The sequence below is a fragment of the Acidisarcina polymorpha genome, assembly GCF_003330725.1.
Taxonomy (GTDB): domain Bacteria; phylum Acidobacteriota; class Terriglobia; order Terriglobales; family Acidobacteriaceae; genus Acidisarcina; species Acidisarcina polymorpha.
Map to the genome: position 1 here is coordinate 3797844 of NZ_CP030840.1, position 57671 is coordinate 3855514.

The 57671-nt window shown below is 58.7% G+C and carries 39 protein-coding genes (2 of these 39 cut by a window edge); 22 read left to right on the forward strand and 17 right to left on the reverse strand.

Translation table 11 applies throughout. From position 1 onward, the window contains the following. The 5 genes from ACPOL_RS16225 to ACPOL_RS16250 form a co-directional block, all read left to right on the forward strand. Nucleotides 1-1137, forward strand: partial view of an efflux RND transporter permease subunit gene (locus ACPOL_RS16225; protein ID WP_114207976.1) — the final stretch only. It extends 2217 nt beyond the left edge of the window; the window shows 1137 of its 3354 coding nt (coding positions 2218-3354); its start codon lies off the left edge, out of view; the stop codon is at nucleotides 1135-1137. Beyond that, nucleotides 1137-4256 (forward strand): efflux RND transporter permease subunit, encoded by a 3120-nt coding sequence (locus tag ACPOL_RS16230; protein WP_114207977.1) that lies wholly within the window; start codon nucleotides 1137-1139, stop codon nucleotides 4254-4256. The genes ACPOL_RS16225 and ACPOL_RS16230 overlap by 1 nt, the downstream gene beginning before the upstream one ends. Nucleotides 4257-4269: 13 nt before the next feature. Continuing rightward, nucleotides 4270-5880 (forward strand): efflux transporter outer membrane subunit, encoded by a 1611-nt coding sequence (locus tag ACPOL_RS16235; protein ID WP_114207978.1) that lies wholly within the window; start codon nucleotides 4270-4272, stop codon nucleotides 5878-5880. 869 nt (nucleotides 5881-6749) lie between these two features. Beyond that, nucleotides 6750-9338, forward strand: coding sequence for a multicopper oxidase domain-containing protein (locus tag ACPOL_RS35515; RefSeq protein WP_114207979.1), 2589 nt, complete (start codon nucleotides 6750-6752; stop codon nucleotides 9336-9338). Nucleotides 9339-9467: 129 nt separating this feature from the next. Further along, nucleotides 9468-13016 (forward strand): TonB-dependent receptor, encoded by a 3549-nt coding sequence (locus tag ACPOL_RS16250; RefSeq protein WP_114207980.1) that lies wholly within the window; start codon nucleotides 9468-9470, stop codon nucleotides 13014-13016. Between the two features lie 127 nt (nucleotides 13017-13143). Here the strand turns inward: ACPOL_RS16250 and ACPOL_RS16255 are convergent, their stop codons facing one another. From ACPOL_RS16255 to ACPOL_RS33615, 3 genes are all read right to left on the reverse strand, one after another. Then, the gene (locus ACPOL_RS16255) at nucleotides 13144-14472 is read right to left on the reverse strand and encodes a sugar porter family MFS transporter (RefSeq protein ID WP_114207981.1); all 1329 of its coding nucleotides are present in this window, start codon (nucleotides 14470-14472) and stop codon (nucleotides 13144-13146) included. Between the two features lie 17 nt (nucleotides 14473-14489). Beyond that, nucleotides 14490-15503, reverse strand: a complete 1014-nt coding sequence (locus tag ACPOL_RS16260; RefSeq protein WP_236656834.1) for an ROK family protein — start codon at nucleotides 15501-15503, stop codon at nucleotides 14490-14492. A 217-nt stretch (nucleotides 15504-15720) separates the two neighbouring features. Next, nucleotides 15721-15885, reverse strand: a complete 165-nt coding sequence (locus ACPOL_RS33615; protein ID WP_161557395.1) for a hypothetical protein — start codon at nucleotides 15883-15885, stop codon at nucleotides 15721-15723. Here ACPOL_RS33615 and ACPOL_RS16265 point away from each other — a divergent pair. Further along, nucleotides 15885-17804, forward strand: coding sequence for a hypothetical protein (locus ACPOL_RS16265; protein WP_114207982.1), 1920 nt, complete (start codon nucleotides 15885-15887; stop codon nucleotides 17802-17804). The two genes, ACPOL_RS33615 and ACPOL_RS16265, sit on opposite strands and share 1 nt — an antisense overlap. Nucleotides 17805-17874: 70 nt before the next feature. Here the strand turns inward: ACPOL_RS16265 and ACPOL_RS16270 are convergent, their stop codons facing one another. The 8 genes from ACPOL_RS16270 to ACPOL_RS16305 all read right to left on the reverse strand — a co-directional run bounded on the left by ACPOL_RS16270 (nucleotide 17875) and on the right by ACPOL_RS16305 (nucleotide 31067). Beyond that, nucleotides 17875-20730, reverse strand: a complete 2856-nt coding sequence (locus ACPOL_RS16270; protein WP_114207983.1) for a bifunctional diguanylate cyclase/phosphodiesterase — start codon at nucleotides 20728-20730, stop codon at nucleotides 17875-17877. Beyond that, nucleotides 20714-21355, reverse strand: a complete 642-nt coding sequence (locus ACPOL_RS16275) for a biliverdin-producing heme oxygenase (RefSeq protein ID WP_161557396.1) — start codon at nucleotides 21353-21355, stop codon at nucleotides 20714-20716. The genes ACPOL_RS16270 and ACPOL_RS16275 overlap by 17 nt, the downstream gene beginning before the upstream one ends. A gap of 323 nt (nucleotides 21356-21678) precedes the next feature. Further along, entirely contained in the window at nucleotides 21679-22008 is a 330-nt protein-coding gene (locus tag ACPOL_RS34875; RefSeq protein ID WP_114207985.1) for a hypothetical protein, read from the reverse strand. A gap of 116 nt (nucleotides 22009-22124) precedes the next feature. Further along, nucleotides 22125-25361: a protein kinase domain-containing protein gene (locus ACPOL_RS16285; RefSeq protein WP_161557397.1), complete on the reverse strand. Its 3237-nt coding sequence runs from the start codon at nucleotides 25359-25361 to the stop codon at nucleotides 22125-22127. Nucleotides 25362-25775: 414 nt separating this feature from the next. After that, complete coding sequence (locus tag ACPOL_RS16290; RefSeq protein WP_114207987.1) at nucleotides 25776-26612, reverse strand: flagellar motor protein MotB; 837 nt, start codon at nucleotides 26610-26612, stop codon at nucleotides 25776-25778. Nucleotides 26613-26764: 152 nt separating this feature from the next. After that, on the reverse strand, nucleotides 26765-27652 hold the full coding sequence (motA, locus tag ACPOL_RS16295; RefSeq protein ID WP_114210862.1) for a flagellar motor stator protein MotA: 888 nt from the start codon (nucleotides 27650-27652) through the stop codon (nucleotides 26765-26767). Between the two features lie 301 nt (nucleotides 27653-27953). Beyond that, a complete protein-coding gene (locus ACPOL_RS35520; RefSeq protein WP_114207988.1) occupies nucleotides 27954-29399 on the reverse strand; it encodes a sensor histidine kinase in 1446 nt (481 codons plus the stop codon). A 15-nt stretch (nucleotides 29400-29414) separates the two neighbouring features. Beyond that, the gene (locus tag ACPOL_RS16305; RefSeq protein ID WP_114207989.1) at nucleotides 29415-31067 is read right to left on the reverse strand and encodes an NAD(P)/FAD-dependent oxidoreductase; all 1653 of its coding nucleotides are present in this window, start codon (nucleotides 31065-31067) and stop codon (nucleotides 29415-29417) included. Between the two features lie 549 nt (nucleotides 31068-31616). Here ACPOL_RS16305 and ACPOL_RS16310 point away from each other — a divergent pair. Beyond that, nucleotides 31617-32273, forward strand: coding sequence for a response regulator transcription factor (locus ACPOL_RS16310; protein WP_114207990.1), 657 nt, complete (start codon nucleotides 31617-31619; stop codon nucleotides 32271-32273). Between the two features lie 35 nt (nucleotides 32274-32308). Here ACPOL_RS16310 and pruA read toward each other — a convergent pair whose 3' ends face one another. Then, the gene (pruA, locus tag ACPOL_RS16315) at nucleotides 32309-33907 is read right to left on the reverse strand and encodes an L-glutamate gamma-semialdehyde dehydrogenase (RefSeq protein ID WP_114207991.1); all 1599 of its coding nucleotides are present in this window, start codon (nucleotides 33905-33907) and stop codon (nucleotides 32309-32311) included. Between the two features lie 55 nt (nucleotides 33908-33962). Further along, nucleotides 33963-35171: a tRNA (adenosine(37)-N6)-threonylcarbamoyltransferase complex transferase subunit TsaD gene (gene tsaD, locus ACPOL_RS16320; protein ID WP_236656835.1), complete on the reverse strand. Its 1209-nt coding sequence runs from the start codon at nucleotides 35169-35171 to the stop codon at nucleotides 33963-33965. An 87-nt stretch (nucleotides 35172-35258) separates the two neighbouring features. Between tsaD and ACPOL_RS16325 the strand changes: the two genes are divergently transcribed. After that, the gene (locus ACPOL_RS16325) at nucleotides 35259-36629 is read left to right on the forward strand and encodes a CCA tRNA nucleotidyltransferase (RefSeq protein WP_114207992.1); all 1371 of its coding nucleotides are present in this window, start codon (nucleotides 35259-35261) and stop codon (nucleotides 36627-36629) included. Nucleotides 36630-36655: 26 nt separating this feature from the next. Here ACPOL_RS16325 and ACPOL_RS16330 read toward each other — a convergent pair whose 3' ends face one another. Together ACPOL_RS16330 and ACPOL_RS16335 are read right to left on the reverse strand one after the other, a co-directional pair. Then, on the reverse strand, nucleotides 36656-37771 hold the full coding sequence (locus ACPOL_RS16330) for a BaiN/RdsA family NAD(P)/FAD-dependent oxidoreductase (RefSeq protein ID WP_114210864.1): 1116 nt from the start codon (nucleotides 37769-37771) through the stop codon (nucleotides 36656-36658). Between the two features lie 134 nt (nucleotides 37772-37905). After that, complete coding sequence (locus tag ACPOL_RS16335) at nucleotides 37906-39411, reverse strand: GH39 family glycosyl hydrolase (RefSeq protein ID WP_114207993.1); 1506 nt, start codon at nucleotides 39409-39411, stop codon at nucleotides 37906-37908. 208 nt (nucleotides 39412-39619) lie between these two features. Between ACPOL_RS16335 and ACPOL_RS16340 the strand changes: the two genes are divergently transcribed. The 7 genes from ACPOL_RS16340 (at nucleotide 39620) to ACPOL_RS16375 (ending at nucleotide 47976) form a co-directional block, all read left to right on the forward strand. After that, entirely contained in the window at nucleotides 39620-42448 is a 2829-nt protein-coding gene (locus tag ACPOL_RS16340; RefSeq protein WP_114207994.1) for a hybrid sensor histidine kinase/response regulator, read from the forward strand. Beyond that, the gene (locus tag ACPOL_RS16345) at nucleotides 42445-42912 is read left to right on the forward strand and encodes a chemotaxis protein CheW (RefSeq protein ID WP_114207995.1); all 468 of its coding nucleotides are present in this window, start codon (nucleotides 42445-42447) and stop codon (nucleotides 42910-42912) included. The genes ACPOL_RS16340 and ACPOL_RS16345 overlap by 4 nt, the downstream gene beginning before the upstream one ends. Nucleotides 42913-43117: 205 nt before the next feature. After that, complete coding sequence (locus ACPOL_RS16350; RefSeq protein ID WP_201758851.1) at nucleotides 43118-44809, forward strand: methyl-accepting chemotaxis protein; 1692 nt, start codon at nucleotides 43118-43120, stop codon at nucleotides 44807-44809. A 290-nt stretch (nucleotides 44810-45099) separates the two neighbouring features. After that, nucleotides 45100-45477 carry a response regulator gene (locus ACPOL_RS16360; protein WP_114207997.1) on the forward strand — a complete coding sequence of 126 codons (378 nt, stop codon included), beginning with the start codon at nucleotides 45100-45102 and terminating at the stop codon, nucleotides 45475-45477. A 6-nt stretch (nucleotides 45478-45483) separates the two neighbouring features. Continuing rightward, nucleotides 45484-46623 (forward strand): protein-glutamate methylesterase/protein-glutamine glutaminase, encoded by a 1140-nt coding sequence (locus ACPOL_RS16365; protein ID WP_114207998.1) that lies wholly within the window; start codon nucleotides 45484-45486, stop codon nucleotides 46621-46623. Next, a complete protein-coding gene (locus tag ACPOL_RS16370) occupies nucleotides 46620-47498 on the forward strand; it encodes a CheR family methyltransferase (RefSeq protein ID WP_114207999.1) in 879 nt (292 codons plus the stop codon). Before ACPOL_RS16365 ends, ACPOL_RS16370 begins: the two co-directional genes overlap by 4 nt. Nucleotides 47499-47508: 10 nt before the next feature. Further along, nucleotides 47509-47976 (forward strand): chemotaxis protein CheX, encoded by a 468-nt coding sequence (locus tag ACPOL_RS16375; protein WP_114208000.1) that lies wholly within the window; start codon nucleotides 47509-47511, stop codon nucleotides 47974-47976. Nucleotides 47977-47993: 17 nt separating this feature from the next. Here ACPOL_RS16375 and sucD read toward each other — a convergent pair whose 3' ends face one another. Beyond that, complete coding sequence (gene sucD, locus ACPOL_RS16380) at nucleotides 47994-48869, reverse strand: succinate--CoA ligase subunit alpha (RefSeq protein WP_114208001.1); 876 nt, start codon at nucleotides 48867-48869, stop codon at nucleotides 47994-47996. Beyond that, complete coding sequence (gene sucC, locus ACPOL_RS16385) at nucleotides 48869-50047, reverse strand: ADP-forming succinate--CoA ligase subunit beta (RefSeq protein ID WP_114208002.1); 1179 nt, start codon at nucleotides 50045-50047, stop codon at nucleotides 48869-48871. Before sucC ends, sucD begins: the two co-directional genes overlap by 1 nt. Nucleotides 50048-50213: 166 nt before the next feature. Between sucC and trpD the strand changes: the two genes are divergently transcribed. The 7 genes from trpD to ACPOL_RS16420 form a co-directional block, all read left to right on the forward strand. Next, complete coding sequence (trpD, locus tag ACPOL_RS16390) at nucleotides 50214-51293, forward strand: anthranilate phosphoribosyltransferase (RefSeq protein ID WP_114208003.1); 1080 nt, start codon at nucleotides 50214-50216, stop codon at nucleotides 51291-51293. A gap of 28 nt (nucleotides 51294-51321) precedes the next feature. Beyond that, on the forward strand, nucleotides 51322-52059 hold the full coding sequence (locus ACPOL_RS16395) for an SIMPL domain-containing protein (protein ID WP_236656836.1): 738 nt from the start codon (nucleotides 51322-51324) through the stop codon (nucleotides 52057-52059). Between the two features lie 99 nt (nucleotides 52060-52158). Continuing rightward, nucleotides 52159-52983: an acyltransferase gene (locus tag ACPOL_RS16400; RefSeq protein ID WP_114208004.1), complete on the forward strand. Its 825-nt coding sequence runs from the start codon at nucleotides 52159-52161 to the stop codon at nucleotides 52981-52983. A 158-nt stretch (nucleotides 52984-53141) separates the two neighbouring features. Then, nucleotides 53142-55394 (forward strand): transferrin receptor-like dimerization domain-containing protein, encoded by a 2253-nt coding sequence (locus tag ACPOL_RS16405; RefSeq protein WP_236656837.1) that lies wholly within the window; start codon nucleotides 53142-53144, stop codon nucleotides 55392-55394. 112 nt (nucleotides 55395-55506) lie between these two features. After that, entirely contained in the window at nucleotides 55507-56193 is a 687-nt protein-coding gene (locus ACPOL_RS16410; protein ID WP_114208005.1) for a site-2 protease family protein, read from the forward strand. Between the two features lie 141 nt (nucleotides 56194-56334). Then, complete coding sequence (gene trpS / locus ACPOL_RS16415; RefSeq protein WP_114208006.1) at nucleotides 56335-57426, forward strand: tryptophan--tRNA ligase; 1092 nt, start codon at nucleotides 56335-56337, stop codon at nucleotides 57424-57426. Next, a protein-coding gene (locus tag ACPOL_RS16420; RefSeq protein WP_114208007.1) for a segregation and condensation protein A crosses the window boundary here: on the forward strand, nucleotides 57423-57671 show its 5' portion. The gene runs 639 nt beyond the window's last position; the window shows 249 of its 888 coding nt (coding positions 1-249); the start codon lies at nucleotides 57423-57425; the stop codon falls past the right edge of the window. The genes trpS and ACPOL_RS16420 overlap by 4 nt, the downstream gene beginning before the upstream one ends.

Below are 57671 nucleotides of genomic sequence, written 5' to 3' on the forward strand. Positions count from 1 at the left end.
CAGATCAACACGATGTACACCCAGCTGAACCAGTACCACGTCATCCTGGAGACCGATCCGCATTTCCAGAGCGATCCAGATAAGCTGCACCAGATGTACATCCAGGCGAATGCCTCGTCAGGCGCAAGCGGCGCGGCCGCGTCTTCGTCATTTGCCTCCTCGGGATCGTCCTCCGCAGGGTCGAACGCCACCACTACCGCGCTTCCTTATACTCCCGCCCCTGGTACCCTGGCGCCTCCGGCGACCGCCCTCACGGCCGGCATTGGCACCACCACGACTACCTCGACACCTGCTACCACGGCAAACACTACCACCGGCTCGACCTATAACAACGCCGTCCCCTTGAGCGCCTTCACCCACTTTAAAAACGATACCCAGGCGCTCTCGATCACCCACCAGGGACAATTCCCGTCGGTGACCGTCTCTTTCAATCTTGCCCCGAACGGGGCGTTGGGCAATGCTATAACGGCGGTTGAAAAGGTCCAGAAAGACCTGGATATGCCGGCCAGCATACAAGCCGACTTCCAGGGAACCGCCGCCTCCTTCCGCAATTCACTCTCAAACGAGGCGCTCCTCGTTCTGGCTGCGCTGGTGACCGTCTACATCGTGCTGGGCGTTCTTTACGAGAGCTTCATTCATCCGGTAACGATCCTCTCTACGCTGCCTTCCGCCGGTGTCGGCGCATTGCTCTCTCTCATGCTCTTCGGTCAGGATTTAAGCGTCGTCGCGATCATCGGCATCATCCTGCTGATCGGTATCGTGAAGAAGAACGGCATCATGATGGTCGACTTCGCCCTCGAAGCCGAGCGCGAACACGGCAAGAACTCCACCGACGCCATCTACGAAGCCTGTCTGCTGCGTTTTCGTCCGATCATGATGACGACCATGGCCGCGCTGCTCGGTGGCATTCCGCTGGCCTTCGGCAGCGGCATTGGCTCCGAACTTCGCCGTCCGCTGGGCATCGCCATGGTCGGCGGCCTGCTCCTCAGTCAAGTGCTCACGCTCTACACCACGCCCGTCATCTACATCTTCTTCGATAATCTCGGCAGCCGCTTTTCGCGCAAACCGAACAAGCCTAACACCGGCAATGAACCGCAGGCTGAATCCGGCGTCGGCCCCCAGCCAGAGGTGGGTTGATGAACATCTCCCGGCCGTTCATTAACCGGCCCGTAGCCACCACATTGTTGACCGCGGCCATCGCCTTAGCCGGAGCGATTGCCTACCGGGTGCTCCCCGTCTCGGCGTTGCCGCAGGTGGACTTTCCCACCATCTCCGTTGGAGCTTCACTCCCCGGTGCAAGCGCCGACATCGTCGCCTCTTCGATCGCGACACCTCTCGAGCGGCAGTTTGCTCACATTGCCGGCGTCACCGAGATGACTTCCTCCAGTTCGCTCGGCAGCACGTCGGTCACACTGCAATTTGACTTGAGCCGGAATATTGACGGAGCGGCCCGGGATGTGGAGGCGGCCATCAATGCCGCCCGCACCTATCTCCCGGCCAACCTGCCCGGCAACCCAACCTACCGCAAGGTCAACCCGGCTGACTCTCCCATTATGGTCATCGGCTTGACCTCCAACATCTACGAACCCTCCAAGCTCTACGACGTGGCTTCGACCATCGTCCAGCAAAAGCTTTCGCAGATTCAGGGTGTTGGCCAGGTGAGCGTTGGCGGCGGCGCGCTCCCGTCGGTGCGCGTCGAAGTCAACCCCAACAAGCTCTTCAGCAAGGGACTCACCATGCAGAGCCTGCAGTCCATGCTGAGCCTGCAAAACGCCGACATGCCGAAGGGGCAGATCTCCGATGGCGTCAAGACCGCCGACATCGTGGCGAATGACCAGATTTCCCATGCCGAGGAGTACCGTCCGCTCATTGTCGGCTACCATCACGGCCAAGCGGTGCGCCTGGCGGATGTCGCCGACGTCGAAGATGCTACTTCCAATGTCCGCTCCGCGGGCTACTTCGATGGCAAGCCCGGAACGCTGCTGATTGTCTTCCGCCAGCCAGGCGCCAATATTATCGACACTGTCGACAATATTCGGGCTGCGCTCCCGTCGATCAAGGCGTCTATCCCGCAAGGCATCGAGACCACGATTGCCATCGATCGGACCACGACGATCCGCGCCTCAGTCAATGATGTCGAGCGTACCCTTATCATCTCCATCGTCCTCGTGGTCTTCGTCGTCTTCATCTTCCTGCGCAATGGCCGCGCCACCTTTATCCCCGGCGTAGCCGTTCCGGTGTCGCTGATAGGCACCTTTGCGGTGATGTACCTGCTGGACTTCAGCCTCGACAATCTGTCGCTGATGGCGCTCACGATCTCAACTGGGTTCGTCGTCGATGACGCCATTGTCGTCATGGAGAATATCTCCCGCCACATCGAAGACGGCATAGCCCCGATGGCCGCCGCTCTTCAGGGCGCGAAGGAGATCGGCTTTACTGTTTTTTCGATCAGCATGTCGCTGATCGCGGTCTTCATTCCCATCCTTGCCATGGGTGGCATTGTCGGTCGTCTCTTCCGCGAATTCGCCATCACTCTGTCCACCGCCATCCTGGTTTCCATGGTGATCTCGCTCACCACCACGCCGATGATGTGCGCTTACATTCTGAAAGACCAGAAACACGCGAAACATGGCAGCGCCTACCGCGCCAGCGAGCGCTTCTTCGACTGGATCTTGTCCCTCTACAAGCGCTCGCTCAGCTGGGTGATTGAAAACCCCGGTCCCACCCTCACCGTGCTGCTGCTCACCATCGGCCTCAACGTCGCGCTCATTGCCAAAATCCCGAAGGGTTTTTTCCCGCAGCAGGATACAGGCGTAGTGTTTGGCGGTGTGCAAGGCCCGCAGGACGCATCCTTTGCGGTGATGAATAACTCCGTCCTTCAGCTCGTGAACGTCATCAAGGCTGATCCGGCGACCAATCATATTGTCGCCTTCACCGGCGGCCAGGGAGCGACCAATGGCGGCTTCATGTTCATGTCGCTCAAGCCGCTCGACCAGCGCGACGTGACCGCGGAAGGCTTCCTCAATCGCGTCCGGCCTAAGATGAACCGGCTTCCGGTAGCTTCGGCCTTTCTCCAGGCCGCTCAGGACATTCGCATCGGCGGACGCAACGCCAACGCTCTTTATCAATACACGATCCAGTCCGATACTACTCAGGACCTCGCCAAGTGGGGGCCGATTCTACTCAATCAGATGAAACGGCTGCCCGGATTCCAGGACGTCAACTCGGACCAGCAAAATGGCGGATTGACCGAGAACCTTACCTACGACCGCGTTACTGCAGGCCGTTTAGGCATTACCGCACAAGCGCTCGACAGCTCTCTCTACAGCGCCTTCGGCCAATCCCAGGTCTCGCTGATCTACACCCAGCTCAACCAGTACTATGTGGTGCTGGAGGTCGCACCACCTTACTGGCAAGACCCATCGGCGCTCAACAACATCTATATGAACACTTCCTCTCACGGAGTGATACCGATCCGCGCCGTCACCACAGCTGAACCCACGACCACTCCGCTAACCGTGAATCACACCGGCCTCTTTCCCTCCGTGACCGTGGCCTTTAATCTAGCGCCGGGCATGTCGCTCAGCGACGCTACCAGGGAGATCGATGAGCTTAAGCAGAGGCTCGGCACTCCGAATACGGTCCGCGGCTTCTTCGCCGGCACCTTACAGGCGTTTCAAGACTCGCTCAGCACCGAACCCTACCTGATCCTGACCGCCGTGCTCGCGGTCTACATCGTCCTTGGCATTCTGTATGAAAGTCTGGTGCACCCGCTCACCATTCTCTCGACCCTGCCTTCCGCAAGCGTTGGCGCAATCTTCGCTCTCTTGCTGTTCAAGATCGACTTGAACGTAATCTCGATCATCGGCATCATCCTGCTGATCGGCATCGTCAAAAAGAATGCAATCATGATGATCGACTTCGCACTGGTGGCCGAACGTGAACACGGCAAAAACACTGCGGACGCCATCTTCGAGGCCTGCATGCTGCGCTTTCGCCCCATTCTCATGACCACCATGGCGGCCCTCTTCGGGGCACTGCCGCTGGCCTTCGGCACCGGCACCGGGTCGGAGTTGCGCCGTCCGCTCGGCATCACCATCGTCGGCGGCCTTATCGTCAGCCAGATGCTGACCCTTTACACCACGCCGGTCGTTTACCTCTTCCTCGATGGACTGCGGCTGCGCGTCCAAGGCAAGCCGCGCGGCGAATTCCATCGGCCGCCCGACCTGCAGACTACTGGAAATGCGTCAAGCTAGAACGGACAATGCCATGCAGAAACACGCCATTGAATCTCGCGCCCTACCTCTTCTCCAATCGGTCCGCGCAGCCACGCCTCCCGCTCTGGCGCTGCTCTCTGCGACAGTTCTGTCGTTGCTCTCCGGATGCCTGCCGGGTCCGAAGTACCACCAGCCCGCCGCCCTCGCCACCCCGCCGCCGCCAGCCTACAAAGAGGCCGCTCCCCCACCTCCGTCACCCGCTGCTGTCGCCACTGGCGCCGCCCCTCCTCCCGCTGCGGACCTGAAAGAGTGGAGCCCCGCCAGTCCTCAAGACGCCATGCTTCGTGGCAAATGGTGGGAGATTTATAACGACCCTGAATTGAACGCCCTTGAAGAGCAGCTCAATATAGACAACCAGAACATCAAGCTGTTCTTCCAGAACTTGATGGTCGCCCGCGCCCTGGTGCGCGAGGCTCGCTCGGAGTACTACCCGACCGTCACGGCCAGCCCGTCCTGGAGCCGTTCGCGCTCCTCTTCCAACCTCGGCAACTCATCCGCCTCCTTCAACAGCGGTCAGCAAGCGAACCTCATCTCCTTGCCGCTTGGCGTCTCCTGGGAACCGGACCTCTTTGGACGCATCCGCAACACCGTTCATGAAGAGCAGTACGCCGCCCAGGTCAGCGCCGCCGACCTGGAAAACGAGCGTCTCTCCGAACAATCCAGTCTTGCTCAGTTCTTCTTTGAGATTCGCGGGCAAGATGCTCTACAAAAAGTGCTTAACGATACCGTCGAAGCCGACAAGAAGGCGCTGGCTTTGACCCAGGCTCTATACGAGACCGGAGTCGATAACCAGATCTCCGTTGTCGAGGCCCAATCGACGTTACAAAGTGCGCAAGCCGCCGCCACTAATGTCGGCCTGCTCCGCGCGCAGTATGAACATGCCATTGCCACTCTGATCGGCCAATCCGCGTCGAATTTCTCGATCCCGGTCAAGCCGATGACGACCGCTCCGCCACCCATCCCGATCGGGATTCCGTCGCAGTTGCTCGAGCGCCGTCCAGACATAGCCGGCGCAGAACGCAGCATGGCCTCAGCGAACGCGGCGATCGGAGTCGCCTATTCGGCATTCTTCCCCACCGTCACCCTCGGCGCTAGCGGCGGCTTCGAAAGCGCTACCTGGAAGCACCTCTTCGACATCCCCAGCCGCGTCTGGTCGATCGGACCCTCGATCTCTCAGCCTATCTTCAATGCCGGACTGACCGCCGGCCTCAGCCAGTTCGTCTCCACTTATAACGCTGATGTCGCGACCTACAGGCAGACCGTGCTCTCTGCCTTCCAGCAAGTCGAGGACTTCCTCGTCGCCGTCAAGGTCTACTCGCGTCAAATCCAACAGCAGCAGGAAGCGGTCGCCTCTGCGCAGAAGGCCCTCGACCTGGAGCTGGGACGCTATCAAACCGGCATCGACCCCTACATTGACGTGGTGACTCTGCAGACAACTTTGCTGGGCGATCAGCAGGCGCTCACCACGTTGCAGGTAGAGCAGATGGCCTCGTCCGTCACGCTCATCCAGGCCCTCGGCGGAGGCTGGGACCGCACCCAGTTAGCCACCCCCCAGCAAGTCACCCAAAGACCACCTAAAGCTGACGCAGCAATGGTCCACTAAGCCGCGAATTGAATGGATTACTAGGCCGAATGCGGGTGCTGCCGGTCAGGTCAGCCTCAGGCCCGGAAGGTGGCGCCTCAGGCTTCGGCCTCAGCTCTTATGAGCGACCTCGAACGAGTATTCGTCCGGATCGAATAGATCGGCGGCGTAGTATCCCGGATAGTATTCGACCCGCGCTCGCGGTGAGATATTGTCCTTCGCGCCGGCGGCGATCGCAGCCTTGTAGAACTCATCGACTTGTTCATTGCTTTGAGCCTTGAAGCCCCAGTGAATCGACGCCGGAACGGGTTTCCCCTGCTTGAGCCAGAAGCACGCTCGCTTCCCGTCGCCAAATCCCCACAGGTCAGGATGACCCTCTTGTCCCCCTGTAGGGGAGGAAGAACTTGATATCCAGAGGCTTCAAGGCTGCCTCATAGAACGTCAACGAGCGCTCGACGTCGCCGACGTAAGAATGATGTGATCAAGCACAGCCATCTCCTTCACTGAGAAGCGCGTTTGTATCTCCAAGATGCGTCAACTTGCACCTTGGATGGCGGTGGTTGTGGAGGTCTCAGAAATCGCGTCAGCAGGGAGTTATCTCTAGCGTTCCGCTAAAGACCGGAAAATTCTTGGAAGTACGACTGACTTTGTCGTATATTGAATTTGCTGAGTTTAAAGAAGAATCAGCAAGCTTTCGACCGGATTTAAGAACCAGATCCCCGCGGCATACTCTTGGCGGAGTCCGCGAGGATCTGGAAACCACAGCCGAATAGACTGCGGGCTTCCTTCACTATAGGGCGGCTGCCCGCAAAGTTTCAACTGTCATCGTGGCCAACGTGTCATTTCCTTAGGCCTGAAGACAAGACCTGTACTTTGTGAGGCTCGCAGCAATGAATCGTAAGACCCTGCACCCATCGGCAGGCGGTCGTACCCGTCTGCGTTTCGGAGCGCTCTACGCAGTTCTGACCTACTTGTTCATCCTGAATGCGGAAACTCTCCCGGCCAACGCTCAACGCGCCTATCCAGGCCGTGGTGCGATCTCCGCCCAAGATATCGCCCAGTACCGGGCCCAGCACTCGGCCAGAATGGCCGCGTCTGCCGATGCCGATCAGGTCTGCGCTCGCTCCGCAACTGGGGCCGTCGTTCCGGCGCCCTCTGAGTTGAAGAGTCAGAACGGAGTTCTTGAAGTCACCTTCAAGTTCCTCACCGCCACCGACGCTCAGGGACTGGTCCGCTACTGCTATGTGACCGACACCGGCCTCCAGTCGCCGACTCTTCGCGTCAATCCTGGCGATACGCTCATCATCCATTTCCAGAACGATCTGCCCGCCGCCGCTGCCTCCAGTGCGAAGGACAACATGGCCGGCATGAACATGACGCTCGCCGCCGATGCTTCCAGCGCCAACGCGGCCTGCAACGGCGTCATGTCTGCCTCCGCCAGTAACATCCACTTCCACGGAATGAACGTTCCCCCGGTCTGCGGGCAGGATGAAGTCGTGCATACCCTGGTTGCGCCCGGACAAAGCTTCGACTACAAAGTACAAATTCCCGCCAACGAACCGCCCGGCCTCTACTGGTATCATCCCCACCCGCATGGGATTTCTGAAGGCCAGGTGCAAGGCGGCGCCACGGGCGCCTTGATCGTCGAAGGCCTGCAAAGTGTCGATCCCGCCTTGGCCGGCCTGACCGAACGCACCTTCGTTCTCCGCGACCAGCTGCTAACCGCCTCTGAAGCCAACGACGCCAACATCCCTGCATGGGACGTCTCGATCAACTACGTGCCTGTAACCTATCCCGCTTATACTCCCGCGGTGATTGCGACCAATCCTGGCCAGCAGGAGTTGTGGCGCGTCGCCAACACCGCCGCCGACACCATCATGAAGCTCGAATACCTCGTCAATGGGACCGCTCAGACCATGCAGGTGGTGGCCATCGATGGCTACCCCATCGCCGCCGGCAGCAGCGGTCAAGCCTCCGTGGGCGAAACGAGCATCTTGCTGCCGCCCGGCTCGCGCGCCGAGTTCGTTGTCACCACCCCCAACATCGGAGATCAGGCCCAGCTCGTCACCCAATATTGGAATACCGGTCCGGATGGCGATTTCGATCCGACTCGAACGCTGGCCACCATCGTCAGTCAAAACGGCGCCGAGCCAGCTTCAGCGGCAGCAACCAAGTCGTCAGCCCAGACCAGCCCTCTCAAGATCACGCCACGGAAAGTGAAGCGCTTCGCCGCCCTCGCCCAAGCGACGCCCGTAGCGCAGCGCAACCTCTACTTCTCTGAAGTCCTTCAAAATCCTACCGACCCCAACAGCCCCACGACCTTCTTCATCACCGAACAAGGGCAAGCCCCCGCCGCCTTCACCATGGACCAGGCCCCCAACATTGTCGTCCATGCCGGTACCGTCGAAGACTGGGTCATCGAGAACCACGCCACCGAAGACCACATCTTCCACATCCACCAGATTCACTTCCAGGTCCTCGAAGCCAATGGCGTCGCCATCAACGACCCCGCCGTCCGCGATACCGTCGACCTGCCTTATTGGACCGGCACCGGCCCCTATCCCAGCGTGAAGCTCCGCATGGACTTCCGCGACACCAACATCATCGGCACCTTCGTCTATCACTGCCATATCCTGCAGCACGAAGATTCCGGCATGATGGCCGAAATTCAAGTGCTCCCCGCTGGCTCGGCTTCGCTGACCACGGCTGCCGCCTCCGCCACCAGCCTGACTCCTAACGGGAACATCACCCTTACCGCCAATGTCGTCGACGCCGCCACCGGCAACCCCACCCCAACCGGGCTGGTGCAATTTCAATTGAATGGCGTCAACGTCGGCGCTCCCACCGCGCTCGCCGCTGGACAAGCCACCTTGACCACCACCCTTAATGGAGACGCAGGCGCCGGAAACCTCACGGCCTTCTACCAAGGGGATTCGACCTACACTGAATCTCAATCCGCCGCCATTCCCATCACCTTGTCCGCCTTCGCTCTATCTTCTTCCGGAACCACCGCCACAGTCGGCTCCGCGGCCATCGCTACCGTCGCCGTCAATGTCGCCAACAACTACACCAGTCCGATTGCTTTGACCTGCGCCATGCCCAGCACCCTCACCGAATCCGCCTGCTTCGTGAACCCAACTTCGGCTACCGGCACCGGTAAGGTCTCGCTCACCGTCAACACTACCCCGTCCCATCCGCTCAGCAGCCGCAACTCCGCTCCCGGCTGGTTCGCCGCCAGTGGAGGCCTCAGCCTCGCCGGCCTGCTCTTCTTGTTTCTGCCGAGACGCCGTTGGCGCGGTATCGCCCTGCTTGGTATTGCTTTTCTCGCCGCTACCTTCAGTGTCCTCGGCTGCGGAGGCGCAGCCAAGATCGATCCCGGGACCGCCAAAGGAAGCTACACCGTTGTGGTGACCGGGACCGCCGGCAGCGGGGCCGCCCAATACCAGACCGGCGTGGATGTGCCGATCAATATTCAATAGGACCCGGCATCGCCATAACTCAGCGCATAAGTCGGTAACTTCCCGGGACTAAGTACCCGAGACTAAGTACCCAGGGCTAAGTACCCGAGACTAAGAACCAGATAGAAGCGATAAGATCAGGAGAAAGAAATGTTGACCGTGGTAGCACGTTTTATCCGTAGCTCGAGCAGGTTCCTTTGCCTCGCCGGAATTTTATCCGCATCGCTGCTTCATGCCAGCGTCGGAGGCAGCATCTCTGGCACGGTCAAGGATCCTGCCGGAAGCCTCGTCCCCAACGCCGAGATCACGCTCGACGAGGTGAACACCGGGCTCGTCTACCACGCCCGCAGCGACAACAAAGGTCACTATACCCTCCCTGTTCTCCCCATCGGCCACTACCGACTCGATGTCGAGGCCCCCGGCTTCCAAGGCTACCAGCGCCTCGAGATCGTCCTCGATACCAATGCGGCCCTCACCCTTGACGCCACCCTCCAGGTCGGCAACGTCGCCGAGTCCGTCAACGTGACCGACAACACTCTGCATGTCGAAACCACCAGCACCCAGATGGGCCAGGTCATCAGCGGCCGCCAGATGACCGCCGTCCCGCTCGACGGCCGCAGCTTCACCGATCTGCTCTCGCTGCAGCCCGGTGTCGCCCCCGCGACCTCGCTCACCTCGAGCACCGTGCAGGATGTCGGCGCCACCATCCTCAATCCCTCCGGAACCCTGAATCCAGGCACGATCTCCGTCAACGGCCAGCGCGAGTTCGCCAATTTCTTCAGCGTCAACGGCAGCGACGCCGAAGAAGACGTTAACGCTGGAACGGCCATCATTCCCAACCTTGACTCGATCGCGGAATTCCGTATCATCACCGGCAACTTTGATGCCGAATATGGAGAATTCAGCGGCGGCCAGATCAACGTCGTCACCAAATCCGGCGGCAATAACTTCCACGGCAGCGCCTTTGACTTCCTCCGCAACACCGATCTCGACGCCCGCAACTACTTCTCTCCCACCCGCGGCGTCTTCCGGCAGAACCAGTTCGGCGGCACCATCGGCGGCCCCATCCGCCGCGACAAAACCTTCTTCTTCGTGGACTACCAGGGCACCCGCCAGACCCAGGGCATCGATACCGGCAACATCAGCGTGCCGTCGAACCAGGACCGCTCCGGCAATCTGCAAGACGTCGCCAGCGGCCTGACCGGCAGCGTCGGCGGCCCCTACTTCGCCAGCCTCCTCACCCAGAAGCTCGGCTATCCCGTCGTTGCCAGCGAACCCTACTACGTCCCCGGCTGCACCACCACCGCGGAGTGCGTCTTCCCCAACGCCACCATTCCTCTGAATGCCTGGTCGATTCCGGCCCAGCGAATGCTGCAATACATTCCTGCGCCCAACACCGCCGCCGGCACCTTCGCCACCTCCTCGTCCAATCAAACCGTCCGCGACGACAAGGCCGGCGTTCGCCTCGATGCCAACACCCGCCTCGGTCTGCTCTCCGCCTATTACTTCATTGACGACTTCAACCTCACCGATCCCTACCCGGTTGCCCAGAGCGGCGCCAGCGTTCCCGGCTTCAGCGCCATCACCACCGGCCGTGCCCAGCTGATCTCGCTCGGCGACACCAAAACACTCAGCGCCACCGCCGTCAATGAACTCCACTTCAGCTATCTCCGCGACTTCACCAACCTCGGCCAGCCGCTCGGCGGCCGCGGCGTTAGCTTGACCTCGCAGGGCTTTGAAAATGCCGATGGAACACCTAGCATCGTGCCCCTCGATCCAAAGGGCGAGAGCGTCGAAAATCTGAACTTCAATGGCTTCTCAACCGGCGCCGCGGCCAATCAACTCATCCAGTCCAACAACACTTATCAGGCGTCCGACACCTTCTCGAAGGTGCTCGGCAACCACACGATGAAATACGGCGCTGAGTTTCACATCGATCAGGTGAACGCTCACCCCATCGCCCAATTCAACGGCAACTTCGTCTTTTCCGGGACTGAGACCGGCGTCGACTTTGCCGATTTCCTGATCGGCGTGCCCAGCCAATACAACCAGAGCCAACTCAATCCCTTTTATGCCCGGAACAAGTACATCGGCCTCTTCGCGCAGGATAGCTGGCACGTGCTGCCCACGCTAACTTTGAACTACGGACTACGCTGGGACCGGATCGCGCCCTGGACGGAGAAGTACAACCAGATCTCGACCTTCGTTCCCGGCGCGCAGTCTGTCGTCTTTCCCGGAGCACCGGCCGGCATCCTCTACCCCGGCGATCCTGGCGTCCCCAGCACCCTCGCGCCGATCGGAAATCGCAGCTTCTCGCCCCGCGTCGGCTTCGCCTGGTCCCCGCAGGCCGATACCGGCAGCCTCCTCGGCAAACTCCTCGGCGCGCCTGGAAGCACCAGCATTCGCGGCAGCTTCGGCAACTTCTACACCGCCATTGACGCTCTCTCGATCGGCGTCCTGGCCGCCAACGCGCCCTACGGCACGACCTACACCAGCCCCGCGCCGCCGCTCTTTGCGACGCCGTTTATCAATGCCGCCGACGGGCAGAGCAACGGCCAGCCCTTCCCCTATACCTTCGCTCCTTTGAACTCGTCGCGCCGCAATCCCGACCCCAACATCAACTGGAGCACCTACGAACCGATCAGCGGCATCCCCGGCTACGACATCCATAACCGCACCCCGTATACCGAAGAGTGGATGCTCTCTCTCGAGCGCCAAGCCGGACCGAATACCGTCTTCAGCGCCAGCTATGTCGGCACCTCGAGCCACCGCCAGCGTGTCCTGATCGAACCCAACTCCGGTAATCCTGCCCTTTGCCTCAGTCTCAGCCAGCCCGGCGAAGTCCAGCCCGGCACCCTCACCTGTGGCCCCAACGGCGAAGACACCGTCTATTTCCCCATCGGCGGCGGGCAAGTCAACGGCACGCGCGGCCCCCTCGGCCCAAACTTCGGCAGCAATGCCTTGCAATCGACCATCGGCCATGCCAATTACAACGCCCTCGAGGTCAGCGCCCGCCATACCAGCGGACGGCTCGAGTTCGCCGCCTCCTACACCTACGGCAAGTCGCTCGATCAGTCTTCGAACATCGCCGAAGAGGTCAACCCCTTTAACCCCGCGCTCAGCTATGCCCTTTCGTCCTTCGACGTGAAACATAACTTCGTCGTCAGTTATGAATATCAGTTACCCATCGACCAGCTCTTTAGCCCCGACCGCCTCACCCGCGGCTGGTCGCTCTCCGGCATCACCCGTTTCTCGAGCGGTTTCCCCGTCACCATGGTGAATAATGGCGATAACTCCCTCATTGGCACCAACCCCAACGGCATCAACAACAGCAGCATCGACGAGCCCGACTATAACGGCGGCCCGCTGCGCCTCAGCCACAACCCGCGCATCAACGGCCACAACTACTTCGCTGCCGGCGCTTTCACCATGAACGCTCTCGGGACGCCGGGCACCGCCAAGCGCCGCTTCTTCTACGGGCCAGGCACGGACAACTTCGATATGGCCGTCGCCAAAAACCTGCCACTCACCGAATCGAAGTCCGTTCTCTTCCGCGTCGAGGCCTTCAACCTTTTCAACCACACCCAATTCAGCGGCCCCAACTCGGTCGATGGCGATATCGGCAGCACCACCTTCGGGCAGGCCATCAGCGCCGCCCCCGCCCGCGTCCTCCAGGGAGCGGTGAAGTTCAGCTTCTAACGGAGCGGCCGGCTTTAGCGGATGGGGATACTGGTTCGGAAGAGAAACCACCTGTGTCAGGTGTTTATGGTCTTTCGCGCACGGAGGGAGGCATGCGCGTCAAAAAGACCAGATGGAGCACCAAACGTTACTCGATCCCCAGCTGGTGCTGTAACTGCTCCAACGTCACGCCCTTCGTCTCCGGATAGGCGAACAGCACCACAAAGAACTGCAACACCATCATTGCCGAGAAGAAGACAAAAGGATAAGCCCCGGATGACTTTGCCAGCAGCGGGAAGGTGTACGCGATCGCCGCGTTCATGATCCAGTGCGAACTACTGCCCAGGCTCTGTCCCTTCGAGCGCACCTTCGTTGGAAAGACTTCGCTGATGTACACCCAGATGACCGCGCCCTGCGAAAAGGCGAAGAAAGCGATGAACCCGACCAGCAGCCAAACCAGCAGCTCGTGATGCGAATTCGTGAAGAAGACCGCCGAGACGCCAGCCAGACAGATCGCCGTTCCCACTGAGCCGACGAGCAGCAGCGTCCGTCTACCCAGCCGATCGATCACCGTCATCGCGATGAGCGTAGCGACCAGGTTCATCGCGCCAATCGCGACCGCCTGTAAGTCACCCGACATGCGGCTGAAACCGGCTGCCGCAAAGATGTCATTGAGGTAGTAAAGGATCGCATTGATGCCGGAGAGTTGATTGAACATGCCGATGCTCGCAGCCAGGAAGATCGGCTTGCGATACTTCCAGGAAAATAGCGGCTCGGACTTGTGCGCTCGTTCTAAGTGGATCGAATCCACGATCTCCTTGAGCTCGGCCTCGGAGTTCGGCGAGCCCATCAGCTCGAGCACCAGCCTGGCCTCGTCCACCCGGTCTTGGGTCACCAGCCACCGCGAACTGCGCGGAATCCCGAACAGCATGATGAGGAAGAGCACCGCCGGCAGCGCGGCGATTCCGAGCTGCCAACGCCACTGCGTCGCGCCCAGATGCAGCTGCGCAATGACGAAGTTCGAGAAGTAGGCCAGCAGAATGCCGATCACGATATTGACCTGGAACATGCCAACCAAGCGTCCGCGCCACTTCGCCGGCGCAAGCTCGGCAATGTACACCGGACCCAGCACCGACGATCCGCCGATCCCCAGGCCGCCAATGAAGCGTGCCGCTAACAGCGCATACCAGCTCCAGGCAAAGCCCGATCCCAGAGCGGAGATGACATACAACACCGCCATCACCCGCAGCGTGTCGCGGCCGCCGAACTTTTGCCCGATCGCCCCCGCGGACATCGCCCCGATGACTGTGCCGACCAGCGCGATCGCCACCGTCAGGCCTAACTGCGACGGGGTCAACGAATAGACCTCAGTCAACTGGTGGGTGGCCCCCGCAATTACCGCCGTGTCAAATCCAAATAACAGACCGCCCAGCGCTCCGACCGCAGTGCCTTTCAACAGGTATCGATTCATCTTCAGTATTCAGCCCCTTTACGCTACGACTGCATGAACGGCAACAAGCAAGCGCCAAGTATACCCGCATCCGAACCTAGCTCGGCGCGGACGACATGGGTCTTGCGCGGAGATCGCGCTCGGGATTCCTCCTCGGTGGGGGCCGTCAGCCGGTAGACGTAACTGCGCATTCGCAGCTCCTCCATCATGCGCGGCGCGAACAGCTCCCACGCCGCCGACATGCCGCCGCCAATCACATAGAGCGGCAGGTTAAGGGTGTTCACCAGCGCGCCGAGGCCGATGCCCAGCACCGTTCCTACCCGGTCGAATACCTTGAGGGCGCGCGAATCGCCGGCAAGCGCGCTATCTGCGACGTGCCGCGCGGTCAGCATCGGCGACTCTGCCTCGATCTCGGCATCGTCCTGGTCTAGGGCGCGGGCCTGTTCCGCCATCCGTCGCACCCCGGTCGCCGAGGCGTAGAGCTCCAGGCACCCCCGGCTGCCGCAGGGGCAGACTTCGCCATCCGGATCGACCGTATTATGGCCTGCCTCACCCCCCATGCCGTTGTTCCCGTTCCAGATTTTTCCATCCAGAATGATCCCATTCCCCACCCCGGTCCCGAGCGTCAGCATGCAAAGCGACCGGACCCCATAGCTCTTTCCCGAACCCAACACAAACTCCGCCAAAGCGGCAAGATTCGCGTCGGATTCAATCACCACCGGCGCTCCGACTCGCTGCTCAATCGCCTGTTTCAGATTGAACCGGTCAAAGCCGGGGAGGTTTGGCGGATTGCGCAGGATCCCCTCGGGCAGCTCAAGCGGTCCCGGGGTTCCCAGCCCAACGCCGGCGAGCTTTTCATTCCGTCCATACTTGTCCAACAAACCAACGATCGCTGCACTCATGTCGTCGGCCACGGTGTGCGGACCGTCTCCCACCCGAGTAGGCAGGCTGACGATTTCTGTAAGTTGGCCGCCGTCCGTGGAATGCTGGTGATAGGCAGCTACGCGAAGGTTGGTGCCTCCAAGGTCGACACCGATGGAGTACCGATGCAGGGTCAAGACAGAAGCTCCTCAAGTGGAATCGTTTCCAACAACATAGACTCCTTTATATCTGAATCCAGTCTCCGGATTGCCCAACATCTGCCCCTGAAAGCAACAGGAACTCTATCCACCCTACGACTTTGGTTGTATTTGCCCGGTTTTTTCTTGACACCGCCCGAAGCCGGACTCAATGATACCTTTGCCGCGGAGATGTACCCGGAATTGGAAGGATGTCTCAAGGCAGGACGAACTCATCGCCGGCAAGCGTGTCCGGTACGGCGTCGACCTTGATAGGGATTGCCCTTGCCGCGAATTGTCGTGGTCCGGCGGTCTTCCGAATCTCTGCAATAACGAACGGCCCCAACTCCCCCAGGGCGGACTTGACCAGGATGGAAATCAATGACAGCAAAGCTCGAAATTGTAAACCGATCGCTTCGTGCAGCCTTCATAGCAGCCTGTGTAGGCTTCCCCGCTCTCCTCGCCTCGGCACAAACCGCCATCACCGTTCTTCCTTCGGTCAACGTTAGATCTTCAAGCTCGGCGGCCAGCCCGTCCACACCTGTTACTTACGGATCCGCACCACTCGTTTTGAGCTGCCCGGCTTCCATTACTGCTGTCGTCTCTTCGACCCCGAATGGTTTAGGCAAAGTGGTAGTCGACGACTACCTCGACCTGACCGTAAGTGAGGGAACTTCCGCTCCAGAGGGGCCATTTGATATTTGCGGCGTTACCCATCCTGGAGCCCTTCCCACGGCATGCTTCACCCCGGCCTATCAAAAGGAACGAGTCATTGGGAATGATCCGGACAGCAAAGCGGCTACTTGGGGTGTCGGTCCGCTCGATATCCACGGCCATCTGGCTCCGGGCATCAATCACGTAACCTTAACGGCCAACGATATCGGGAGTGTACTTTCCTCTTCATCCATCTACCTCTTTACCAATTGCACCTCGGAGGGCGTAAGCGGGGGAGGGCAGATCAGCGGCAATCCGATCCCAGCGACCAATCCCCCAGCCTCCACGTTGACACAGAATTTTAACTTCAGCTTGTCGGACGACCACCTCATCAAGCAGGTGCTGGACTTCTCAGTCGCCGATCAGCAGAAGACAATCACTATTCCCGACGGCGCAATTCCGACTGTGACGGATCATGTGATCGATCCAACCGACTTCCCGGCACTTGTAGCAAATACTTCATTTGCCACATCCCAGTGCTTAGTCCACTTCGGCGAGTTATTGCCCAGCGGTCAAGCCGGTTGCAAGCTCTACACCGTGACTTGTCAGATCGGCAGTGAATCGACCGGGACTGGCGCTCAATGTCCCTCGTCTACCATGAGAAACATTGTCATCGAAGATGCCTTCGACGGTCCGCAATTTACCCTGCCGGATATTCATGCAGGCCGGGCCACTTTCCATCAGGGATTCGGTTACCTCATGGCCAACGAGGGATGGAGCGGCGGCCCTTGCACTTTCGACCCCAACTCCGACCAGATCTACTCCTGCCCAGAAAATCTGTTGACTGCCTTTACCGGTCCAGGAGCCACGACCGCCCACTCCAACACCAATCACTACAATTCCACTTTCATCAGCGTCGGACCGGTGCCCGAATATGCAACAGTCGTCAACTTCGACTTTCCTAAGGATCAGAGCTGGATCAATCGACGCACGGTGAACGCCACCTTCCTCGCCAGGCCGCCAATAGTTCCTGCACCGAACAATGGCTTCGTAGCCGCGCCGCTCTCGGGAATCACCTATGGCGTGTCTTTAGAAAGCGAACTTCCTCCGACAACTTTTCCGATTCCTACCGACATCACGGTCGGAGTTCCGGGCGGTTGCCCGGAGCCTGGCACCCCGGCTGAGATTTTTCAGACGCCCCCTCAAACGATCACTGTGCCCAGCGATGGCGAATATTTCGTCCATTACTTCGCCACTGACTGCGCGGGAACGGAGGAGCTCTTCTTTTACCAGGACCAGAGTGCAAGCTGGCAAACGAAGTTCTACACGGCGCGGCTGGACGTTGACACAGTGGCTCCGGAAATCATCTCGGGTCCGGAGCTTTCCCCCGCGCCCACTCTGATCCATGGCGAGCTGGGTTATCACGTCGGTCAGCAAGTCACTGCCACCTACCAGTGCGCAGATGGTCTCTCCGGAGTAGCCAAATGTGGAACGAAATCCTACTCCAGTCCAACCAAAAACCCGCCTCCTGCACAAACGCTGGTGAGTACGTCGACCAAGGGTACCCACACCTTCAAGGTGCATGTGGTCGACGCTGCACAAAACCAGGGAGCTTCTGCATCGGTTGACTACTCTGTCTTCCCGTAAGAGGCACAGATAGTGAAGGCAAGTGCGGCTTCCGTTAGAAGCCGCACCGTCCTTCACCCAGACGCGTCTTCTAAACCAGCACCGCACTCAAGAGGCCGTCTCTCCACTCGGTCTCAAGCAGTTGTTCCACTGTTTCCGCCGGGATCGGCCTTGACAGGAGATAGCCCTGAGCGGCATCGCAGCGATAGCTCCGAATGCATTCCAGTTGGCAGGCATCCTCGATTCCCTCTGCAACGACAACCAGGTTGAGGGTATGTGCCATGCGTACGATCGCGCCAAACAACTGCGTTTTGCGTTCATCGGTGCCAACATCCTCCAAGAAAGTCCGATCCAGCTTGACGGTGGAGACTGCGAGCCGCGGAAGGTAAGATAGCGAAGAGTATCCTGTACCGAAATCGTCGATAGCGATCCTGACGCCGAGTGCTTGAATGGCATCAAGCTGAACTTCCGCGGAGCTCTGCATCAACATACTCTCCGTCACCTCTAGATGCAGTGCGCTGCTTGGGAGCCCGGCTCGACTTAGAGCATCCCGCACTTGCTCGGCAAAGTTGTTGGTCTCCATCTGCTGGGGCGAGACGTTGACCGCAACGAACAAGTTCGTGCTGTAGCGAGACCTCCAGTCGCCGATGTGCCGGAGTGACTCCTCTAGCACCCAAACACCGATGGCTCGAATATTTCCGGTGTATTCGGCCATGGGGATAAACTCAGCTGGAGAAATGTTACCGAGCTCTTGATGTTGCCAGCGTAGCAATGCCTCGAATCCGATCAGGCGCCCTTCGTCGAGAGAAATTTGAGCTTGAAAGTGGACCTTCATCTCTCCACGTTCAATGGCATGAAACAGGTCCTGTTCGAGCTGAACTCGACGTACAAGCTTTTCATGCTGAGGGATCTCGAAGACGACGAACTGGTTGCCCCCTTTTTGTTTTGCGGAGTACATCGCAGAATCGGCAGTATGCAGGATATCGGCGATCGAGTTCATGCCCCGGCCGTTCGTGGGGGCGAGACCGACGCTGGCCGCGCAGCGAAATGGCCGTCCATCCAGGGAGAAAGGCTCGCGGAAGTCCTCGATGATCAGTTGCGCCAGTATGCTGGCCTCATCGAGTTCAAGGTCTTCGCAGCAGACAACGAACTCGTCGCCGCCCAATCGCGCCACCAGGTGCTTTCCCTCGGCTCGTGCTACCAGCCGCTTGCCCACTTGAATGAGCAGGGCGTCCCCTGCGTCATGCCCGAAGGTATCGTTCAATAACTTGAAGCGATCAATGTCGATAAAGATCAAGGATGCGGGACTCTCGGACGGATGCTCCCTTCTCATCGAAAGCCGGTGCAGGAGAACGCGCCGATTGGGCAAATTCGTGAGAGTATCGACACACGTCGTTTGGGCCTCTGCGTCTGCCTGGCGCAAAAGTGCCACATGAAAGGTGTGCTGCAGCTCGAGGGCCGCGGCGATGTCCGTTCTCGTCCAAGGAGCGGCTTTGCCACGTTGAGTTTCGGTCCAGGCTGCAAATGAGGTACGCGGGCAGATTTGTCCGCTGGCTGGATCTACTTTTTTCGACTCACCCGGATTGCCTCCCCATTCGATGGTTCGGAGGACCTCGGGACGAAACCAGACCACGCAATCGTCAGTCGAATCAGCAACCGAAATCATAAGCGCACCGCTTGAAACAGGAGCGAATTCAGCAAAGTGGGATTTCAAAGTCGGAACCGCATCACAGCTGGTGATTCCATTCGACAAGCGCCCTCGGAGGAAATGCATCAATGCAAGCGCATCTTGGAGTGGCGGAGTCACTCCGCCGAGGCGTGCATATCCGTGAAGTTGGACCAGGACCCCCGTCGCACGGAGAGGCGCAAGCAATTCCTGGGTATAGTCCGGCAACAGATCGGCCATTGGTCTTCCGGAGGCGACCATCGAGGCCACCTTACCGAGTCGTCCGCGATTGTCGAGCTCCTCCGCATTCCTGTCCTTGGTGTCGGTCACCCCGATCAACATCGAGATGATCTGCCCCAAAACGTCACATAGCGAGCGGACCTCTGGCTGTACCTGGAGTGGCTTGCGATGATGACAGATAATGAGTCCCCAGAGCCGTTGCTGGTCGATCAGCGAAATGGCGAAGCTAGAGCCCACCCCCATATTTTTCATGTATTGAATGTGAACCGGCGAGACACTCCGCAGCGTGCATCGGGTCATGTCGAGCGGCCGCCCTTTGGTAAGAAGAGGATCGCCAAGTATCGGCGAAGTCAGGGAGTCCACGTCGGCTATCGATCGGGTTTGCTGGAGGAGATACAAAGCCCTCGCCTGCGATGGGATATCCGAAGCCGGAAAATGAAGATGAAGGAAACTTGCAACATGCGGTTCCTTGTCTTCAGCCACGACCTCTCCATGGTCATCGGGGTGAAAGCGATAGATCATGACGTGGTCGTGTCCGGTCAACGCACGAATGCCCCGGACTGTCTGATTACAGAGCTCCTGTTGGGTTTTCGCCTCCCGAATTCCCTCTACTGCAACTTCCATCCGTTCGGTCAAGTTGTCCCAACCATCGGTCTGCCGCTCCTTTTCTATCTCCACACAGATCAGGTCATTGACGCGATGAGTGAACGCCAGGAGCTGCACTGCGCCCCCGCCCGGCAGATTGATGTTCAGCCGGTTGCCCGGCTTTCGCCCCTGCGCGTCATGGGACTTGAGGATCGCGGCGGCAGAGTCAGCCGTCAGAATCTCCGCTAAGGGCCGGCCTAAAACCGTTGCCGGCGCAATGCCCAAAAAGCTTTCGGCGTTCGCACTGACATAGGCTATGAGCAGGTCTCCACTGGTGACGGCGAGCAGCATCCCGTGGGACTGTATTGCTGATGGGATGTGAATCGGTTCCTGATGGCAGTTCGTCACGTCTACCGGCATCTCGGGGAGATCGCAATGGTTATCGGTGCTGATCATTTTTCATCCATTCCCCGATGGAGCGAAAAGTGGCGATCGCGCCTTCAATAACTTGCTGAGCTTCTCCTGGATGGGCAATTCCATAATCGTCGAGGCATTTCTTGAAGTATTTCCAGGAGTCCTCGGCATTCGGGATGCGACAGGCAAAGAATGCCGTCGCTCCGGTAAGCTGTGCTCCAAGCACTTGTTCGAGACGACGAAGAATGAACCGGGCCCCCAGTGTGGCGCCCTCCAATACATACAGTGCCCCAAGAGAGTGAGCAAAGCTCGGCATGACCGGTAAAGCGCGAACGGGTGCATCTCTCATCATGATTGGAACGACACCCAAGGCGCATAGGTCCGACGCTAACCGCACGGTGCGCAGTCTTTCTTGTATGGACAGACCCGCATCCGACCAGCCGTCACATCCGAGTAATGCGGCCTCGAGTGGACGGTAAAGCCGGTAGAACCGAATGAGACACTCGCGATATTCATCCAGGGTATGAATGGAATCGGGGAGCCTCAAATCTCGCTCAACCTGTTCATGCAGAGAGGAAGTTTCGTTTCGCAGACGCAAAGATAGCGCCGAGCTCGCAGACTGGACGGTTTGCTGCTGGTGGTCCGGCGATTCAGCCGCTGTTTCCAAGGTAGACCGCTGATCTCCTCGGCCCATTTCAGGAGCATGATTCTTAAGCACCTGTGTTCCTGGCCACATGCTTGATACTTCGGACAATTTTGGAGAACCGTGAGAGCATTCTAAGAATCCCGCGCACACCAATGTGCACGGCGTTTAGGTGAGTTAGTAATGAGAGTGTTAGGAGGGATGATCCAGGTCTTGGAGGCAAGCCGTGGTTGCAATGGGGCTTAGCCGCGGAAAGTCTCCACAGAGACCGAACTCCGCATCAGCTATCCCGGTCTGGCGAATGGAACGCCCTTCGCAATGAGCAGCGCACCCGCAGCCACACCAGGCTATGAGTTGGTCTTTGTGGCGGCAACGCCTACCCAGCGATTGCAATCATCAAAGATTGCTTTCAAATCGCTCCGTCTCAAGATATTCTCGGCGCCTGGTTCGCTGCGAACTGCATTCAGAAGGGTCATTGCCTCGCGATACTCATTCCAAGCTTCCTGTGAATTCCCGCTGAGGCGGGAGGCGGTCGCCTGGAGATAATAAATTCTTGCCAGACGCAAACGCATTCCTGACCTCTCTGTGGGCGCTGTGACGTCTTGCAGCGTCTGCCTGGCGTGCGCGTAATCCTTCGCCTGGATCAGTGCCTCGGCGAGCGAAACGGAGCACTGCAACGCCAGGTTCCTGTCAGAAGCCTTGTCGGAGGCGATCAGTGCGCGCAGCCGGCTGACCGCATCGCTGCCATGGCCCTGCGCGATAGCCAGCCGCGCCAGATTGAGCGTGGCTTCGACTATCCCGTTCGGACTGCTCCCTCTGGATGCGGATTTGAGAGCAGCGGCGAATTGTGGGCTGGCTCCGGCAAAGTCTCCACGATATAGAGCGATGTTTTCCCCTGTGTGCCTTGGACACTTGCCAGAAGAGTCTCGTTTTTCAACTCCTTGGCCAAACTCTCAGCCTGATCCAGCAGCGGTCCTGCCTCATCGCCTCTTCCGGCTCGGCCGAGCGCCTCGGCAAGGTTGACCAGGGCCATGGCGGCATCAGTACTCTTGTCTCCCAGAGCCTCAAAACCTTTGACAGCAGACTGGATCGAATCGACTGCGGCGCCGAATCTTGCCTGATATCCAAAGATCAAACCCATCTGGCTCTGGGTCGAAGCGACGCCCAGAGCGTTACCGTTGCTGCGCCAGATGTCGAGCGCTCGTTTGAGAGAGGACAATGCCTGGTCGTATTGACCGGTCATCGTATAAGCGCTGCCAAGCCCCTGAAGCGGCTCGGCTATGCGCTGCGGAACCTCGATCTTCTCCCCCAGCTGGAGCGCCTGCTGGAAATAGGTAAAGGCGCTTTCGGTATCTCCCTTGGCCAGGTGGAGATCGCCGATATCGTTCAGGCAGAGTGCTTCGTTGTTCTGGTCGCCGGCATCGCGCTCTACCTGGAGCGCTTGGCGGAAGAGTTGTAGCGCCTGGTCATTCTGATCGCGGGCCTGATAAACACCCGCCATATCGATGAGAGCGTCACCAGCTTCTTTATTCGAGCCGATCTGTTGGAAGAGCGCGAGCGCCTTCTTATAATTCGCGAGCGCCTCATCGGACTTACCCATATCAAGCTGCATCTGGGCAGTTTCGTCCAGTCCCGCGGCAACCGCGCGCTTCTGTCCGATCTTCTCGCTGATGGCAATGGCTTCATCGAAATACCGCAGTGCTTCATCCCGCTTCTGCAGCAGCCGGTAGGTGATGCCCATCGAGAGCAGAATCATCGCGTGCTGCTCTTTATTGTCAGTCTGAATGGTCAGGTATTCAGCCTTGCTCAGAGGATCCAGGGCGGCCTGCGGCTGGCCACTCTGTCCCTCGACGATGCCCAACTGCCACAGAGCAATCACGTTCTTTGGATCGGCTTCAAGAATCTTCGTGAACTGCGCGCGCGCTTTCGGGTAATCTCCGGTGTCGGAATACAACGTGCCGAGCGCATACTGCACATCAACGTTGCTGGGCATCGATTGAGCGAGACTTTCGTAAATACCGATTGCCTTCTTGGAGTCGTCGAGGATCGTTGCGTGGGCGGCCGCGATGAGCGATGACTCTAATTGCGGCAGGTTTTCCGAACTTGCCAGCTCGACCGCTCGCCGCGAGGATTGTTGAGCGTCCGCCTCGTGGCCCAATGACGCCCGCGTCTGGCCGAGTGCCGAGTAGGCCAGCGCAAACTGAGGATCCGCCTCCACCGCGCTTTGGAAGGAGGAGCTCGCTTCAATATTCCGCCCGACCCGCATCAGTTCAAGTCCCTGATTAAAGTCGCGGAGAGCGTCAAGCGATTGGGAGGTGGGCTTGAATGCCTGGTTCTGCAACTTATTAACTTCGCTTGAGGAAAAAGCGAGGCTCTTGCGAACCTCGTCGGCGAGTGCATCGATTGCCGCCGGGAGGGCCCGGTCGCTTGCAGCCGTCGCTTTCACTGCCACAGTCCGGGTGTGCTTGAAATCACGAACGCTTGCATCGATCTGGATCTGATCGCCTAATCGCACATACTGTCCTGAAACAGCTATATCCGTCCCGGTGAGATCCACCACGTGCCGCAGCATGTCGGCGTCGACGATTGTCCCCGGCTGCACCTGCAAATCAGACATCACCTGGTGAAGACGGCCGCTCGAGATGGTGTGGAGTTGCTCGGATTGGCCAATGTCCGTGCTAAGCGTGTCAGCCAAATAGGGGCCCAGCCAATCGAGCTTTGGATCTCCGGAAGCGTTATGCAGCGGCAGCACGGCCAGGGTAAAGGCCGGATTGACCGCCGCGCCCCGCGTTGATGTCTCCGGCTTCGCGGCTGGACGAAGGACAAAATAGCCGCCTATCGCCAGGGCCAGGAGAATTGCCACCACTCCGGAACCGATCAGCAACCACGCATTCTTCCCCAGCCCCTGCTTGGCATTCTCCTTGCGGGCCGGAGGCGCCTCGCTGATCGCGCGCCTGCCCTGCCACGCTTCTAGATCCGCGAGTAGTTGGGCCGAGGTCTGGTAGCGTTCGGCTAGATCGCGTTCCAAACAACGGGTCACGATAGCGCTTAGAGGGGCTGGAATCGTGTCATCCAGTTCGGAGACGGGGACCACGCGTTCTTGAGTCCGCTTGATCAGGCTGGCCAGAGCGCTGTCTGCCCGGAAAGGAATGGCGCCGCTCAATAGTTCATAAAAAATGACGCCGAGAGAAAAGATGTCGGAGCGCTGATCGAGCTCCTTCGCCAGCGCTTGCTCCGGAGACATGTACTCCATCGTGCCGACCAACGCTCCGGATTGAGTCATTCCATCGCTTCCCAAAGTCCTGGCCAGACCGAAATCCATGACCACCACGCGCCCATTCACATCCCGCATGATGTTCTGCGGCTTCAAATCCCGGTGGATGACTCCCACTGCGTGCGCTGCTTCGAGGGCGCGACAGACCTGCTGCATGATCTCCACTGCTTCAACGGGAGAGAGCTTGGTTCTTTCCTGAATCAGAGAGCGCAGATCCTGGCCCTCGACAAACTCCATGGTGATGAACTTCATTCCATCGGATTCGCCGAGATCGTAGATACGAACAACATTCTTGTGTGTTACCTGAGTAGCGAGGATGAGTTCCTGTTTAAATCGGTCGATGATGGACTGATTTCCGGCGAGGTCCGGTCGGATCACTTTGACCGCCACAATACGGCTCAACTCCAAGTCTCTCGCCTGGTAGACCGCGCCCATTCCCCCAATTCCGAGAATGTGGAGGATCTCATAGCGCTGGCCAAGGACCGTCCCGACTTCCAGGATGGGCACACCCGCGTAGACATTGAAGGGTCCGGAGGCCGGGCGGGGAGTCGCGGGAACGCCCAACATGGTAGGTGCATCGGAGGAGATTCTGCGGCCAGGAAGGTCTGAGATCTTGCGATCCGGTATGTCAATCAGGGTCGGGGAATCGAGACCAGGTGTACTCCCGGAGGAGGAACTCTCGCCCGGCAGGGGAACGCGTATCCCTGCACCCTTGTTTCGCAGGTCGTCTTGCCGGTCTCGGCGCTTCTCATCCATAAAGCGTTGATGCTCCGGGTCACGCTCGGCGACCCACATCGAACCGTTTGCGGAGTTCAGGCTCCAGTTGCCAATGAATACGCCTAGTTCACTGGAGTATATAACGTGCAAAGAGAAGTAAAAACGAGTTTAAGCAGGGACCGCCGATCGTCTTCCGTTGGCCCCAATCGACTCGTTTCAGACGTCAGGATGATCGGGGAAATTCCCCCTCGTTCCGGACATTTTTTATCGCCATCCTAGTCATGGTGACTCCGAGGGCGATACCGTTTCATGGGAGACAGGCGCTTCCTGGCGATGGGGAGGATGTTAGAGCCCCTGGTTCGCTCTGGCGATGCTGGTTCGCTCTGGCGATTCTGGTGGGCTCTGGCGATGCTGGTTTCAGAAGTCCCGGGAGGAGTACTGGCTGGTCGCAGTTTAATGCCCAGCGGTTGGCTTGCTGCCCGGCGTCTTCGCGGGCACGGTCGCCGAGCTTGGCGTGGGGTTCGTGTTCGGGCTCGGCACTGCGGCAGCACTCTGGGCGGGCAGGTCGGCAGGGGTGAGATATTGAACGATCAGCGAGACCCGCCGGTTGGACGGGTCAAAAGGGGCGGCGGGCATACGTAATCGCTGGTTGGCAAAACCACGCACCTGTGAGACTTGATTCTCCCTCAGCCCTCCGGGATGTTGCATGAGCCTGCGGGCCACATTCGCCCGGTCTTCGGAGAGCTCCCAATTGGAATAAAGCTTCGCACCCGAGAACGGTTGAGAATCAGTGTGGCCTTCGATCGAGACGCGGTTGGGAACGGTGGAAAGCTTGTCGGCCAGCAGATTCAGCATGTCTTTGCCGTCCGGCTTGAGCGTTGTCCCTCCAAGATCAAAAAAAGTCCCGTCCTTGGATTCGAGCAGCTCGATCCGAAGTCCTTCCGGAGTGACAGTCATCTCGACTTGTTTGGAAAGGTCCTTTAAGTTGACCGTCTGATGGATCTGCCGCTCCAGCTGCTCCTTCAGTTTTTCTATATTTTCCTTGGTAAAGGGGAGTGCCTCGCCCGATCCCGACTTGTCGGATCCAACTTCGGTCGACTTGCCTAGCGGATCGTTGAAATAACCGGCAACAACTTTCTTGGTGTGCTCGCTAGTATTCAAGAGCCATAACACGATAAAGAGAGCCATCATCGCGGTGACGAAGTCGGCATAGGCGACCTTCCAGGCCCCGCCATGGTGGCCGGCATGCCCTTTCCCGCGCTTAATGATGATAATGGTCGGCTTAGCCATACCTTGGAGCGCTCCGAAGTTGCAGGTGTGAATGGATAGCGATTCGTTCGAAAAAAGACTAGTCCCGCGAGAACCGCCAAGCAGACGCGCATTTTTGTCGACAGGAGGTCCAGGGAGAGATGGTTAGTCCCCGGCAGCACTTCTTCTTCTATCTAGGCGGCCTCTTTTTCGGTTGCGGCCGGCGCTGCCGACTCACCTCGGCAAGCTGCTTCCAATTCCTCGAACGTCGGCCGGACATGGAGCGGAATAGATCGGCGAGCAATCTCAACCACGGTCTGCGGTGCATTTCCTTTCATCGAGGCCAGCATCAGGACTCGTAGCATGTGCACGTAAGTGTGTTCTTCCTCGGTGGCCTTGGTCATATTCGAGCTCAGCGGACCAACGACTCCATAACACAACAGAATTCCTAGGAATGTGCCGACCAAGGCTGCTGCAACCTTTTTCCCCAACTCTTCCGGCGGACCACTCAAGGCGCCCATGGTAATGACCACGCCGAGCACCGCAGCGACAATCCCGAGACCCGGCAACGCATCCGCGACCGTCGAAAGCGCGGTGATCGGCGCAGAGGCGCCATGATGGCAGACATCCATATCCAGCTCCATCATCTGGTCCATGTCGAAGGGGTCAACTCCTCCGGTGACGATCATGCGCATCGTGTCGCAGACAAAGTGGCAGACGTGATGATCCTTCAGGAACTCCGGATATTTCTTGAAGATCTCGCTCTCTTCCGGTTTCTCAATATCGCCTTCAATCGAGAGTAGACCGCCGCGGCGGACCTTGTTGAGCAGTTCGAACATCATGGTCAGCGAGGAGATGTAGCGGACCTTGCCGAACTTGGAGCTGCCGATTGTCCCCAGCAGGGCGCCAATGATCTGTTTGAGGATGTGCAACGGGTTGGCAGTCAGCAGCGTGCCCACTGCGGCGCCGACGATGATCAAGACCTCGGCCGGCTGCACCAGCACGGCCAAGTGTCCCTTCTCCATCATGAAGCCGCCTATGACGGCCCCGAACACTAACACGATACCGATTATGGCAAACACATCACGCTCCCAGAAATCCGCATCGGGACGGCGATCCAACCGTCGTTCGGAGGTGGCTTCTCTAACCCAGGGGTAAAGGGAGAAAAATCGACCGTCTCACCGGCTCTATCGGCACCGGGATGGTTGAACTTGACTGCTAGAGAAGAAGTACAGATGGTGTGGCTTCCGGAGATTGACGTAGGCCGCTACTTCGAGGAAATGACCGCCGGCTCAAGTGGTTCGCATCGGAGCAGCCAATTTCAGCCCTGCAGCGAAGGTCGCGGAGCTTTCACAACGTCTGCAGAGTGGGGAAAAGAGGTCTTTAGGAAGTTGATTTGCCGGTCGGAATGCGGACCACGAATTCGGTTTTGCCGGGAGTCGTGTTAAATCCAATTTCGCCGCCAAAGGAACTCACCACGATCCGCCTTGCAATGTCCAGCCCAAGCCCGGTACCGACACCCACTGGCTTGGTGGTAAAAAATGGGTCAAAGATATGCTTTTGAAATTCCTCGGGGATGCCCGACCCCTCATCGGCAATACCGACACACACGAAGCCATCCTCCGCCCAGGTACGAACGTAGATGGTTCCTCTGTCGGGGCTCGCGTCCACGGCGTTATCAATCAGGTTTGTCCACACCTGGGTTAAACCGGCGCCACGGCTTTCAATTTCCGGGAGATTAGCGGCGAATTTTTTATCGACCTTCAGGTCTTTCGGGCGCAGTTTGTGGGCCAGGATCGTAATTGTGCTCTGCAGGCCATCATGAACATCGATCACATGGACCTGGGTCGTATTTTCGTTATAGGAATATTTCTTAACCGCGGTAACTAATTCTGACACCCGGGTAATGCTTTCTTCGATGGCCACCACGAGTTGCATGCTGGAAACGAGAGACGCAAGCCAATTCAGGGCGTCCGAGAGATCAGCGCCACGAAAGGCATGCTGAGTGCAGTCCAAATCCCGGTCGGTGATGCCAACCGAGGTGAGCGTTGGAGCCATCTTCCAACTGTTCTGCACTCCCGCCGCATCCAGCCATTCGGCTAGACATTCCTCGGCGTCCGATTGATCGAGGGAACTCATCGCCTTCTGCTTTTCACAGGTGAGAGCGCGTTTCTGAAGGCTCTTCATACAATCGATCTGTTCCCCTTGCAGGGGCGATTCACAAAACCGCAGGCTGATTTGCTGAAGCTGTACCAGATTTTCTCGCAGCTGGGCCGCCGCTCGCCGGGCTGCCGTACCGGGATTGTTGAGCTCATGCATCAAGCCTGCCGCCAGGGTCCCTAGCGACATCAGCTTCTCACGGTGAAGCGCGAACGCCTGATAATCCTGCAGGCGGCGCTCCATATTCGCCACCACCGCCTGGCGGACGACGGGGCAGGTCGCCATCAGTCGCCAAAACCCCTCTTCATCCACCCGAATCAGGGTTGTATCCAACACCACTTCTGAAAAGGTGACGGTAGCTGGACGCCCGGTGAGCAGTGGTACCTCTCCAAAGCTCTCCCCGGCAGTAAAGTGCAGGAGGAGTCCTCTCGAGCCGTCGTCCTCCTTCTTGAATCCGCGAATCTCACCGCGCAGCAGTCCGGAGAGACCGCGCACCTGTTCGCCCTCTTTGTAAAGCACTGACCCGGCGGGTGCATGAACCACCTCGACTTCACCGAGGCATCCGGCATCCTCTTCACGGAGTTGCGAGAATATGGCTATCTGGCGCAAGTCGGAATAGACTTCTCGCGCGTTTACCTTCACTGTCGTGACTAGCTGTTCATCGGGCATCGTGGTGAGCTGGCTTTAGAACCTGGCCAGATACTGGTGCATAAACTGCACCGAAATGGAACCCTCCCCTACTGCGGACGCTGCCCGCTTGATCGAACCATGACGGACATCTCCCGCGGCGAATACTCCAGGAATACTGGTCTCCAAAAGATAGGGCTGTCGGTCTTCCTTCCAACTCTTCGGCATCCTGCCCTCGATCATGAGATCGCGTCCACACAATATAAACCCGTTCGGATCGCGCATGACTCCCTCGGGCAACCATCCAGTATTAGGCGCCGCTCCGATAAAAATGAACAGCGCGGAGGCCGGCCTGGTACTCTCTCCGTCCGCTGTAGAAACCCGAATCGCTGCCAATCTTTCCTCGCCGCATGCCTCAACTACATGCGATCTCGTCTCAACCACTATGTTGGATGTACCAGCAATCTGATCGATTAAGTATTTCGACATGCTCTTCTCGAGCGACTCTCCCCGCACCAGCATGGTTACTTTTCGGGCATATTTCGAGAAATACATCGCCGCCTGGCCGGCGGAATTGGCTCCGCCAACGATAAAAACCTCCTCGTCGCGGCAGGAGATCGCCTCAGTCATCGCCGCTCCGTAATAAATGCCGGCGCCGGTGAACCGGTCGAGCCCGGGAATCTCGAGCCGTCGATAGTTGACTCCGACTGCTAGCAGCGCTGCGCGGCAAGAGACTTCCTTGCCGTCGGCGAGGGTCACAAAATGATATTGGTTGGCGCTGCGAATACCGGTCGCAGTCTGGGCGAGGAACTCGGTTCCAAAGCGGGATGCTTGAATGAACGCGCGTTTGGCCAACTCGGCTCCGCTCACTCCGGTCGGAAATCCCAGATAGTTTTCAATCCGAGAGCTGCTGCCAGCCTGTCCTCCGGGAGCTTCCGGCTCGATTAGCAGGGCCCGCAAACCCTCCGACGTCGCGTAGACCGCCGCAGCCAACCCTGCCAACCCCGCCCCTACGATGACGACGTCGTAGAAATCCCTTTCCGCGGTGACATGCAGACCGATCTTCGAAGCAAGTTCAGTTTGCAATGGTTGAACTAGCGACGTTCCATCCGCAAACAGGACTGCAGGAAGCTTGTGCTCATCAAGCTTGTATTTGACCAGCAGCTGCTGTGCCTCGTCGCTACGTTCCGGATCCAGCCATTCATACGGAATCTGGTTGCGGGACAGAAAATCCCTCACCTGGTGATCTTTCAAAGACCAACGGGGACCGATCACGCGCAAACCTTCAAATGGTGGCTTGTAGCCCTCTCTCCACGAGCCCAGGAGATCGTCTAATACGGGGTAGAGCCGTTCTTCGGGCGGATCCCAAGGTTTGGTGAGATAGTAGTGGATTTTCGCGGAGTTGATCGCCCGGATGGCCGCCTCAGTGTCCGCATAGGCGGTCAACAGCGCCCGCTTGGCCTCGGGAAAGACAAGTTGTGCTTTCTCGAGCAGCTCGACTCCAGTCATGCCCGGCATGCGCTGATCGGAGAGGAAGAGCGCTACCGAGTCGCCTCGCTCCACTAACTGTGCGCAGGTATCCAATGCTGCCTGCCCGGATCCGGCGCGAAGAATGCGATAGCCAGCGCCGTATTGACGGCGCAGGTCTTGTACGACCGCCTCGAGCACGCTAATGTCGTCGTCGACCGCGAGGATTACCGGCTTGCCCATAAAAACCTGCTCCACCCTCTCATGATTTTCCCTCAGCGCACTTAAGCCCTGACGGGAATCTTGCCCGCCCATATCCAGAGCGTTTTTCCAGTCCTGCTCTACAAGTTTACGGCCAGGTGCAATATCTCAGGAACGAGAGCGTCGCGAGCCGTCCGCGGATCCGACGCTCAGCGGACCCAGGCTTATCAGGTGTGTACATCCGGATGAATCATATTGCACAAGCCGTTACGATTTTTCCCCGTATTTTGTTACTGCTGCGGTAGTGTATTTCTCAACGGTCCAAGTTGATAGGACGCATGAAAGCACGTCAGTCCACCACTGAATTCCTTCTTTTCCCAGCCGATTTGTTGAATTTCAAGAGCGGATCTGTCTGAATTGGAGACACCGGAAAAGAAGTCGATCGCAATCGTCGATACACGAGGAAGAGATGGGTGCCATAAGGCCGCCCGCGCAAGACACTCCTGTCGCGAGCGACCTTGGCGTTCGGCCACGTTCCGCATGTGCCCGTCCAGATCGACATATACGCGAATTTAACGAGGCATCGTACCGATGAATAAGATTATTCTGGCTGATAACCAGGCTATTTTTCGTGCTGGGACTGCTAAAGTCCTGGCCATGGAAGACGATTTGCGGATCATCGCCCAATGTCCCGACAGCCCCAGGCTTTACCACGCCGTGAACACGTTTCGCGGCTCTGTCGTGATTGTCGCCTGCTCGCTTCGAGCTGATCTAGCGAAGGTCGTCGAAGGAGCCCGGGCAGTGGCCAGCCGGGTGATTCTGATTGCGGAGAACAATGAGACTCCTCCGGAGCAGATCACCGGGACGGTGCAAGGTCTGATGTATCGGGATGTAACCAGCGCAGCCCTGATCGATTGTGTGCGCCGGGTCATTCGCGGGGAGCGGGTGATTCATGCTGCCCTTCCCAACACCGGCGACGCCATCGACGACCAGGTAGGTGCGCGCGTCCGGGACCGGCTCACGCCGAAAGAAATGAAGATTGTCGCGCTCATCGTCCAAGGATGCAAGAACCGGGAGATCGGCATCCGTTTGGGGACCACGGAACAGGTGATTAAAAACTACCTGCGCAGCATTTACGACAAGACCGGAGTTTCCGACCGGCTCGAGTTGGCGCTTTTCACCATCCATCACCGGATATTGGCCGAGGCCGCAGCCGCGGTAGGAAACCAGATGGAGATCCACGTGTGAAACGATCGAGCGTTGGATCTCCTTCGAGGCAAGCTCTACACTGAAAGTCTCTCGGCCACCGATTTTGCCTGGGTGAAGAGAAGCAGGTAGTCGGGACCGCCAGCTTTCGAATCCGTACCGGACATGTTGAATCCGCCGAACGGATGGGCCCCCACCATTGCGCCGGTACACTTGCGGTTCAAGTAGAGATTGCCTACGTGGAAGTCGAGCCGGGCGCGGTCAAGTTCCACTCGGTCGTGAGTATAGATCGCGCCGGTCAAGCCATATTCAGTGTTATTGGCAATTGAGAGCGCTTCTTCAAAGCCTTTTGCCTTGATCAGCGCCAGGACGGGTCCGAAGATCTCTTCCTGCGCAAGCCGCGCGGTAGGTGCGACATCGGCAAAGACGGTGGGTGCAACGAAGTAGCCGCCTTCGGGAGATTCGATGGCCTGGCCGCCGGCGATCAGGCGCCCCTCCGACTTTCCAATTTCGATGTAGCTGAGAATGCTTTGCATCGCCGCATGATTCACGACCGGTCCCATGTTCGGATTCAGAGTAGGATCTCCGATGGTCAGTGAGGCGACGCGTTCCCTGATTCGTTCGATGAAGAGATCGTAGACCAGCTCGTCCACGATCGCCCGCGAACAAGCCGAACACTTCTGCCCGCTGAATCCGAAAGCCGACGCGATCACGCCATCAACGGCTGCATCGAGATCACAGTCGCCGCTGACGATGATCGAGTCCTTGCCGCCCATTTCGAGCACCGTCCGTTTGATCCAAATTTGGCCTGGCTGCGTTTTGGCGGCTTTTTCATGGATGTCTAGACCGACATCGCGGGATCCGGTGAACGCGATGAAACGCGTTTTAGGATGCTCCACGATGGCATTGCCAAAGGTCGCGCCGGAGCCGGGGCAGAAGTTCACCACCCCGGGAGGCATCCCAGCCTCTTCGAGCACTTCTACGAATTTGGCCGCGATGGTCGGAGAATCGCTCGAGGGCTTCAGCACGACGGTGTTGCCGGTGACGATTGCTGCAGCAGTCATCCCCGCCATGATGGCGAAAGGGAAGTTCCATGGCGGAATCACTGCGCCAACCCCGAGGGGAATATAAAGCAGCTCATCCCGTTCGCCCGGATATTGGATGGGGGTCGTGGCGGCAGCCAGACGAAGTGCTTCGCGAGCGTAGAACTCCAGAAAATCAATGGTCTCGGCAACGTCGGCATCGGCTTCGGCCCAGTTTTTGCCGACCTCGTAAACCAGCCACGCGCAGAACTCAAACTTCCGGTGCTGAATAATCTCTGCCGCTCGTAGCAACAGCGAACTCCGGGTTCCGGCGGGTACATATTTCCACGCGCTAAACGCCGTCAGTGCTGCTTGAATGGCGGCTTCGGCATGATCTTTGCCGGCCTTTTGATGAATGCCGACGATTTGCGCTGGCCGAGCCGGGTTGTGCGACTCGATTTTTCCTGGAGTATGCAGGCGTTCGCCGCCGATGATCAATGGATATTCATGGCCGAGCAGATCCCCGACTTTGAGCAACGCGTCCTTCATCGCATGCTGCTTATCGCTGTGGGAGAAATCGGTGAACGGTTCGTTGCGGAAAACGCCCATCGGCGTTCGTGGAAGAATCACGGTGCCTATCGTCGCGGTAGCCATAGCAGAACCAGTTTACGCTTAGCTCCGGAGCGGGCCAAGAAGCTGATGGGTGACGTTACTGCAATGGCAGCGATGGTTCGGCGTTCAGGCTGTTTAAGGCAAAATCCTTAGCCAGGAACCTTGGCCATGCGGCCGCGGCAATCATGGCGGCATTGTCGGTCGAGAGCGCCAGCGAAGGAAAAGCAATGGGGAGGCTGCGGGTGCTGGCTTCGGCCGCGAACCGGCTGCGAAGTTCGCGATTCGCCGCGACTCCGCCAGTGACGATAAGACTCTGAATTCCCAGCGTTTCCGCTGCCCGTAAGGTCTTGCGGAGCAGATCTCCGACGACCGCGTACTGGAAACTCGCGATCAGGTTGAGGGTTTGCGAGTCACAGAGAGCCCGAGCGTCGTCCACTTTTGGAGTGGCAAAGGCAGCGAGGGCCAGACGGCGCGCTTCAATCGACGCTTTCAGATCGTGAGCTTCGATGTACCGGAGGACGGCGGTCTTGATGCCGCTGAACGAGAAGAGCATCTTCGGCGAGGCTGCCAAGTCTCCGGCACGCTGGGCGCGGTGCTTGGTCTTGATTTGAGCAAAGGCAAAGGGCACGGCCTTCGGATCTCCAAAAGGAGCGAGGACGTCGATCCAGGGGCCACCTGGATAAGGGAGACCGAGCAGCTTGGCGACCTTGTCGAAGGCCTCTCCGGCGGCGTCGTCAACTGTGCGGCCAACGTTGCGATACTGCCACACTCCGCCGGACGCCTCATCGCCGCAGTCAGCCAGGTAGAGATGAGTGTGGCCTCCAGAGACGACCAGGGCAAGGATCGGAGATGTGGGCGATTGCTGCTGGCTAGCGTGCTCGAGGAGCACGGCATGGATATGTCCTTCCAGGTGGTTGACTGCTATCAGCGGCTTACCGAGCGCATAGGCCAGGGACTTAGCATAAGTGATGCCTACCAGCAGCGCTCCAGCCAGTCCGGGACCGTGAGTGACCGCGATCGCGTCCAGATCCCGGAAGCCGACGCCTGCGGCAGCGAGAGCGGCACGGACGACCGGCACAATGTTGCGGAGATGCTCGCGGGAAGCTAGTTCGGGAACTACCCCGCCAAAGAGCGCGTGCGTGGCAATCTGCGAGGCGATAATGTTAGACAGGGTCTCCCGGCCGTAGCGGACAACGGCGGCTGCGGTCTCATCGCACGAGCTTTCAATCCCGAGAACCAGCCCGGTGGAAGCTATGGATTCAGATCGGCGGCCGATAGACGATGAAGACTCCGGAGACGGATTCACATCTCTAATATTAGTAGAGCGAGTACTTCGTATTAGTAGAGCGAGTCCTTGTCCGTGTGAAGCGAGTCCTTGGACGCCGGAGAGAGCATGGCAAGCCACCCCAATTCAGCGCGTCAGAGAGCGGCCGATGCTGTAGCGGCGAGGCTGCGAGCGGATGGCTATGCGGCCTACTTCGCGGGTGGATGTGTGCGCGATCTCCTGCTCGGCCGTCAACCCAAAGACTTTGATGTGGCGACCAACGCGGTGCCGGAGGTCGTCCTTGATCTTTTTCCGCAGACCTTCGCCGTTGGGGCTCACTTCGGCGTGGTGCTGGTTGCTGTTGAGATCGACGGCGAGGAGATTGTCACCGAGGTTGCGACATTCAGGAATGATGGCTCCTATTCAGACGGACGCCACCCTGACGCGGTCCGCTTCTCCGAGAGTGCCGAAGAAGACGTGCAGCGGCGCGACTTCACCATCAACGGCATGTTGTTGGATCCCGAGGTTCTACGCACGAGCGGCGATGTCGACACAGCGGTTCTCGACTTCGTCGGCGGACGAGCAGATCTAGCCGCGGGTGTGGTGAGGGCCATTGGCGATCCGCGGCGGCGGTTTGCGGAAGATAAGCTGCGGATGCTTCGCGGAGTTCGTTTTGCTGCGCGGTTTGATTTTTCGATTGAGGAAGCAACGTTAAGGGCTATCCAATCCCTCGCCAGTGAGATCAAGCAAGTCAGCCGGGAACGAGTGCGCGATGAGTTGACTCGAATGCTGACCGAGGGGCACGCTCGCCGTGCCTTTGAATTGCTCGATCGAACCGGGTTGTTGCAGGAAGTGCTGCCCGAGGTTGCGAAGATGCATGGCGTCGAACAGCCGCCGCAGTTTCATCCTGAGGGAGATGTCTGGGTACATACGTTGCTGCTCCTTGAAAAGCTGCCACCGGATGCTTCGCCGGCTTTGGCATGGGGCACGCTGCTGCATGATGGAGGGAAGCCGGCGACCTTTCGACGTGCTCCAGACCGTATCCGCTTTGATGGTCACGTCGAGGTAGGCGTCCGGATCGCCGAGACGATCTGCCGGCGTCTAAGGTTCTCACTGGAAGAAACATCCCAGATACTTTCGCTGATCGAAAACCACATGCGTTTTGGCGATGTGCACAAGATGAAGGAGTCGACGCTTAAACGGTTCTTCCGTCTGCCGAAGTTTGAGGAGCACCTGGCCTTGCATCGCATGGATGTGCTCTCAAGCTTCGGCAATCTGGAGAATTACGAGTTCGCCAAGAGCCGCTATGAGGCGGTCCCGGAAGAAGAAGTGCGGCCCGCGCTACTGGTCACGGGTCGAGATTTGATCGCCGCAGGGTATCGTCCTGGCCCTCGGTTCAAGGAGATGCTTGCGGTTGCGGAAGACGCTCAGCTAGAGGGGCGCATTGCTTCTCGGGAGGAAGGCTTAGAGCTGATTCGGAATGCATTCGCTTCGAGTTGAAGTGGGGACGGACGGCTTCAGGCTCTTCAGAGGCAGCGGCCGGCAGCGGCTCCGCTGGCCCACGCCCACTGGAAGTTGAAGCCTCCGAGTTGACCGGTTACATCGACAACTTCGCCAATGAAGAAGAGCCCGGGGATGCGTTTGCTCTCCATAGTCTTGGCGGAGAGTTCAGCGGTATCGACTCCTCCGGCAGTGACCTCGGCTTTGTCATAGCCCTCGGTGCCATCGGGGTCGAAGGGCCAATGGTGAAGCCGGTTTTCAAGCTGCTGGATGGCGGCGTTCGTCCACCTGGAGGGAGTCGCGAGGTCGACCAGGCGATCGGCAAGCCGTGCGGGGAAGGTTTCCCGGAGCGTAGCTTTCGCCGCGTTCGCATCGCGGCGAGTGTTGGTGGCAAGGAGGCTGGTGAGGGCCGGCTTCTCTGGCGCCCAGTCGACGCTGATTGCCTCGCTTTCCTTCCAGTAGGAGGAAAGCTGAAGAATCGCAGGGCCGCTCAGACCGCGATGCGTGATGAGCAGCTTCTCGCGAAATTGCTGCCTGCCGGTAGAGGCGATGACTTCCGCCGAAAGCCCGGCCAGATCGCACCAATCCTGTTGATCGCTTTGCTCGAGCAGGAATGGTACCAAGGCCGGCCGACACTCCTGAATTGCGATTCCAAATTGCTCGGCTATCTGGTAGCCGAGGGAGGTCGCTCCCATCTTGGGGATGGAAAGGCCACCTGTGGCAATCACCAACGCCGGAGCCAGGAATCCAGAGGCTTTAGTGTTTACCAGGAAGACTTCCTCCTTCTCGACACGCTGTATGTGCTGGTTCAGGAAGATTGCAACGCCTGCTTCGGCGCACTCGGCGAGCAGCATGGCGAGGATCTCTTTTGCCGAGCCATCACAGAAGAGCTGACCTAGAGTTTTTTCATGGTAGGGAATGTTATGCTTCTCAACCAGCGCGAGAAAGTCTTGTGGTGTGAACCGGGCAAGCGCAGAGCGGGCGAAGTGGGGATTGGCGGAAAGAAAATTTTCCGGACGGCAATGAAGGTTGGTAAAGTTGCAGCGTCCTCCGCCCGAGATCAAGATTTTCTTGCCCGGGCGATCGCCGTGATCGAGGACGGCAACTCGCCGGCCGCGCTTGCCGGCTTCGATGGCGCACATCAGTCCAGCGGCGCCAGCGCCGAGAATCACGAGGTCAAATGAGGCTTTCACCTCTTCTCATCTTACTTCCGCTTCGCCGCTCCGGCCGTCGCCAAAACCTCCATGCCACCGAGTGTTGGACGGGAACGAACGGGTTAACGGATGTCAATTACAGCCAGACCACTCGCGGGAACGGTCACCGTCAAGCTACCCTGATCGAGCTTTTCAGTGCCTGGACGACCGACCTCGGCTGCCCGGCGAAGCTCCTCAATCTGCTGCCGGGTAGGATATTGGGGGCTTCCCATTTGCTTGTAGGCGGCCAACGTGTCTCCGTGTCTGGAATCCACTCGACTGATAGCGGCGACAGCTTGGGGCGAGAGTCCGCGAAAGTCAAGATGAAAACTTTTGTCGGGAGCGGTTTTGCCAGGCTCAACCAGATTCCATAGGGCAATGGTGAGGGACCCGTCTTTGTGGCGGGTAATGAGAAGGTCGGAGTTGGTCGAGGCGAGGCGTTCGTCGCCCAGATGATGCAAGAGTTCAAACGCGTCAAAGGCGGGCTTCGGGATGCCGCCGGCGGCGATCAGGCCATATCCACCGTAGAAGGGCTGTTTGACTGGACCCTGCTCTTCAAAGACATCGGAAAAGGTCCAGTAAGACATCACGTTGACCATGCCGTCACATTGGCGGATCGTATCGGCGAGCCACGGCCCCATGTAGATCGAGTCGGTGATTGGCGACTCGTTGGCGTAGGTCGCGTTGTATTCGCTCCAGATCAGCGGAATCGTTGGCATCGCCGAGGCCTGAATCTGGTCGTGCACCTTTTTTACGGCGGCACAGACCATCTGGTGGGGCGCGATGGGGCGCTTGTCCCCGAAGACATCCTGTGAGACGTCGTTCCCATACACGTGGGTGGAGACGAAGTCGAGCGGAACTTTGTCTGCGGTGGCGTGGGCGATGATCGCATCGACCCAGGCGGCCTGCGCGGTCGCCGGGCCGCCAACCCGGATCTTCTGATTGACGGCCTTCAGCGCTCGCGCGGTGTGGTCGTAGAGTTCAAAATAGGTCTGCTGGGCGGGACGGCCGGTCCAGAAATCGATGTTCGGCTCATTCCAAACCTCGAAATACCAGGTTGCGACTTCGTCGACCCCATAGCGATCGATGAGGTGCTGGGCGAAGGCGGTGATCAGCCCATCCCATTTGGAGTAATCCTTTGGAGGCGAGACCACCTGCTTATACCAGAAGGGATGGAGGTCCTGGCGGAGCGCCAGCTTCTTGGGCATAAAGCTGATCTCGACAAAGGGCTTGACCCCGTTTGCCAGCAGGCCGTCATAAATCTGGTCGACATAGGAGAAGTCATAGACCGGCTTGCCGTGAGCGTCTTCATCGTAAACGCCTAGTTCGTCATGCAGGATGGCGTGGAAGCGGACGTATTGGAAGCCGGTGATTTTCTTGACTTCACGGAGGTCGCGGCGGTAGCTGTCGCGCATGGTAAGTTCGGCCCGGCCGGAGCCGAACATCTGCTCCCAAAAATGCGGAAACGGAGTGGCTGGGGATTGCGCATCGATGGCAATCGTCTCCGTAGCCGATTGCGCGGGAGCGGCAGTTAAGCCGGCAAACGAGCCGAGCAGAACCAGGATCAGTTCGAGACATCTGGGTCGCATCAATTCTTTCCTCCAGAAAGGATCGTTCTATTTCTATCGGATTGACGTTAACCCCGCCAGCATTCCTGCCGATACCAGTCACAGTGGGGATGAGAGTGGTTTGTCTGTAGCTTGGATGCGGGGTCCCGGTATCTTTTCGGAACCCCGGTACCAGGGCCGATCCGGCTACGGAAATTCCGCGAGTTTCCCAAGATTTGAGGGGCCGCGCATGGAGTTTGCTGAAGAAGTCCGAGAGTTCCTGATCGAGAGCAATGAGAATCTCGGGGTACTCGATCGCGAGATTGTCGAGCTTGAGAAAAGCCCAGCCGACGAAAAGCTGATTGCGAGCGTCTTTCGTACGATTCACACCATCAAGGGCACCTGCGGATTTTTCGGCTTCGAGATCCTGGGCTCGATCACGCATGTGGCGGAAAACATCCTGGGCCAGGTGCGCGAGAAACAACGGAATCTGACTCCCGATTTGGTCTCGCTGGTGCTCGAAACCGTCGACGTCGTCAAGCTGGTGCTGTCGAACATTGAGGAACAGGGCGAAGAAGGAGTCGATGTCTACCAGAGCCTGCGGCAGCGGCTCGACGACGCCTATAACTTCCGTTCAGGATCGGTGCCCTCTGCTGCTTCGGGCCTGGCTGTATCGGGAACTGCTTTACCGGTTGCGGCGCCATCGACGTCCAGCGAGGGAATCGACTCTCCCTCAATGGATTTGCCGGCCGATTCTTCGCCATCGAGCGCCCCAGCCGATCTGAGTGATTGTATCCATACCCTCGAGGAACGTCCCCTGCCAGCTCTCGCTGCCGAGGAGGTCGAGGAGGACCACACCGAGCCTGTGACTTCGCCAGGCGCAAAACAAGCAAGCCCTGATTCCGAGCCCCGGGTCCCGAAAGAGAGCAATGGAGCGGCCGGTACTTCGAACGGCGGATCCGTGGCGGATTCGACCATCCGCGTCGACGTAACCTTGCTCGACAAGCTGATGAACCTGGTGGGAGAGCTGGTATTGGCCAGGAACCAGATCCTTCAAGGGACGGCGACCCAGAGTGGCGCCAGCAGCGGAGCGGCGCAACGGCTCAACCTGATCACGAGCGAGCTCCAAGAGGGTGTCATGCGCACCCGGATGCAGCCGATCGGAGTGGTATGGAACAAGCTGCCGAGAGTGGTGCGTGACTTGGCCTCCGAGGTTGGCAAGCAGATCGAGATCCAGATGGAAGGAGCGGAGACCGAACTCGACAAGACCATTATCGAAGCGATTAAAGACCCTCTGACCCACATCGTGCGAAACTCCTGTGACCACGGGATTGAATCTCCCGACGTTCGGGTCAAGAAAGGGAAGAAAAAGGCGGGCACGATCCTGCTGCGCGCTTATCACGAAGGTGGACACGTCAACATCGAGATCTCTGACGACGGTGCTGGCATCGACCCGGAGCGGGTGAAGCGCAAGGCGGTCGATAAAGGGCTCATCCGCGCCGAGCAGGCTGCGATCATGAGCGAATGGGAGGCGCTTCGACTGGTCTTTCTGCCCGGATTCTCGACGGCAGAGAAGATCACCAGCATCTCCGGCCGCGGCGTCGGCATGGATGTGGTGAAGACCAACATCGAGAAGATCGGGGGGGCCGTCGATCTTTTCAATCGTCCGAAAGCAGGGAGCACGGTCAAGATCAAGATTCCGCTCACCCTCGCCATTATCCCTGGTTTGATTGTGAACTTGAACAGCAGCCGGTCGAGCGGCGGCGTAGCGACCATGCGCCAGGACCGGTTCGTCATTCCGCAGGCCAATCTGCTCGAACTGGTGCGCCTGGAAGGCGCCGAGGATCGCAAACAAATAGAAAGCATCCACGGCACAGAGGTCTACCGGCGTCGCGGCAAGCTGCTGCCGCTGACCTATTTAAGCCGGGTCCTGGGGCTGACTCCGGCCCACAAAGAGGATGACCTGCTCAACATCGTCATTCTGCAGGCGGAGGATACAGCCTTCGGGCTGGTCGTCGACGGGGTCAGCGACACCCAGGAGATTGTGGTCAAGGCGCTGGGAAAACAGCTGAAATCGCTGAGTTGTTATGTCGGTGCGACGATCATGGGGGACGGCAAGATTGCCCTCATCCTCGATGTCCCGGGCTTAGGGCGTCTAGCCAATATTCTCTCGCAATCGCTCGAGCGCGGCAGGACGGAAGCCAAGTCGCTCGATACGGTTGAGGACCTTCGCCAGACGCTCTTGCTGTTCAGCGCTGGCCGCTATCCGCGGCTGGTGGTGCCGCTTTCGATGGTTGCCCGGCTGGAGGAGTTTGCGAGTTCGAAGATCGAATACGCGGCCGGTTTGCCTGTGCTTCACTATCGCGACGCGATCCTGCCGCTGGTTTCAGTCGGTGCAATGCTCGACCGCGGCGGCGCGGATGCGGCGATGGAGCGGGACTCCCTGCAGGTGATCGTCTTCAGCGAGGGCAACCGGCATGTCGGTCTCGTAGTCGATGAAATCCAGGACATCGTCGAAGAAGCCGTGACCGTCAAGCGCGCCAGCACCTCGTTCGGCTTGTTGGGCTCTGGTGTGGTGGGGGGAAAAATTACCGACTTCATTGATTTGGGGGCACTGCTCCAAGCCGCGATCGGGAGTCATCCGGATGCCTTCTCTTCACAGCTTCCGCTCAGCACGTCATTGCTGGTCGTGGACGCCTCGAAGATCGCCCGCGGGGTGCTTCGCGGCTACCTCGAGATGAGCGGCCATCATGTGCTCGAGGCAAGCAGTGTAGAAACGGCCCTTGAGATTGTCGCCCGGAATCCGGTGCGGGTGGTGATCACCGCGTCCAGTCTGGGGCGATCGAGCGCCGGCGATCTGCTCGACGCGATGCGGAACCGTGAGGCGCTCGTGTCGGTTCCGGTGCTTGGACTCGTCGATGAGAGCGGAGACTTGCCCGAAGAGACGATCCAGGGACGACGGTTTGATGGCGTAGTCCGAGCCTCCGACCGCGACGGATTGTTGCGGACGATTGAAGCGTTAGCTGGAGAAAAGACAGCGGGGAAGAAGGAGTTCGAAATGGCGGGGAGTTCCAGATGACCATTAGCAGTGCGGCAGCAGGACAGCTCGGGGAGACACGGCAGTATTCAACGTTCCGGGTGGCGGATATGTTTATGGGGATCGAGCTAACGCGAGTGCAGGAGTTGCTCCGTTTCCAGGAGATGACGAGCGTTCCTTTGGCGCCGCGGGCGATCGAAGGCCTCATCAACCTGCGCGGGCAGATTGTTACGGCGCTCGATGTGCGGCGGATTCTTGGGCTTCCGGCCTTTGAATCCGAAGACGCTCTGCCGATGAACATCGTGATTCAGTCGGAAGGCGGCCCGGTCAGCCTGCTGGTGGATGAAATCTGCGACGTGCTCGACGTTCCCCTCGAAGCAGCAAAGCCGCTGCCGGAAAACATGCCGGCAGCTCAGCGGGAGCTGCTGGATGGCGTCTACCAGCTGACCACCGGATTGTTGCTGATCCTCAACACCCAGCGGGTGCTGGAAAGCGCGGCGCACTAAGCGGGGCGGTTGAAGCTATGGCTCAATCCTCCGAGGGCCGGATGATCTGCCGGATGCGCCGTAGGGCTTGTTTCACCGCCGTCGGGGCGCAGCCGATTTTTGGAGACTGACGGGTGCCGGATACCTCCGCGCGGGTTGAGCCGCCGGGCGGATAAGGCAAGCAACGCTATACAAAACAAATCACGAACGAGGGAAGTTAGACAACATGGCAAGTTCACATAGCAGTCACGGCAGTTCGATCGCAAACGTTCTTGTCTCGACACGCGGCAAGGGCACCCCAGTCACCGTTCCGGCTACCAACGGCCGACGCTCCTCGGCAATGGACACGGCCGCCACCGATGCCGCGCTCGAGTTCCAGCAGCAGCTTGCCGCCATCGGCAAGTCACAGGCGGTCATCGAGTTCCAGATGGATGGGACAATCCTCACCGCCAACGACAATTTCTTGAAGGTCCTTGGCTACAGCCTTGACGAAATCAAAGGAAGGCACCACCGGATGTTCGTTGATGTGGCCGAACAGAATTCGCCGGCATACGCGGAATTCTGGGCAAGACTCAACCGTGGCGAGTACCAGGCAGCGGAATACAAGCGCATCGCCAAGGGCGGCCGCGAAGTTTGGATTCAGGCATCTTACAATCCGATCCTCGACTCGGCCGGGAAGCCCTTCAAGGTGGTGAAGTTCGCCACCGACGTCACCGCGCAGAAGCTGATCAACATCGACCTCTCCGGGCAGATAGCGGCGATCAGCAAGTCGCAGGCGGTGATTGAGTTTCAGATGGATGGCACAATCCTCACCGCCAACGAAAACTTCCTCCATGTGCTCGGATACTCACTTGAGGAAGTCAAGGGCCGGCACCATCGCATGTTTGTCGATCCGGCAGAGCAAAACAGCCCGGCCTATGCCGACTTCTGGGTGAGGCTGAATCGCGGGGAGTACCAGTCCGCCGAGTACAAGCGGATTGGCAAGGGCGGCAAAGAGGTTTTCATCCAGGCTTCCTACAACCCCATCCTTGATCTGAACGGCAAGCCGTTCAAGGTGGTCAAGTTCGCCACCGATGTCACCGAACAGGTCAAGATGCGCCGCGGCATGGCGGAACTGCTGGACACCATCGGCGGGACAGCCATCGCCATCGCCGCCTCGGCTGAAGAGTTGACCACCGTCAGTCAGCAGTTGACGACGAACGCGGGAGACACGGCGCAGCAGGCCAACGCGGCCTCGGCGACGAGTGAGCAGGTCTCGGCCAACGTGAATGTGGTGGCGGCCAGCTCAGAGGAGATGATGGCATCCATCCGCGAGATCTCGAAGAGTGCGACGGAAGCGGCGCGCGTCGCCAAGGCCGCAGTGACGATCGCCGAGACGACCAACCAGACGATTCATCAACTGGGTACATCGAGTTCTGAGATCGGCAAGGTGATCAAGGTCATCACCTCGATCGCGCAACAGACTAACTTGCTGGCACTCAACGCCACCATTGAGGCGGCCCGCGCCGGCGAAGCTGGCAAGGGCTTCGCAGTCGTGGCGAACGAGGTGAAGGAACTGGCCAAGGAGACCGCGCGAGCCACCGAAGAGATTGGGCAGAAGATCGAGGCGATCCAGACTGATACTCAGGCCGCGGTCAAAGCCATCGGTGAAGTCAGCCAAATCATCAACCAGGTGAACGATATCTCGAACGTCATCGCCTCTGCGGTCGAAGAGCAGACGGCGACGACTACCGAGATCGGGCGCAATGTGACTGAGGCGGCAATGGGGACAAACGAGATCGCCGGGAGCATCTCGGGCGTCGCCAAGTCAGCGCAGCTGACCATGGCAGGAGCATCGGACACGCAAACCGCAGCGCGTTCCTTGAGTGAAATGGCAGCGAGTCTCCAACTGCTGTCGAGCCGCGCGAAAGAGTCCTGAGGCTTCTTGAATGGAGCGCCCGCCGATCACCGTGCCGGGCGCTCTCGAGGTCGTCGCTTCGAGCAACGATATTGAACCTTCCGTCTCATCCGTTCGCCTGAGGAGTTCAAGCCGGAGCGCTCTCCCGAAACTCCGGGCAACTGCGCTGTGTTCCTCAGCGGTTTCGACGGGCTCAACTCTGCTGGCTGCAATGTCCGAACGAGAAGAACTCCTGGAGTTCCGTTCCCGGAGTTCGACTTGAGTTCCGCGGGGATCCGAATGCCGCACCAGAAAGGAGCGTCGAGACCGTTATGCCAAATAAAGTGCTGATAGTCGATGACTCGCGCGCGATGCGATGCATCTTGGCCAAAATTATTGCGGGGCTGGGCTTCGAGGTCTTGCAGGCAGGCGACGGTCTTCAGGCCCTCGCCATCCTGGGGCACGAGCACTCGCAGGTGAGGCTGGTGTTGTCGGATTGGAATATGCCCACTATGGATGGCCTGGCTTTCGTGAAGGCAGTGCGAGCCGACCAGCGGTTTGCTGCGCTGCCGATCGTTATGGTGACCACGGAGACCCATATCGAGCAAATGATTGTTGCCCTGAGCGCAGGGGCCAACGAGTACATCATGAAGCCGTTTACGACCGAGATGGTTGAAGACAAGCTCCGCATGCTTCAAGTGGTGAGGTAGGCTCCTATGAGTAACCAGATCCCATTTGAGACGCCCGGCAGCCGGCCTGGCGTGCGCGGGCCGGGTCGTCCAAAGATCCGCATCCTGGTGGTCGACGATTCGGTGGTGATCCGCCGCTTTCTCGCCCACGCGCTCAACGAAGAACCGGGCTTTGAGGTCGTCGGCTTCGCGGTGAATGGCGCCCAGGCGCTGACCAAAGCTGCCGAGCTAAAGCCGGATGTCATCACGCTCGACATCGAGATGCCGGAGATGGATGGACTGGAGACAGTCCGCCGCTTACGCCAGCAGGCCTCTAAAGCCTGCGTGATCATGTGCAGCACGCTTACTTCGCGGGGGGCTTCAGCGACCATCGACGCGTTGGTGATGGGCGCGAATGACTATGTCACCAAGCCCTGTCATAACGGGCCGATGGAAGCGGCGCTCAAAACCTTAACCGATGAGCTGGTGCCAAAGATCAGGCAGTTTTTCGACCCCCATCTTGCAGTGCCGCGCCTCCCTGCTGCCGCCGCATCCAGCCCGCGGAAGACCGCCGCTCCGCTCGCAGCGGGTCCGCACTTTGTCAAGGCCCCGTTGCCGAAGATCGTCGCGATTGGCGTGTCGACCGGCGGCCCAACTGCGCTCATGGAGATCATGCGGCAATTCCCCGCTTCGTTCCCCTTGCCGGTGGTCATCGTCCAGCACATGCCGCCGTTGTTTACGAAGTTGCTGGCCGATCGGCTGAATGATCAGTGCTCGCTTGAAGTGATGGAGGCCTCGGCGGGCTTGCCGGTGAAGGCGGGACGCGTGGTGATCGCACCAGGTGACTTTCACATGCGACTGCGCCGCTCCACATCGAAGGAGGTGTCCGTGGTGCTCGATCAGGGGCCACAGGAGAATTCCTGCCGCCCGGCCGTCGATGTGCTCTTTCGTTCCGTCGGCGAGCTCTATGACGGAGCGGCGATCGGCGTGATCTTGACGGGGATGGGACAGGACGGTCTTCACGGAGTCGAGCAACTGAAAAGCAAAGGTGCCTATATAGTCGCCCAGGACCGCAGTTCGAGCGTGGTCTGGGGCATGCCCGGAGCGGTCGTCGAGGCAGGATTGGCGGATGCGGTTCTGGGACTTCGCGAGGTCGTCCCCGAGATTTTCAGGCAGGTGGCCCGATGAGTGTGACTAGCGTAAAAAGTTCGGCGGTAGGACCGCCGGTTCCCCAATCCGTCTCAGCCGTCAAGAACATTGCGATCTCCTCGGAAAACTATAAGTATCTGCAGCAGGAGATTTACCGCGAATCGGGCATTGTGCTCGATGAGGATAAGCACTATCTGCTGGAATCGCGGCTGATGCCGGTTGCGAGGGCGGCCCAGATGTCGTCCCTCGATGAGCTTTGCACCCGGCTGCGGGCCAAGACGAGCCCCGGTCTGGCCCGTTCAGTCATCGAAGCCTTGACCACCAACGAGACGCTCTTCTTTCGCGACATGGCTCCTTTTGAAGCGTTGCGGCTGCACATGCTGCCGGAGCTTTTGGCCAAGAAGCCGCAGAAGCTCGCGATCTGGTCGGCTGCCGCCTCTTCAGGCCAAGAAGCTTACAGCATTGCCATGTTGATCAAGGAGTACGGGATAGGCGGCTGCCCGGTCGATATCCTGGGCACCGATCTCTCCGAACAGATCCTCGAGCGCGCCCGAGAGGCGAAGTATGTGCAGTTTGAAGTCAACCGGGGATTGCCGGCGGCGTACCTGGTCAAATACTTCAAAAGGGAAGGCCTCGATTGGCAGTTGAAAGCGGATTTGCGCGCGATGGTGAAATTCAAGCGCTTCGATCTTCGCCAGTCAATGCTGGGGCTGGGCAAGTTCGACATTGTTTTCTGTCGCAATGTGCTCATCTACTTCGACGTCGACACCAAGGTCAAGATCCTGACGCAGATTTTGAGCGTGTTGAACCCAGGCGGGTTTCTGCTCCTGGGGGGCGCGGAAACAACACTGAACTTGCACGACAAGTTTGAGCGTATCGCGGTCGGTTCGACGGTCGTGTACCGGAAGGGTTAGGGCATCCACGATGATGGCAGATATGCAGATCGATGAGCACATTGCCGAGCAAGTGCGAATCACAAGTGAAGTCTTTGGCGTGATGGCGGATATCGTGATTGAGCCGATCTCGACCTCCTGGCCGCCCAGCGAGGAGTTAGTGACCGCGGCCATCTACTTCACCGCGCCCTGGAAAGGAGCGATGATGATCGAGTGTGTGCTGCCGCTGGCCTTTGGATTCACCTCCAGGCTGATGTCGGTGCCGCTGCCGGGGTCAGTCAATGCCGATGTGTGCGATTCTCTCGGCGAGCTGGTGAACATGATTGCCGGCAACTTCAAGGCGCTTCTGCCGGCGGAGACGGGGATTTCCATCCCTTCTGTGGTACGAGGAAGGGATTACATTCTGCAGCTGCGCGGAAGCACTACTTTGAGCCAAGTGGTCTTTGGGTCGGAACTTGGAAACTGCTGTGTGACGCTGGTCGGAGTCAAATTGAAGTAGGACAGACTCTACTCGCACTATGATTTCCCGATCACCCTCGCCAATGTTTCCCCAATTTCCGCCGGCGACTGCACTACATGGATGCCGGCATCGGTCAGCGCTCTCATCTTGTCTGCCGCGGTGCCCTGGCCGCCCGAGATAATGGCGCCCGCGTGGCCCATGCGGCGGCCGGGAGGCGCAGTCTGGCCGGCGATGAAGCCGACCACTGGCTTCTTGACATGGTCCTTCACATAGGCGGCGGCAGCCTCTTCGGCGGTACCGCCGATCTCCCCGATGAGGATGATCGACTCCGTGCCTTGATCCTCATTGAGCAGCTTCAATCCGTCAATATGGTTAGTGCCGATGATTGGATCGCCGCCAATTCCGATCGCGGTAGACTGGCCGATGCCGCGCTGGGTGAGCTGATAGACGGCTTCGTAGGTCAGCGTTCCGGAACGGGAGACGATGCCGACCGAGCCTTCCTTATGGATGCGGCCCGGCATAATTCCGATCTTGGCCTTGCCCGGCGAGATGACCCCGGGGCAGTTGGGGCCGATCAGCCGGGATGTGGAGTGTTTGAGCACGCTCCAGACGCGCACCATGTCGATGGTGGGAATGCCTTCTGTGATGCATACGATCAATGGCAGCCCGGCATCTTCTGCTTCGAGAATGGCGTCAGCCGCAAAAGGCGGCGGCACAAAAATGACAGTAGCATTGGCGCCGGTTGCGGAGACTGCCTGCTCAACGGTATCGAAGACTGGCCAGCCTTCGTGCGTGGTCCCGCCCTTGCCTGGGGTCACGCCGCCCACCACCTTGGTGCCGTATTCAGCACACCCCTTGGCGTGGAAAGTGCCCTCTTTGCCGGTGATTCCCTGGACAATCAAACGTGTGTCGTTACCAACCAGAACTGACATCAGTTGCTCCCCTTTGCTGCTGCGACGACCTTCGCGGCGGCGTCCTGCATGGTTTCGCCGACGATGAAGTTCAGCCCGGAATCCTTCAAAATCTTTCGGCCCTCTTCTACATTCGTGCCCTCGAGGCGAAGCACGATGGGGACTTTAACGTCGAGGTTCTTGGCCGCCTGGACGACTCCGTTGGCCAGCACGTCAACCCGAAGGATGCCGCCGAAGATGTTGATGAAGATTGCCTTGACATTCCTGTCGGAGAGCAGGATGGCGAAGGCTTGCTCAATCTGCTGCTGGTTGGCGCCCCCGCCTACATCGAGGAAGTTGGCGGGCGAGCCGCCGGCGTACTGGATGATGTCCATGGTGGCCATGGCCAGTCCAGCGCCGTTAACCATACAGGCGATATTGCCGTCGAGCTTGATGTAGTTGAGGGCGAATTTCGATGCTTCGACCTCGAGCGGGTCTTCCTCGGCGATGTCGCGCAGTTCCTTCAACTCCTTATGGCGGAAGATTGCGTTGTCGTCGAAGTTGATCTTGCAATCGAGGGCAAACAGCTTATCGTCTTTCGTCGTGATGAAGGGGTTGATCTCAAGCAGCGAAGAATCGGTATCGACAAAAGCGTTGTAGAGTCCCTGCATGAATTTGACCGCTTCGTTGATCTGAGTCGGCTTGAGGCCGAGGGCGAAGGCCAACTTGCGCGCCTGGTAGGGCTGGAAACCAATTGCGGGATCAATGTACGCCTTGACGATCGCGTCAGGGTCCTTGGCGGCAACCTCTTCGATCTCCATACCCCCAGCCTTTGAAGCCATGAAGACCAGCTTCGCGGCAGCGCGATCCAGCACAATTCCGAGGTAGAGCTCACGGTCGATTGCAGCCGTCTCTTCGATGAGGAGGCGTTGGACCTTCTGACCTTGAGGACCGGTTTGATGAGTGATCAGCTGCATCCCGAGGATCTGCTTGGCGTACTCCTCGGCCTGATCAATGGTCTTGGCGACCTTGACGCCGCCACCCTTACCGCGGCCGCCGGCGTGGATCTGCGCCTTGACCACGAGGCCTGTGGCTCCGTTAGCCAGCAATCGCTTGCCAACGATAATGGCTTCGTCGAGGGTATTGGCGACCTCCCCCCGGGGAACGGCGACACCGTACTTCGCAAGAATGTCTTTTGCCTGGTACTCGTGAATTTTCATAGTAGGTTCGTCTGCCGCTCGAAATGCTTTTAGGCGGAAAGTCCATACTAGAGCACAGACTAGGAAAAGGAAATCGGCGCCAGGGTCGCGACGAGTGGTTGCGGCCGCCAGATCGTTTCGGGCTGGCTGGCGCGGCCTCGCTTCGGTAGGCTGTCTTGAGTGAGTAATGGCTGATTTTAAAGATCATCTGGAACAGGTTCGGGATCTCGGCACTTCGCTCACGCGTTCCGATGCCAGTTTGGCATTGCAGCAGATGCTGACCGGCGAGGCCCAGGACGACGAAATCGCCGCGTTGTTGACGGCGATGACGAAGCGCGGCGAAACCGTGGCCGAACTGACCGGCTTTGCCGAAGCGATGCGATCGCTCTCTGTTCCCGTGCCATTGACAAACGAAGAACGAAGCCAGCTCGTCGATACTTGTGGAACTGGAGGAGACGGCAAAGGGACGTTCAATATATCGACCGTATCGGCGCTCGTCGCCGCCGGAGCAGGGGCGAAGATCGCCAAGCATGGAAATCGCGGAGTGACATCCAAGTGCGGTTCGGCGGACGTGCTCGAAGCACTTGGCGTCCCAGTGTCCCTCCCCGTCGAGGCAGCGGCCGAATGCCTGCGAACAACGGGTTTTACGTTTCTCTACGCTCCGCTGCTGCATCCAGCCCTCAAGCGTGTTCAGGCGGTCCGAAAGGCGCTCGGTTTTCGGACGATCTTTAATCTAGCCGGGCCGTTATCGAATCCTGCCGAAGCGCGCCAGCAAGTGATGGGTGTTTTTGCGGCCGACAGGGTCGGCCTGGTCGCAGAGTCGATGGCCAACCTTGGCGTTCGCCATGCTTTTGTAGTTCACGGGCTCGATGGACTGGACGAGTTGACGCTTTCCGGAGAGACTCTGCTGGCCGAGGTTCTGGGAACGGAGAAATCCACACAAGAACACGAATCCACCTCCAAGGTGAAGCACTACCGGGTAAGCCCTGCCGATGCGGGACTCACGCCTTCCTCGCTGAGCGAGTTGCACGCTGCTCCTACTGCGCTCGAGAATGCCTCCATACTGGAAGCGATCCTGCTGGGGGATAAAGGGCCAAAGCGGGATATCGTCCTGTTCAATGCCGGGGCAGCGCTGGTGGTCGCGGGGATTGCCGGAGACTTTCGCGAAGGCGCGGAACGGGCGGCCGAGGCAATCGATTCGGGGGCGGCCTTGCAGACGCTTGCGGGGCTTAGAAATTTCAGTAAGATGGCTGCGCGGGCGTTCTGAAGCCTGTTGCGCTAGCGGAGGTGAATTCGTGCGGAAGACCTGCCTGGGGATTACATTTGCGGTCCTTGCGATGATTACTGCCAACTCGCTCTCGTACGCGCAGCAGATCGAGGTCAACAAAACCAATCGCACCATTGCCGTGACCGCGACCGATAAGGCCACAGCGGACGCTGAGGTTGCCACCGTTCATATCGGATTTCAGATATACGCGGCCGATTCGGCTGGCGCGTATGCGTTGGGATCGAAGACGTCCAATGCCATCTTCACTGCGCTGAAGAAGGCTGGGGTGGAAGAGAGTGCGATTCAAAGCGACGCCCAGAGCGTAGCGCCGGTGCAGCCTTACGAAATGCAGAATCTTCCGGAGGGAGAGAAGGCGCAACGAAAGTTTCAGGTCTCACAAAGTTGGAGTGTGAAGACCCCAGCGAAGAGTGCCGCTTCGGTGCTGGATACGGCGGTGCAAGCCGGCGCGAACCAGAGCGGCCAAATCGAGTGGGATGTTGCGGACCCAAATGCGCTCGAGTCGCAAGCGGCGGAGAGCGCCTTGAAGCGGGCGCATGCCATTGCCGATCAGATGGCCAAGGGACTCGCCGCAACGCTCGGACCGCTTGTCTACGCCAGCAATCAGGTTGCCGAGCGTCCGATGCCGATGATCGCCCGGGCGGGGGCAGGAATGATGATGAAGGCCGACGCTCCCGCTCCGCTGGCCATCAGCTCGCAGAAAGTTACTCGTTCCGCAACGGTGTATGCAGTTTTCGCGATTGAATGAGTTGCTTGAAGCCAAGCCGTATCCTGGCGCATCGTAGAGATGTTCAGCGTATTCTGAATTTTGCGCGCGGTGTTTGCTTGGCCTCGCCTAGGACATTGAATGCCTGTTTATCCATATCGCGATTTGCATCCGACCGCCGAAGCTGAAGAACTTTACCGCCGCTGGCTGAAGTACCTTGACGAAGAATTCACCAAACACAAGCAGCCGGCACTCCGCGCCGAGATTGTTCGAGACAATCTGCACCAACTGTACCTGGGCCGGCCCCACGGCGGTAAATTGAACTTTACGCTTACTTCGGAGCTGCCGGGAAACGTATTACAGCTTTCGCTCGATCCGGCCAACATTACTCTCGAGCCGGAATACTACGGCGATATCGACGTTGAAAAATATGCGGAGCGTAAGCCTCTCATCTATTTCTGGCAGATGTTCGATCGGTCGCCGGTCGGCTTGAACCACTGGCTCGGCTTTCGTTTTCGCTGCATGTTGGGGCGACACATCTTCAAGAGCCTCGGCAAAGGAGTCAAGATTTTCCATGGCGTCGAGTTTAGCTACGGCTACAACTTGACCGTCGAGGATAATGTCGTCATCCACAAATACGTGATGCTCGACGACCGGGGCGAGATCATCCTGCGTAAAGGAACATCATTATCCGATTACGCGGCTGTGTACTCCCACACCCACCACCCGATCAACTCCTCCGATGTGACCAACAAAACAACGGAGATAGGTCCGGACGCGCGAATCACCTATCATGCCTCCGTCATGGCGGGTCAAAAGGTGGGCGAGGATGCAATTGTCGGCGCACAAGCGGTCGTCACCCACACGGTCGAGCCACATTCTATCGTCGGCGGTGTTCCGGCAAGGACGATCAAAAGCAAGGACGATCTCAGGGGCGAAAACGCGGATACTAAACCTGCACAGTAGGCTTGTGGTAGCCCAGCGATTCGAGGGCTGCCATAGAAACTGCGTTCTCCACCGGTTATGCCGGATAAAGTGTTCTGAATGTCCATCCTGTAGCCGGCTGGCATTCCTGATAGCATCTCCTCATTCTGCTGTCCATCCTGTCTGATTGAGGAGAAATATTGCGACTGGCCGCTCTGTCCCTGTCCGCTCTATGCATGGTGCCTGTGGTTTCTGCCCAGCAGCCCGTCGCCTCCACGCTGTTGGGATTTAGTGCGGGTAACGCGAAGAACGAGCTCGATCTCGAAAAACGCTTCCTTGCAATTCCCGATCCCGAACGGATGCGCGTCAGTATGCAGCTGCTTAGCGCTCGACCGCATCATGTCGGATCTCCGTATGACAAGCAGAATGCCGAATGGATCCTGGCGCAGTACAAGCAATGGGGCTGGGACGCGCATATCGAGACATTTCAGGTCCTTTTTCCTACGCCTAAGACGCGAGTAGTGGAGATGGGAGCCTTTCGCGCCAAGCTGCAAGAACCGGCAGTGGCCAGTGACCCCACCAGCAATCAGCGAGACGAGCAACTGCCGAGCTATAACGCCTATTCTCCTGATGGCGATGTAACCGCGCCTCTCATCTACGTGAACTATGGCCTGGCTGAGGATTATGAGCAGCTCGCCCGCTATGGCATTTCTGTGAAGGGCGCGATCGTCATTGCTCGTTATGGACACTCCTGGCGCGGCATCAAGCCAAAATTAGCCGCCGAGCATGGGGCGATCGGGTGCATCATCTACTCCGATCCGGCAGATGATGGCTATACCTATGACGATGTTTTTCCAAAAGGACCGATGCGGCCGTCGGAGGGAGTCCAACGTGGCAGCGTGCTCGATGCCCCCCTCTATCCCGGAGATCCATTGACGCCTGGAATCGGCGCCACCGCGGACGCCAAGCGCTTAAAGCGCGAGGATGCACAATCGCTGGCCAAGATACCGGTGCTTCCCATCTCGTACGGAGACGCCCAACCTTTACTCGCGGCTCTCCAAGGCCCGGTCGCTCCCGAAAATTGGCGTGGCGCGCTCCCCTTGACTTACCGCATCGGGCCAACCGCGGAAAAGGTCCACCTGGAGTTGGCGTTTAACTGGGACTTGAAGCCGGTCTACGACGTCATTGCCACCATGCGCGGCTCCGAAGAGCCGGATGTCTGGATACTTCGCGCCAATCATCACGATGGCTGGGTTAATGGAGCGGATGATCCGATATCAGGACAGGTGGCTTTGCTGGAGGAGGCCCGCGCGATCGGCCAACTAGCTGCATCCGGATGGAAGCCGAAACGGACGATTATCTATTGTTCATGGGATGGCGAGGAACCGATGTTGCTGGGCTCGACGGAGTGGGCCGAGCAACATGCCGAGGAGCTTCGCGAGCATGCCGCTGTGTATATCAACAGCGACGGCAATGAGCGCGGTTACCTCTCCGCTCAAGGATCTCATTCTCTCGAGCCACTCGTGAACGAGGTCGCGCGCGGGATTGCCGATCCGGAAACCAAGGCTTCCGTTTGGCAGCGGCTGCAGGCTTATGAGCTCCTCCACGGAACAGCCGATGAACGCAAGGATGCCGCCAGCCGCTCCGATTTGCGAATCGGCGCGTTGGGCTCCGGGTCGGATTTCGCCGCTTTTCTCGATCACCTCGGCATCGCCTCGCTCGACCTCGGTTATAGCGGCGAGGACGACGAGGGAGTCTACCACTCCATCTACGACGACTTTTATTGGTACACCCACTTCGCCGATACGACCTTCGTGTACGGCCGGGCGCTGGCGCAGACCAACGGCACCCTGGTTTTGAGGATGGCGGAGTCGGACTTATTGCCGTATGACTTTGCGGCGCTTGCCGATACTCTGCACGTCTATGCCACCGAAGTGAAGGCGCTGCTCGAAACGCTCCGTACTGAGGCGAAAGAGCGTCAGGCGGCGCTAAGTCTGAATGCTTACGTGCTGACCAACGATCCTAAGCACCCGATGGTGGCTCCGCCGTCGCTCGAAACCCCGCCATTCCTCAATTTTGCCCCGCTCGACAATGCCCTGGCTTCGTTGGACAAGGCTTCCGGCGATTACGCGAAGGCACGCTCCGACGCCAGCGGCAAGGCTCTTTTCAGCGCGAGCCTGAAGGCGCTGAACGCGCAGCTCACCCAGGCCGAGCGTCAACTGACGAGTCCGCAGGGGCTGCCGCGGCGCCCCTGGATGGAGCATTTGATCTATGCTCCGGGCTGGTATACCGGCTATGGCGCGAAGACGCTGCCTGGCATCCGCGAGGCGATCGAGGAGCGGAGGTATGCCGATGCCGATGCCCAGATCGTGCTGGTCGCCCAAGCTATCGAGAATGAGGCCAGGTTCGTGGAGCTTCTTACTGGGGAATTAAAGGCCGTCGCGCGGCAATGAACCTTCACTATCTAGCGGCTGCTGGCTGGATAACCGTGGGTGGCATGGGCTGAGGCAGCGCAACTGAAAGCCAGGCGGTCTATATCCTGCTACCATCGAATGAAGTGCGTTTATGAGTCCACAAGAGATCGTCATCAAGCTGTTTCAATTTGCAATTCTCCTGTTCGCGTTGAGCCTCCATGAGGCTTCGCACGCCTGGATGGCTTCGCGGTTGGGCGATCAGACGGCGCGCATGCTTGGCCGAGTCACCCTGAATCCAATCAAGCATATCGATCCGATCGGCACGCTTCTTTTCCCCTTAATTGCGATGTTCTCTGGAATTCCTCTGCTCGGTTGGGCGAAGCCGACGCCGGTAACCGGACGTAATTTCAGGAATTATAAGCGTGACGATATTCTGGTGACGCTCGCCGGCCCGTGCAGCAATCTGCTGGCGGCCTTTGCCTTCGTAATCCTGCTGGTGGTGATCGCGAAGACCTCGCAGCTTGGCAATGATGTCGTGCACCAGGTGGCATCGGGCCAAATTAACGTCTTTCAAAGCACCATCATGCTGCCGGTCGTGCTGTTCTGCTACTTTGGCATCATCATCAATCTCTTCCTGACGGCCTTCAACCTGCTGCCGCTTCCGCCGCTCGACGGCAGCCACATCTTCCGGCACATGCTGCCGTATAGCTGGACGGCGATGTACGATCGGCTCGGCATGATCAGCCTCTTCCTGATGATCTTCTTCGGGGGCCGGGTGGTCGGATTCGTGGTGAGCCCAGTGCTCTTCGCAATTCGATCCATGTTGTTTTCGCTCTAGGCTGGTCGTCCAGGGTTAGTGAACTCGGCGGTGCTTCGCGAACCTGGGGCGCCCGCTCCGATTCCGTACAATAGGACGAGTGCCAGAGGCCAGAATCCTTTCTCTGGGCGCGGTGACTTTCTTGTGGTTGCAAGGACTTGAGTGACGACTTCTTCTGAAACATCTTTGAGCGATGCAAGCCTGGCGGCTGAATCCGGTAACAGAAAGCGCGTGCTGAGTGGCATGCGGCCGACCGGCAAGCTGCACCTGGGCAACTATATGGGCGCGCTGCATAACTGGGTCGGCATGCAGGACGAGTACGAATGCTACTTCTTCATCGCCGACTATCATGCGCTCACGACCGACTATGCTGATCCCTCCAGCGTAAAGCAGAACACGCTTGAAGTGGGCATGGACTTTCTGGCCGCCGGCCTCGATCCCGAGCGCAGCGCACTGTTTATTCAGAGCCACGTCGTGCAGCATGCCGAACTGCACTTGCTATTGTCCATGATCACCTCTCTGGGATGGTTGGAGCGCGTTCCTTCTTATAAGGAGCAGCAGGAGAACATTGTCGGCAAGGACCTGACGACTTATGGATTTCTCGGTTATCCGCTATTGCAGTCGGCAGACATTCTTGTGTATCAGCCGCAATTTGTGCCGGTCGGACAGGATCAGGCCGCGCACGTCGAGCTGACACGGGAGATTGCGAGGCGGTTTAACGGCTACTACTGTGGAAAGAAATCCGAAGATTTGAGTGAGGTTCTTCCCGAACCACAAGCCCTGCTGACTCCATCCCCAAAGCTTCCTGGCACGGATGGCCGCAAGATGTCCAAGAGCTACGGAAATTTCATTCTGCTCACCGATCCCGAAGATGAAATCCGCAAGAAACTGAAGACCATGGTGACCGACCCGGCGCGAGTGCGGCGGAGCGATCCCGGCAATCCCGACAAGTGTCCGGTTGGCGACCTGCATAAGGTCTTTTCGAGTCCGGAGACACTCGCTAAAGTGTACGAAGGCTGCACCACTGCCGGCATCGGCTGTATCGAGTGCAAAGGCTGGGCCGCCGATTCGATCGTGGCCGCGTTGAGGCCAATTCAGGAACGGCGTAGACCTTTTGAAGAGAATCCCGAGCTGGTTTGGGAGATCCTCGAAGATGGGGGAGCCAAGGCAAGAAAGCGCGCCGAGCAGACGATGGTTGAGGTCCGCGAGGTGATGGGGCTTTCGCCGCGGCGCCGAGGCTCGATCGGCACATGACCGAAGCAAACGCCAACCCGAATGCGGCTGCCAGAGTAGACGCGAAAGCGCCCTATGAGAAGACCGCCTCCGACCTGAAGAAGGAGGCAGCGAACGTTTCGCCGTTTTCGGTGAGCGTGGGTCAGGTCTACGACGGTCCTCTCGATCTGCTGCTGGACCTCATTCGCAAGCAAGACATCGACATCTACGACATACCCATCGCGAAGATTACTGCGCAGTTCCTCTCCTACGTCGAAGGATTGAAG

Bases quoted from the DNA above. Each gene is read 5' to 3' on its own strand.
- ACPOL_RS16230 (WP_114207977.1), top strand. From the start codon at position 1,137: ATGAACATCTCCCGGCCGTTCATTAACCGGCCCGTAGCCACCACATTG.
- ACPOL_RS16235 (WP_114207978.1), top strand. From the start codon at position 4,270: ATGCAGAAACACGCCATTGAATCTCGCGCCCTACCTCTTCTCCAATCG.
- ACPOL_RS35515 (WP_114207979.1), top strand. From the start codon at position 6,750: ATGAATCGTAAGACCCTGCACCCATCGGCAGGCGGTCGTACCCGTCTG.
- ACPOL_RS16250 (WP_114207980.1), top strand. From the start codon at position 9,468: ATGTTGACCGTGGTAGCACGTTTTATCCGTAGCTCGAGCAGGTTCCTT.
- ACPOL_RS16265 (WP_114207982.1), top strand. From the start codon at position 15,885: ATGACAGCAAAGCTCGAAATTGTAAACCGATCGCTTCGTGCAGCCTTC.
- ACPOL_RS16270 (WP_114207983.1), bottom strand. From the start codon at position 20,730: ATGATCAGCACCGATAACCATTGCGATCTCCCCGAGATGCCGGTAGAC.
- ACPOL_RS16285 (WP_161557397.1), bottom strand. From the start codon at position 25,361: ATGGATGAGAAGCGCCGAGACCGGCAAGACGACCTGCGAAACAAGGGT.
- ACPOL_RS16290 (WP_114207987.1), bottom strand. From the start codon at position 26,612: ATGGCTAAGCCGACCATTATCATCATTAAGCGCGGGAAAGGGCATGCC.
- ACPOL_RS35520 (WP_114207988.1), bottom strand. From the start codon at position 29,399: ATGCCCGATGAACAGCTAGTCACGACAGTGAAGGTAAACGCGCGAGAA.
- ACPOL_RS16305 (WP_114207989.1), bottom strand. From the start codon at position 31,067: ATGGGCAAGCCGGTAATCCTCGCGGTCGACGACGACATTAGCGTGCTC.
- ACPOL_RS16310 (WP_114207990.1), top strand. From the start codon at position 31,617: ATGAATAAGATTATTCTGGCTGATAACCAGGCTATTTTTCGTGCTGGG.
- pruA (WP_114207991.1), bottom strand. From the start codon at position 33,907: ATGGCTACCGCGACGATAGGCACCGTGATTCTTCCACGAACGCCGATG.
- ACPOL_RS16325 (WP_114207992.1), top strand. From the start codon at position 35,259: ATGGCAAGCCACCCCAATTCAGCGCGTCAGAGAGCGGCCGATGCTGTA.
- ACPOL_RS16330 (WP_114210864.1), bottom strand. From the start codon at position 37,771: ATGTGCGCCATCGAAGCCGGCAAGCGCGGCCGGCGAGTTGCCGTCCTC.
- ACPOL_RS16335 (WP_114207993.1), bottom strand. From the start codon at position 39,411: ATGCGACCCAGATGTCTCGAACTGATCCTGGTTCTGCTCGGCTCGTTT.
- ACPOL_RS16340 (WP_114207994.1), top strand. From the start codon at position 39,620: ATGGAGTTTGCTGAAGAAGTCCGAGAGTTCCTGATCGAGAGCAATGAG.
- ACPOL_RS16345 (WP_114207995.1), top strand. From the start codon at position 42,445: ATGACCATTAGCAGTGCGGCAGCAGGACAGCTCGGGGAGACACGGCAG.
- ACPOL_RS16350 (WP_201758851.1), top strand. From the start codon at position 43,118: ATGGCAAGTTCACATAGCAGTCACGGCAGTTCGATCGCAAACGTTCTT.
- ACPOL_RS16360 (WP_114207997.1), top strand. From the start codon at position 45,100: ATGCCAAATAAAGTGCTGATAGTCGATGACTCGCGCGCGATGCGATGC.
- ACPOL_RS16365 (WP_114207998.1), top strand. From the start codon at position 45,484: ATGAGTAACCAGATCCCATTTGAGACGCCCGGCAGCCGGCCTGGCGTG.
- ACPOL_RS16370 (WP_114207999.1), top strand. From the start codon at position 46,620: ATGAGTGTGACTAGCGTAAAAAGTTCGGCGGTAGGACCGCCGGTTCCC.
- ACPOL_RS16375 (WP_114208000.1), top strand. From the start codon at position 47,509: ATGATGGCAGATATGCAGATCGATGAGCACATTGCCGAGCAAGTGCGA.
- sucD (WP_114208001.1), bottom strand. From the start codon at position 48,869: ATGTCAGTTCTGGTTGGTAACGACACACGTTTGATTGTCCAGGGAATC.
- sucC (WP_114208002.1), bottom strand. From the start codon at position 50,047: ATGAAAATTCACGAGTACCAGGCAAAAGACATTCTTGCGAAGTACGGT.
- trpD (WP_114208003.1), top strand. From the start codon at position 50,214: ATGGCTGATTTTAAAGATCATCTGGAACAGGTTCGGGATCTCGGCACT.
- ACPOL_RS16400 (WP_114208004.1), top strand. From the start codon at position 52,159: ATGCCTGTTTATCCATATCGCGATTTGCATCCGACCGCCGAAGCTGAA.
- ACPOL_RS16410 (WP_114208005.1), top strand. From the start codon at position 55,507: ATGAGTCCACAAGAGATCGTCATCAAGCTGTTTCAATTTGCAATTCTC.